At 75.1% G+C, this 41,118-nt stretch carries 47 protein-coding genes and 1 pseudogene (1 of these 48 cut by a window edge); 22 read left to right on the plus strand and 26 right to left on the minus strand.

From position 1 onward, the window contains the following. The 4 genes from D7193_RS31905 to D7193_RS31920 form a co-directional block, all read right to left on the minus strand. On the minus strand, positions 1-126 hold the beginning of the coding sequence (locus D7193_RS31905; RefSeq protein WP_120783393.1) for an FMN-binding glutamate synthase family protein. 1,449 nt of this gene lie to the left of the window's left edge; the window shows 126 of its 1,575 coding nt (coding positions 1-126); the start codon lies at positions 124-126; its stop codon lies beyond the left edge, outside the window. A gap of 84 nt (positions 127-210) precedes the next feature. Then, positions 211-624: a VOC family protein gene (locus D7193_RS31910; RefSeq protein ID WP_120783394.1), complete on the minus strand. Its 414-nt coding sequence runs from the start codon at positions 622-624 to the stop codon at positions 211-213. Between the two features lie 128 nt (positions 625-752). Next, on the minus strand, positions 753-1,886 hold the full coding sequence (locus D7193_RS31915; RefSeq protein ID WP_120783395.1) for a peptidoglycan recognition protein family protein: 1,134 nt from the start codon (positions 1,884-1,886) through the stop codon (positions 753-755). A 118-nt stretch (positions 1,887-2,004) separates the two neighbouring features. Then, positions 2,005-2,730 carry an RraA family protein gene (locus D7193_RS31920; protein WP_206612043.1) on the minus strand — a complete coding sequence of 242 codons (726 nt, stop codon included), beginning with the start codon at positions 2,728-2,730 and terminating at the stop codon, positions 2,005-2,007. Positions 2,731-2,900: 170 nt separating this feature from the next. On the opposite strand from D7193_RS31920, the gene D7193_RS31925 reads away from it, so the two are divergent. The 4 genes from D7193_RS31925 (at position 2,901) to D7193_RS31940 (ending at position 7,188) form a co-directional block, all read left to right on the plus strand. Beyond that, on the plus strand, positions 2,901-3,794 hold the full coding sequence (locus D7193_RS31925; RefSeq protein WP_120783443.1) for a slipin family protein: 894 nt from the start codon (positions 2,901-2,903) through the stop codon (positions 3,792-3,794). A 94-nt stretch (positions 3,795-3,888) separates the two neighbouring features. Beyond that, entirely contained in the window at positions 3,889-4,851 is a 963-nt protein-coding gene (locus tag D7193_RS31930; RefSeq protein ID WP_120783396.1) for a mechanosensitive ion channel family protein, read from the plus strand. Between the two features lie 213 nt (positions 4,852-5,064). Continuing rightward, positions 5,065-6,324, plus strand: coding sequence for an MFS transporter (locus D7193_RS31935; protein WP_120783397.1), 1,260 nt, complete (start codon positions 5,065-5,067; stop codon positions 6,322-6,324). A 69-nt stretch (positions 6,325-6,393) separates the two neighbouring features. After that, positions 6,394-7,188, plus strand: coding sequence for a maleylpyruvate isomerase family mycothiol-dependent enzyme (locus D7193_RS31940; RefSeq protein WP_120783398.1), 795 nt, complete (start codon positions 6,394-6,396; stop codon positions 7,186-7,188). 46 nt (positions 7,189-7,234) lie between these two features. Here the strand turns inward: D7193_RS31940 and D7193_RS31945 are convergent, their stop codons facing one another. From D7193_RS31945 to D7193_RS31955, 3 genes are all read right to left on the minus strand, one after another. Then, entirely contained in the window at positions 7,235-7,624 is a 390-nt protein-coding gene (locus tag D7193_RS31945) for a VOC family protein (RefSeq protein WP_120783399.1), read from the minus strand. Continuing rightward, entirely contained in the window at positions 7,621-8,391 is a 771-nt protein-coding gene (locus D7193_RS31950; RefSeq protein ID WP_174242796.1) for a hypothetical protein, read from the minus strand. The genes D7193_RS31945 and D7193_RS31950 overlap by 4 nt, the downstream gene beginning before the upstream one ends. A gap of 211 nt (positions 8,392-8,602) precedes the next feature. Next, positions 8,603-9,022 (minus strand): YchJ family protein, encoded by a 420-nt coding sequence (locus tag D7193_RS31955; protein ID WP_120783401.1) that lies wholly within the window; start codon positions 9,020-9,022, stop codon positions 8,603-8,605. A gap of 166 nt (positions 9,023-9,188) precedes the next feature. Between D7193_RS31955 and D7193_RS31960 the strand changes: the two genes are divergently transcribed. Next, positions 9,189-9,803 (plus strand): DsbA family protein, encoded by a 615-nt coding sequence (locus D7193_RS31960; protein ID WP_120783402.1) that lies wholly within the window; start codon positions 9,189-9,191, stop codon positions 9,801-9,803. Between the two features lie 110 nt (positions 9,804-9,913). On the opposite strand, the gene D7193_RS31965 is transcribed toward D7193_RS31960, so the two are convergent. Then, a complete protein-coding gene (locus D7193_RS31965; protein ID WP_120783403.1) occupies positions 9,914-11,266 on the minus strand; it encodes a BTAD domain-containing putative transcriptional regulator in 1,353 nt (450 codons plus the stop codon). A 212-nt stretch (positions 11,267-11,478) separates the two neighbouring features. On the opposite strand from D7193_RS31965, the gene D7193_RS31975 reads away from it, so the two are divergent. Continuing rightward, positions 11,479-12,012, plus strand: coding sequence for a hypothetical protein (locus D7193_RS31975; RefSeq protein ID WP_120783444.1), 534 nt, complete (start codon positions 11,479-11,481; stop codon positions 12,010-12,012). A 29-nt stretch (positions 12,013-12,041) separates the two neighbouring features. Here D7193_RS31975 and D7193_RS31980 read toward each other — a convergent pair whose 3' ends face one another. After that, positions 12,042-12,809: an SGNH/GDSL hydrolase family protein gene (locus D7193_RS31980; RefSeq protein ID WP_120783405.1), complete on the minus strand. Its 768-nt coding sequence runs from the start codon at positions 12,807-12,809 to the stop codon at positions 12,042-12,044. Positions 12,810-12,912: 103 nt separating this feature from the next. Between D7193_RS31980 and D7193_RS31985 the strand changes: the two genes are divergently transcribed. Beyond that, positions 12,913-13,626 (plus strand): MBL fold metallo-hydrolase, encoded by a 714-nt coding sequence (locus D7193_RS31985; RefSeq protein WP_120783406.1) that lies wholly within the window; start codon positions 12,913-12,915, stop codon positions 13,624-13,626. Positions 13,627-13,631: 5 nt separating this feature from the next. Here the strand turns inward: D7193_RS31985 and D7193_RS31990 are convergent, their stop codons facing one another. From D7193_RS31990 to D7193_RS32000, 3 genes are all read right to left on the minus strand, one after another. Further along, positions 13,632-14,741: a magnesium and cobalt transport protein CorA gene (locus D7193_RS31990; protein ID WP_120783407.1), complete on the minus strand. Its 1,110-nt coding sequence runs from the start codon at positions 14,739-14,741 to the stop codon at positions 13,632-13,634. 92 nt (positions 14,742-14,833) lie between these two features. Next, complete coding sequence (locus tag D7193_RS31995) at positions 14,834-15,466, minus strand: class F sortase (RefSeq protein ID WP_120783408.1); 633 nt, start codon at positions 15,464-15,466, stop codon at positions 14,834-14,836. Between the two features lie 147 nt (positions 15,467-15,613). After that, positions 15,614-16,099: a hypothetical protein gene (locus D7193_RS32000; protein WP_120783409.1), complete on the minus strand. Its 486-nt coding sequence runs from the start codon at positions 16,097-16,099 to the stop codon at positions 15,614-15,616. A 297-nt stretch (positions 16,100-16,396) separates the two neighbouring features. Between D7193_RS32000 and D7193_RS32005 the strand changes: the two genes are divergently transcribed. The 3 genes and pseudogenes from D7193_RS32005 to D7193_RS32015 all read left to right on the plus strand — a co-directional run. After that, a complete protein-coding gene (locus D7193_RS32005; protein WP_120783410.1) occupies positions 16,397-17,668 on the plus strand; it encodes an MFS transporter in 1,272 nt (423 codons plus the stop codon). 34 nt (positions 17,669-17,702) lie between these two features. Next, positions 17,703-18,242 carry a YfbM family protein gene (locus D7193_RS32010; RefSeq protein ID WP_241563700.1) on the plus strand — a complete coding sequence of 180 codons (540 nt, stop codon included), beginning with the start codon at positions 17,703-17,705 and terminating at the stop codon, positions 18,240-18,242. 67 nt (positions 18,243-18,309) lie between these two features. After that, positions 18,310-19,548, plus strand: a pseudogene (locus D7193_RS32015) (lycopene cyclase family protein); the annotation flags it as partial. Between the two features lie 158 nt (positions 19,549-19,706). Here the strand turns inward: D7193_RS32015 and D7193_RS32020 are convergent. The 3 genes from D7193_RS32020 to D7193_RS32030 all read right to left on the minus strand — a co-directional run bounded on the left by D7193_RS32020 (position 19,707) and on the right by D7193_RS32030 (position 22,172). Then, positions 19,707-20,216 (minus strand): GNAT family N-acetyltransferase, encoded by a 510-nt coding sequence (locus tag D7193_RS32020; protein WP_120783411.1) that lies wholly within the window; start codon positions 20,214-20,216, stop codon positions 19,707-19,709. Further along, positions 20,213-21,352 carry a serine hydrolase domain-containing protein gene (locus D7193_RS32025; RefSeq protein WP_120783412.1) on the minus strand — a complete coding sequence of 380 codons (1,140 nt, stop codon included), beginning with the start codon at positions 21,350-21,352 and terminating at the stop codon, positions 20,213-20,215. The genes D7193_RS32020 and D7193_RS32025 overlap by 4 nt, the downstream gene beginning before the upstream one ends. A gap of 91 nt (positions 21,353-21,443) precedes the next feature. Then, a complete protein-coding gene (locus D7193_RS32030; protein ID WP_120783413.1) occupies positions 21,444-22,172 on the minus strand; it encodes a tyrosine-protein phosphatase in 729 nt (242 codons plus the stop codon). Between the two features lie 37 nt (positions 22,173-22,209). Between D7193_RS32030 and D7193_RS32035 the strand changes: the two genes are divergently transcribed. After that, positions 22,210-22,665 (plus strand): ASCH domain-containing protein, encoded by a 456-nt coding sequence (locus D7193_RS32035; protein ID WP_120783414.1) that lies wholly within the window; start codon positions 22,210-22,212, stop codon positions 22,663-22,665. A gap of 46 nt (positions 22,666-22,711) precedes the next feature. Next, entirely contained in the window at positions 22,712-23,179 is a 468-nt protein-coding gene (gene rnhA, locus D7193_RS32040) for a ribonuclease HI (protein WP_120783415.1), read from the plus strand. An 11-nt stretch (positions 23,180-23,190) separates the two neighbouring features. On the opposite strand, the gene D7193_RS32045 is transcribed toward rnhA, so the two are convergent. The 3 genes from D7193_RS32045 to D7193_RS32055 form a co-directional block, all read right to left on the minus strand. Then, positions 23,191-23,409: a hypothetical protein gene (locus D7193_RS32045; protein WP_120783416.1), complete on the minus strand. Its 219-nt coding sequence runs from the start codon at positions 23,407-23,409 to the stop codon at positions 23,191-23,193. A 39-nt stretch (positions 23,410-23,448) separates the two neighbouring features. After that, entirely contained in the window at positions 23,449-23,685 is a 237-nt protein-coding gene (locus D7193_RS32050) for a preprotein translocase YidC (protein ID WP_120783417.1), read from the minus strand. A gap of 65 nt (positions 23,686-23,750) precedes the next feature. After that, complete coding sequence (locus D7193_RS32055) at positions 23,751-24,938, minus strand: MFS transporter (RefSeq protein WP_120783418.1); 1,188 nt, start codon at positions 24,936-24,938, stop codon at positions 23,751-23,753. A 5-nt stretch (positions 24,939-24,943) separates the two neighbouring features. Here D7193_RS32055 and D7193_RS32060 point away from each other — a divergent pair, with 5 nt between their 5' ends. Further along, positions 24,944-25,462: a MarR family winged helix-turn-helix transcriptional regulator gene (locus tag D7193_RS32060; RefSeq protein WP_120783419.1), complete on the plus strand. Its 519-nt coding sequence runs from the start codon at positions 24,944-24,946 to the stop codon at positions 25,460-25,462. 10 nt (positions 25,463-25,472) lie between these two features. Here the strand turns inward: D7193_RS32060 and D7193_RS32065 are convergent, their stop codons facing one another. Both D7193_RS32065 and D7193_RS32070 read right to left on the minus strand, forming a co-directional pair. Next, positions 25,473-26,372 (minus strand): pentapeptide repeat-containing protein, encoded by a 900-nt coding sequence (locus D7193_RS32065; RefSeq protein ID WP_120783446.1) that lies wholly within the window; start codon positions 26,370-26,372, stop codon positions 25,473-25,475. Between the two features lie 143 nt (positions 26,373-26,515). Then, positions 26,516-27,325: an SDR family oxidoreductase gene (locus tag D7193_RS32070; protein WP_120783420.1), complete on the minus strand. Its 810-nt coding sequence runs from the start codon at positions 27,323-27,325 to the stop codon at positions 26,516-26,518. Between the two features lie 133 nt (positions 27,326-27,458). Here D7193_RS32070 and D7193_RS32075 point away from each other — a divergent pair, with 133 nt between their 5' ends. Further along, the gene (locus D7193_RS32075; RefSeq protein WP_120783421.1) at positions 27,459-28,088 is read left to right on the plus strand and encodes a GNAT family N-acetyltransferase; all 630 of its coding nucleotides are present in this window, start codon (positions 27,459-27,461) and stop codon (positions 28,086-28,088) included. Between the two features lie 46 nt (positions 28,089-28,134). Beyond that, the gene (locus D7193_RS32080) at positions 28,135-29,553 is read left to right on the plus strand and encodes an RtcB family protein (protein WP_120783422.1); all 1,419 of its coding nucleotides are present in this window, start codon (positions 28,135-28,137) and stop codon (positions 29,551-29,553) included. A gap of 53 nt (positions 29,554-29,606) precedes the next feature. Here the strand turns inward: D7193_RS32080 and D7193_RS32085 are convergent, their stop codons facing one another. After that, positions 29,607-30,035, minus strand: coding sequence for an archease (locus D7193_RS32085; protein WP_120783423.1), 429 nt, complete (start codon positions 30,033-30,035; stop codon positions 29,607-29,609). A gap of 109 nt (positions 30,036-30,144) precedes the next feature. Between D7193_RS32085 and D7193_RS32090 the strand changes: the two genes are divergently transcribed. Beyond that, positions 30,145-30,747: an MBL fold metallo-hydrolase gene (locus tag D7193_RS32090; RefSeq protein ID WP_120783424.1), complete on the plus strand. Its 603-nt coding sequence runs from the start codon at positions 30,145-30,147 to the stop codon at positions 30,745-30,747. A gap of 2 nt (positions 30,748-30,749) precedes the next feature. On the opposite strand, the gene D7193_RS32095 is transcribed toward D7193_RS32090, so the two are convergent. Both D7193_RS32095 and D7193_RS32100 read right to left on the minus strand, forming a co-directional pair. Beyond that, positions 30,750-31,454: a B3/B4 domain-containing protein gene (locus D7193_RS32095; RefSeq protein ID WP_120783425.1), complete on the minus strand. Its 705-nt coding sequence runs from the start codon at positions 31,452-31,454 to the stop codon at positions 30,750-30,752. Positions 31,455-31,462: 8 nt separating this feature from the next. Next, positions 31,463-32,074 (minus strand): LysE family translocator, encoded by a 612-nt coding sequence (locus D7193_RS32100; RefSeq protein ID WP_120783426.1) that lies wholly within the window; start codon positions 32,072-32,074, stop codon positions 31,463-31,465. Positions 32,075-32,149: 75 nt separating this feature from the next. Here D7193_RS32100 and pdxR point away from each other — a divergent pair, with 75 nt between their 5' ends. Beyond that, positions 32,150-33,637 carry a MocR-like pyridoxine biosynthesis transcription factor PdxR gene (pdxR, locus tag D7193_RS32105; protein WP_120783427.1) on the plus strand — a complete coding sequence of 496 codons (1,488 nt, stop codon included), beginning with the start codon at positions 32,150-32,152 and terminating at the stop codon, positions 33,635-33,637. A 10-nt stretch (positions 33,638-33,647) separates the two neighbouring features. Here the strand turns inward: pdxR and D7193_RS32110 are convergent, their stop codons facing one another. Continuing rightward, positions 33,648-34,640 (minus strand): LacI family DNA-binding transcriptional regulator, encoded by a 993-nt coding sequence (locus D7193_RS32110; RefSeq protein WP_120783428.1) that lies wholly within the window; start codon positions 34,638-34,640, stop codon positions 33,648-33,650. Positions 34,641-34,771: 131 nt separating this feature from the next. Between D7193_RS32110 and D7193_RS32115 the strand changes: the two genes are divergently transcribed. Together D7193_RS32115 and D7193_RS32120 are read left to right on the plus strand one after the other, a co-directional pair. Beyond that, the gene (locus tag D7193_RS32115; RefSeq protein ID WP_120783429.1) at positions 34,772-35,335 is read left to right on the plus strand and encodes a CGNR zinc finger domain-containing protein; all 564 of its coding nucleotides are present in this window, start codon (positions 34,772-34,774) and stop codon (positions 35,333-35,335) included. A 172-nt stretch (positions 35,336-35,507) separates the two neighbouring features. Beyond that, complete coding sequence (locus D7193_RS32120; RefSeq protein WP_120783430.1) at positions 35,508-37,580, plus strand: NPCBM/NEW2 domain-containing protein; 2,073 nt, start codon at positions 35,508-35,510, stop codon at positions 37,578-37,580. 103 nt (positions 37,581-37,683) lie between these two features. Here the strand turns inward: D7193_RS32120 and D7193_RS32125 are convergent, their stop codons facing one another. Further along, positions 37,684-38,499, minus strand: a complete 816-nt coding sequence (locus tag D7193_RS32125; RefSeq protein ID WP_120783447.1) for an alpha/beta fold hydrolase — start codon at positions 38,497-38,499, stop codon at positions 37,684-37,686. A 177-nt stretch (positions 38,500-38,676) separates the two neighbouring features. On the opposite strand from D7193_RS32125, the gene D7193_RS32130 reads away from it, so the two are divergent. The 3 genes from D7193_RS32130 to D7193_RS32140 are packed head-to-tail and all read left to right on the plus strand — an operon-like array spanning position 38,677 to position 40,300. Further along, a complete protein-coding gene (locus tag D7193_RS32130; RefSeq protein WP_120783431.1) occupies positions 38,677-39,033 on the plus strand; it encodes an ArsR/SmtB family transcription factor in 357 nt (118 codons plus the stop codon). Beyond that, on the plus strand, positions 39,030-39,494 hold the full coding sequence (locus D7193_RS32135) for an SRPBCC family protein (protein ID WP_120783432.1): 465 nt from the start codon (positions 39,030-39,032) through the stop codon (positions 39,492-39,494). Before D7193_RS32130 ends, D7193_RS32135 begins: the two co-directional genes overlap by 4 nt. Positions 39,495-39,505: 11 nt before the next feature. Further along, positions 39,506-40,300 (plus strand): alpha/beta fold hydrolase, encoded by a 795-nt coding sequence (locus tag D7193_RS32140; RefSeq protein ID WP_120783433.1) that lies wholly within the window; start codon positions 39,506-39,508, stop codon positions 40,298-40,300. Positions 40,301-40,318: 18 nt separating this feature from the next. On the opposite strand, the gene D7193_RS32145 is transcribed toward D7193_RS32140, so the two are convergent. Continuing rightward, the gene (locus tag D7193_RS32145; protein WP_338324152.1) at positions 40,319-41,092 is read right to left on the minus strand and encodes a tetratricopeptide repeat protein; all 774 of its coding nucleotides are present in this window, start codon (positions 41,090-41,092) and stop codon (positions 40,319-40,321) included. Positions 41,093-41,118: the final 26 nt, after the last annotated feature.

The following is a 41,118-nucleotide window of genomic DNA, read 5'->3' on the forward strand; positions in this document are numbered from 1 at the left end:
GTACCGGGCCCGACCGAGGATCGGGAAGTTGCGCAGCAGCGCGTGGTCGCGCTGCACCAGGTCCCGCGCGGCGAGGGCCGCGAGGGCGGCCGCCGCGGCGGGTACGACTCGTCGGGCCCACGTCATGCCCGCACTCTTTCCGGGATCACGCGCGGGCAAACCGCCCCGGGCGGCCGGGCCGACCCGTGGCCGCGTCGTCCGGGACGGGGATCAGCCCTGCGGCGGGGTGATGTCGACCATCCACTGGATGCCGAAGCGGTCGGTGCACATGCCGAACTCGTCGCCCCACATCTGCTTCTCCAGCGGCATCGACACGACGCCGCCCTCGCTGAGCTGCTCCCAGTAACGGCGCAGATCGTCGGCGTCGTCGCCGCTGATGCTGATGCTCACGGTGTTGCCCGCGTCGTGCGGCATGCCGGGCGGGAGGTCCGACGCCATCAGCGTGAAACCGGCGTCGGTCTCCAGCATGGCGTGCATGATCTGGTTGGCGATCGTCGGCTCCTGGCTGCCGAACTCGCCGAAGGTGTTCATGCGCAGCGATCCGCCGAAGATCCGGTGGTAGAACTCCATCGCCTCCCGGGCGGTGCCGGGGAAGTTCACGTACGGGTTGAGTCGAGAAGCCACAGCACCCTCCTTGGTCGTGACCTGCGTCATCGTGGCAGACCAGGTGGCGCGGGACAACGAGGCGCGAGGGCGTTTCCGGTGCGGGCGGGGGAACGGCCGTGCGCCGGCCGCCCCCGCCCGCGCGGTGCTCAGTGGCGCTTGAAGGACTGCCGCGTCACGCCACCCACGATGGCGCACCAGGTGCTGGTGGTGACCTTGCCGTTGCGCGGCAGGCCGTGCAGGGCCTGGAGGTCCTGCACCGCCGTGCGGGTCGCGTGGTCGTACTCGCCGGTGACGGCGACCTCGGCGTAGCCCTTGATGGCGAGGATGAACTGCACGGCGCTGACCGGCAGGCCGGTCGCGTCCTTGTCCAACTCGGGGACGAGGGTCTCCCAGGTCTGCGGGGTGAGCGTGGCGTCGACGTCCACGGGGATGCCGTTGCGGTACTGCCAGTCCTGCACGGCGGCCACGGTCGCCGCGTCGAAGACGCTGTTGACCGGGACGGCGTAGCCGCGGTGGGCGAGCAGGTACTGCACCACCTGCACGGCCGGCGAGCTGACGAAGCGCCACAGGTCCGGCCAGCGGCGGGCCGGCACGTCGGCCAGGTCGGTGCCGAGCGCCGCGAACACGCGGCGACGCAGGGTGGGGAACTGCCGGTAGAACGCGGCGCCCGGGCACTGCGTGTTGCGGAAGTCCCAGTGGCCGAAGATGTCGTGCGCGTGCAGCCCGTACTGCTGGCAGACCGCGACGCAGAGCTTCACCAGCGAGTCCAGCAGGGCCTGCGGCGGCGTCTCGGTGACGTAGGTGCCCTCGTTCTCGATCCCGATGGCCCGCCCGTTCTCGCCGGGGCAGTGGGCCGAGATCATCTGCCGGTCGCCGGCCTGGAGACGCTCCAGGCTGCCTCGCCGGCCCTCCAGCACGTAGCCGCCCCGGCTGACGGTGAAGTGCTGACCGGTGTCGGACCAGCCGTTGCCGTCCATGTGCAGGTCCTGGCAGTCGCGGGCCAGCTTGACGGCCTGCGCCTCGGAGTAGTCGGTGACGTTCGGGAAGGCCATGTGGTGCACGATGATCTTGTTGGTGGCGATGGCGCTGACCGACAGCGGGTCGGCGGGCGGCCGGGCCCCCCACTCGTCACAGCTGATGATCCAGTCCAGGTCGGCGCCCGGCGCGGCCTGGGCGGCGGCCGGGAAGGCGAGTTCGCTCCCGACGACCGCGACGGTGGCGGCGCCGAGGCCGGCCCGCAGCAGGGTGCGACGGTCCAGTTCGGAATGGTCGACGTGCATGACAGCTCCTCTGCGGCCGGGCGGGGGTCGTGAAAAGTAGCTCCAGAGGCCGCGCGTGATGTGGAGGATATTGCCAACGCTCGGCGCCGCGCTAGGGGTCGACGGGCGTCAAACCGACTCACTCCTCGATGGCCCCGCCGATGCGGCGCAGGTGCCGGCGGAACGTGTACGCCGGATCGGCGGCACGGCGGGCCAGGAAGTCGTCGAAGGCCGTCTGCCGCCGCAGGGTCTCACCCGACCGGATGCGGGTCGCCTGCTCGCGCTCGACCTGCCGGATACCGGCCGCCGTGGCCAACACCTCGGCCGCGCGGTCGCCGGCCACGAACAGCACGCCGTCGTCGTCGCCGAAGACGAGGTCGTCCCGGCCCACCTCGTGAGCGCCGACCCGGGCGGTGACCAGCGCCTCCGGCTCCCGCTCGTCGACGCGCACCGGCCCCGGCGGGTAGCTGCCGTAGCTGAACACCGGCACCCCGATCTCGACCAGCTCGGCGGTGTCGCGGTGCAGCCCCCACACCACCAGGCCGGTCACGCCCGCCGCGGCGGCCTCCAGCACCGCGAGGTCACCCACGCAGGCCTCGTCGGACCGGCCGCCGTTGTCGACCACCAGCACGTCGCCCGGTACCGCGTCACCGAACGCCTCCAGGAACACGTCCACGCTGCCGTAGTGCCGCGCCGGCAGCACCCGCCCGGCGATCCGCTGGCCCGCGGTCACCGGCCGGACGCCGGGCGGCGCGGCGCGCAGCGGCACACCGAGGCGTACGCAGGCGTCCGCGAGCAGCGGCGTGGTCAGGTCGGCGAAGCGCTCCAGCATGGCGTCCTCCAGGGGCCGGCGGTGGGACGCCATCGTAGGGAGGCCGGCCGGCACCGGAGCGAGATCCAATCCCGGGTACGCGGCCCGCGCCCCCGCGTCGTCGACTCCGGTGCCCCGATTCGGCACGACTCGCAGGACTGTCGGCCGGATCAGCGGGTATGCGCCCTGCCGCAACGCGGGTGTCGGACCGGATCGGGGGTGCCATGGGAGCCGCCGTGGTGGTCGCCGTCGTCATCGTCGTGGTGATCGTGCTGATCGTGCTGGCGCTGAGCCTCCGCCTGGTGCAGCAGTACCAGCGCGGCATCGTCTTCCGGTTCGGCCGGGTGCTGGAGGGCATCCGCCAGCCGGGCCTGCACCTGATCGTCCCGATCGCCGACCGGATGGTGCGGGTCAGCATGCAGACCACGGTGATCGGTGTGCCGGCGCAGGGCGCCATCACCCGCGACAACGTCACCCTCACCGTCGACGCCGTCGTCTACTACCGGGTGGTCGACCCGGTCAAGGCGCTGGTCAACGTGCACGACTACCCGTCGGCCGTGCTCCAGGTGGCGCAGACGGCGTTGCGTTCGGTGATCGGCAAGGCCGACCTGGACACCCTGCTCGGCGACCGGGACCGGATCAACGCCGAACTGAAGGCCGTCATCGACGCGCCGACGGAGAAGCCGTGGGGACTCCTGATCGAACGGGTCGAGGTCAAGGACGTCTCGCTGCCCGAGGGCATGAAGCGCTCGATGTCCCGGCAGGCCGAGGCCGAGCGGGAGCGCCGGGCCCGGGTGATCGCCGCGGACGGCGAGTTCCAGGCGTCGCGCCGGCTCGCCGACGCGTCCCGGGCGATGGCGGCCACGCCCGGCGCGTACCAGCTGCGACTGTTGCAGACGGTGGTCGACGTGGCCGCCGAGAAGAACAGCACCCTCGTGATGCCGTTCCCGGTCGAGCTGCTGCGGTTCTTCGACCAGATCGCCCGGTCTCCGGGCGGGCCGGCCACCGCCGCGCCGGACCTCGGGACCGCCGCGCGACCGCCGGACCTCGGACCGGTCACCGAGGGCGTGGCGGGCGCGGCCGAGGGCGACGGCCACGGAGGTCGCCCGCCGTCCTGACGGCGGGACCGTCCCGTTCGGCGTTTGAAGTCCGGTACGCCCCGGGTAGGTCGGCACCGACAGGTGCGACCCATCCCGGTGTGGAGGACTTCGAATGCGAGACAACGTGGGCGACGCGGTGGGCGACGCGCTCCGCGCGGTGATGCTCTTCGTGCCGAAGGCGGTCGCCTTCCTGGCGATCCTGATCGTCGGGTGGCTGATCGCCAAGGCCGCGCTGAAGATCGTGGACAAGGTCCTGGAGCGGGTCGGCTTCGACCGCGCCGTCGACCGCGGCGGCATCCGCCGGGCGTTGAGCCGCTCCCGGTACGACGCCAGCGACATCGTCGCCAAGCTCGTCTACTACGGCCTGCTGCTGGTCACCCTCCAGCTGGCCTTCGGGATCTGGGGCCCGAATCCGATCTCCGACCTGATCGCCGGTGTGATCGCCTGGCTGCCGCGCGCGTTCGTGGCGATCGTCATCGTGGTGGTCGCGGCGGCCATCGCCAGCGCCGTCAAGGACATCATCGGTGGTGCGCTCGGCGGCCTCTCGTACGGCCGGGTGCTGGCCACCATCGCGTACGTCTTCCTGCTCGGCCTGGGCATCATCGCGGCGCTCAACCAGATCGGCGTGGCCACCACGGTCACCACGCCGGTGCTGGTCGCGGTGCTGGCCACGGCCGGCGGCATCCTCGTGGTCGGCGTGGGCGGCGGCCTCGTCCGTCCGATGCAGAGCCGCTGGGAGTCCTGGCTGGCCCGTGCCGAGCAGGAGTCCCGCGTGATCGCCACCCACGCCCGCGCCTACCAGGCGGAGCGGCGCGACGCGGAGGCCGAGCTGTCCCGGCCGGTCACCGACGACCCCGACGCTACGCAGGTGACCAGGGCGGCCGACCCGGAGGAGACCCAGGTGGTCACCCGACCCGCCGACCCGGACGCGACCCAGGTGGTGCCCCGGGCGGCCGACGCCGACACCACTCAGCGCACCTCGCCCGTCGCCCCGGCGCCCGCGCAGCGCACGCCGGACGACAGTGAGGCCACCATGGTCATCCCGCCCGTCGAGCGGGGGTCGGACGGGCGCTGATCCTCGCGGGAGACACGGCGGGGTGGGACGGGCGCGTCCCACCCCGTCGTGTGCGCGCCGCCGGCGGATCGCTGGCCCAGGCACGCCGCCGGCGACTAGCATCGGCGGCATGACGTGGCGATGTTGACGCACCGCTGAGGACCAGCCCCGTGGGCCGCCTCGGCCGCCGTACCTCCGGCGTCCGATTCGTCCTCACGGGAAGGCCCCACCACTGTGACCACCGCGCCCGGCCGCGGCACCCGCCGCCTGGCCGCCACTCTCTACGCGTACGCGTTCCTGGGCGACCTCGTCCTGCTCTACCCGGTGTACGCGCTGCTCTTCGCCGACACCGGTCTGTCGGTCTGGCAGATCTCCTCGCTGTTCGTCATCTGGTCGGTCAGCTCGATCGTGCTGGAGGTGCCCTCCGGCGCCTGGGCTGACGCCGTCTCGCGGCGGCTGCTGCTGTGCCTCGCGCCGCTGGTCACCGCGGCCGGCTTCGCCGTCTGGGTGCTGCTGCCGTCGTACCCGGCGTTCGCCGTCGGCTTCCTGCTCTGGGGCGCGGGTGGCGCTCTGGGCTCCGGCGCGCAGGAGGCGCTGGTCTACACCGAACTGGACCGGCGCGGCGCGGCCGGCCGGTACGCCCGGGTCATGGGGCGGGCCCGGACGGCCGAGGTGCTCGGCGCGCTCGCCTCGATCGTGCTGGCCGGCCCCGTGCTCGCGGCCGGCGGCTACTCCGCCGTGGGCGCGGCGAGCGTCGGGGCGTGCGTGCTCGCCGCAGCCGTCGCCACGCTCCTCCCCGAGGACCGTGCCGGCGTACGGGACGGAGGCGACTCCGGGCCGCCGGAGGAGGAGGACCCCGGGTGGGGCGCGAGCCTGCGCCTCGGGCTGGCCGAGGCCCGCACCTCCCGGCCGGTACGCGCCGCGGTGCTCCTGATCGCGGCGGTGGCCGCGGTGTGGGGCGCCCTCGACGAGTACACCCCGTTGCTGGCGCAGGACACCGGCGTCGACGCGCGGACGGTGCCGCTGCTGCTCCTGCCCGTCTGGGTCGGGGTGACCGTGGGTGGTCTGCTCACGCCGTGGGGGGAGCGGCTCACCACCCGCGGGTTCGCCGTGCTGCTGGGTCTCGCCGCGACGGCCCTGGCCGCCGGCGCGCTGACCGGCCACCCGTCGGGGTTCGCCCTGATCGCGGTGGCCTTCTGCGCCTTCCAACTCGCCACGGTGCTGACCGAGGCCCGGTTGCAGGCCCGGATCTCCGGACCGAGCCGGGCCACCGTGACGTCCCTGGCCGGCATGGCCACCGACGTCACGATCATCGCGGTGTACGCGGGCTACGCCCTGGTGGCCACGGGCGCGGGCAACGCCGTCGCGTTCGCGGTGGCCGCCGTGCCGTATCTGGGGGTGGCGGTGCTGCTCGCGCTCGTCGGCGGGGGCAGCCGGCGACCGGGCCCGAGCGCGCCACCTCCGGTCGCCGCGCGGGCCGGCACCGGCGCCTGATCGACGTTCGCGGCGGCGGACGCGTGTCGGGGCGGCCCCGGTGTCGGGGGCGGTGGCTAGGGTGACCGCATGACTGGGATGGGCTTCGACGGCTGGTGCGCCGAGATCGTCGACCAGGCCGAGCTGATGGCCAAGCACCTGGCCGGCGCCGACCTGCTGTCCCCGGTCCCGTCGTGCCCCGGCTGGACGACCGCCCAGCTCGCGCGGCACCTGGGCGCCGGTCACCGCTGGGCCGAGGAGATCGTGCGCACCCGGGCCGAGGCCCCGCTGCCCGACACGGAGCTGCGGGAGCTGTCGGGGCACACCGACGGCGACCCGGAGGTGGTCGGGTCGTGGCTCGTCGCGGGCGCCACCCGGCTCGCCGACACCCTGCGCGCCGCCGGCCCCGACACCCGGGTCTGGACGCCGATCCCGGGTCGCGCGGACGCCGCCTTCTACGCCCGCCGTTTCGCCCACGAGACGCTCGTGCACCGGGCCGACGCCGCACTAGCCCTCGGCGTGCCGTTCGACGCCGCCGAGGCGGTGGTGGTCGACGCGCTCGACGAGTGGATGGAACTGGACTCGCTGCCCGTCATGCTCGAGATCAGGCCCGAGCGGCGGGAGCTGTTCGGCCCCGGGCGCACCCTGCACCTGCACGCCACCGACACGGCGCCCGGAGTGGGGGCGGAGTGGCTGGTCGACCTGACCGGCGAGGTGGGCAGCTGGCGGCGCGCCCACGAGAAGGCGGCGGTCGCGGTCCGCGGCCCGCTCACCGAGCTGCTGCTCACCGTCTACGGGCGCCGCTCGCCGGCCGACGGCACCGTGGAGGTGCTCGGCGACCGCGCCCTGCTCGACCTCTGGCTGGCGCGGGTCAGTTTCGGCTGACCCGCGCCCGCCCCGCGTCCCTCGTCGACCCGGCCGGTGCCCCTCCTCAGCCGGCCAGGTGCAGGAACGACCACTGGTGGCCGTCGATGTCGCGGAACCCGCGCATGTAGAACGGGCCGGTGTCCCGGCCCGGGCCGAGGGCCTCCCCGCCGGCCGCCACGGCCCGGTCGACCAGGTCGTCGACCCGCTCCCGGCTGTCGGTGGCCAGCCCGACGATCACCTCGCGGCTGGTCGTCGTGTCGGTGACCGCGACTCCGGTGTACTCCTCGAACGAGGACGCGATGTGCAGCATCAGCTGGGTCGTCTCGTTGAGGGTCAGCTGCAGGGCGGTGGCGTCGGCCGTCGGCCGCTCGCCGGTGAAGCCGACCGACCGGAAGAACTCCGCGGCCGTGAGCAGGTCGCGTACGGGCAGGTTGATGAAGGTCGTGATGGTCACTGCGCGTCTCCGTCCGCCTCGAGGAGCTGCTTGAGCGCGGCCAGCCGGTCCCGCCAGTACGCCTTCAGCTCCGCCGCCTGCTCCGCACCGGTCAGCTTCTCGTGTTGGACGGCCACCCGTGACCGGGTCGGCCCAATCGCCGTGAAACCGGCCACGATCCGCGTGGGGCCGCCGGCCCAGTCCGCGCGGTAGGTGCGGGGCGGGGTGGCCGTCCGCAGCCGTACCTCGACGCCCGGCAGCCAGCGCGCGCGCAGCGTCTCGTTGGCGAAGGCCGCGAAGAGCCGCTCCACCGGTACGCCGACCGTCCGGCTTCCGCCAGCGCTGTAGCCGCCGTCGCGCCGCTGGCCGGGCCGCCGCAGCCCGCGGGCCTGCTCGTAGCCCACGGTCACGGTCTGCGCCCACCAGCCGGGCACCTCGTGCACGGTGACCAGCCACCGGGCGATCTCGGTGTGGGTGAGCCCGGTCGCGTCCACCGCGTCGAGCAGGCCGAACCACTCCTGCCAGTCACGGCCGGTGCGCTCGCGCAGCAGCGGGTCGGCGATCCGCTCAATCTGTTCCGCGGCACCGGCGCTCGTGCCGGCCGGCGCGGGCGGTGCCGGTGCGGTCGCGGGCAAGACCGGCGCGGTCCCGGACGGGTCGGTCGCATCCGGGGCGGTGGCGGTGGCGGGAATGTGGGCGAGCAGCTGCCGGCGGGCCGCCGTGTAGCTCTCGCCGGTCTTGTCCATGCGGGTGCGTATCCGGGACTTGAACGACTTTCGACTGGTCATCACATGCTCCCTGTCAACGGCGCGACCGCAGGGACTCACGCTCCCGTCGACCCCGCCGGATTGGGGCATGTGGCACCGCGTCCCGAGGGCTCGGGGCCCCCTTTGCCTCCGCGAGGCCGGCGGCGTGAGCGCCGGAAGGGAGGTGAGGCGCGGGACTGCGCCGCCGCCAGCATAGCGTCCGGACGGGCCGCCGCGCGGGCCCGACGCGCCGTCAGGTCTGGTCGCCGTCCAGGTAGACCCAGCGGCCGTCGGTGCGGACGAACCGGCTCCGCTCGACGAGGGTCCCGGCGCTGCCGCCGGCGCGGTAGTGGGCGCGGAACGCGACCGTGCCGGTGCTGTCGAAGAGGCCCCCGGCCGCGGTGTCGACGATCTCCAGCCGGATCCACCGCTGGGCCGGGTCCAGGTCGAGCCGGGCCGGCCGGGTGCTCTCGTGCCAGCTGCGCAGCAGGTACGCGGCGTCTCCCACGGCGAAGGCGCTGAACCGGGAGCGCATGAGCGCCTCGGCGGTGGGAGCGTCGGCCGTGCCGCGGTGCAGCGGGCCGCAGCACTGCGCGTACGGGTGGCCGGAACCGCAGGGACAGGCCGCCGACCGTTCACCGCCCACGCCCCGCCGGCCGCCACGCTTCGCCACGCGGCCATCCTGCCGCACCCGGCCAGGCGGCGGCACGCCGGCGTGGCGGCGGCGGCCGGACGGGCGGATTGGCCCATGAACAGAGGCGGGAAACGGCTCTGCCGATGGGCCGATCGGACCGGCAGAGTGGGGAGCGTACCGATGCCGAGAGGGGCTGGAAGAGATCATGACGACCGCCGACATGTGGTTCGACCCGCGCTGCCCGTGGGCCTGGAACGCCTCGCGTTGGCTGCTCGAGGTGGAACGGGTCCGACCGGTGACCGTCCGTTTCCACGTGATGAGCCTGTTCGTGCTCAACGACGGACGGGACGGGATCGAGGAGTGGTACCGCGAGTGGCTCAAGCCCGGGATGGGCCCGGTGCGGGTGGCCGTCGCCGCCGAGCAGAAGTACGGGCCGGAGGTGCTGCGCGACCTCTACACCGCGCTGGGCAACCGCATCCACCACGAGCGTGCCCCGATCGGCCGGGAGCTCTACGTCGCGGCGCTGACCGAGCTGGGGCTCGCCCCGGAGCTGGCCGACGCGGCCGACAGCACCGAGTACGACGCGGCGCTGCTGGCGAGCCACCACGCCGGCCTGGAGCCGGTCGGTGAGGACCTGGGCACCCCGACCATCCACGTCACGGTCGACGGCCGGCGGACCGCGTTCTTCGGCCCGGTGGTGGCCCCCGCCCCGCGCGGCGAGGACGCCGGACGCCTGTGGGACGGCGTCCTGCTCGTGGCGGGCACCGATGGGTTCTTCGAGCTGAAGCGGGCGCGCACCCGGCCCCCGATCGAGCGCTGAACGGCGCGGTCCCGCGTCTCCGATCGAGCGCTGAACGGCGCGGTCCCGCGTCTCCGATCGAGCGCTGAACGGCGCGGTCTCCCGCCCCCGTCGGCAGCCGCCCGCGCCGGTCACGCGACCTGGCACGGCGCGGCGGCGGGCCGGCCGCAGGTGGCCAGACTGCACCAGCGGCGCATGCCGCTCTCGTCGAGGAACAGCCAGCCGCAGCGCCGGTCGGGGCACGCCCGGATGGTGAACCGGCGCGGGTCGGCGAGGAGTTCGGCGGCGCTCCAGGCGGCGGCGTGCACCGGCAGCCGGAGGCCGGCCGACAGGTCGGGCCACCACCGTCCGCGACCGTCCGCATCGCGCCGGAACACCAGGGTCCTGGCGGCCGCCTCCGCGTACCGGGCGACGGCCTCGAACGCCGGCCGGTCGCCCGGATCGGTCAGGCAGGCGTACAGCCGGGTGCGGAGAGCGCGTGCCGTGTCGAGTTCGGCGGCGGCCGCCTCGGGGTCGCGCCGGGCCAGGTCGATCAACCGGCTCACCGCGGCGTCGTCCGTGAGCCCGACGTGGCCCGTCCACACGGCCAGGGTGCGGTACTCGCGGAGCCACTCGGAGCCGGGTAGCGGAGGCTCGTGTCCCCACCCCGCGAAGGTGTTGCAGAACTCCAGCGCCGGATGCCCGCCGACGCTCCACGGTAGGCATTCGTCGCGGACCCGCACCTCGTACACGGGCCGGCCGGGGCGGTCGAGCCGGTGGTCGTCGCGGAGGATCCGCCGCTGGACCTCCCGCAGACGCATGCCCGGCTCGATCCCGAGCTCCTCGACCAGCGTCCGCCGGGTCGACCGGTAGAGCGCCAACGCGTCGGCCTGCCGCCCGCCCCGGTACAGCGCGGTCATGAGAGTGGCGGCGAACTGCTCCCGCGTCGGGTGCAGGGCGAGCAGCGGCGTCAACTCGTTGATCACGCGGAGGTGCCGGCCGAGCGCCAGCTGCGCCTCGGCCCGCAGCTCGAGGCCGGTGAGCCGGAGTTCCTCGAGCGGGCCGTGCAGCCGTTCCCGCAGGTCCCCGTCGGCGGTGCCGGCCAGCACCGGGCCACGCCACAGGGCCAAGGCCCGGTCGAGCAGGCGTACCCGCTCCGCCGGATCGGTGGTGCCGCTCGCACGGTAGGCGAGCGCGCTGAACTCGTCGGCGTCGATGGTGTGCTCGCCCCGTTCGACCAGGTAGCCGTCGCCGCCGGTGCGGATCCGCACCGCGTAGGGCGCCAGCGACGCCCGGAGCCGGCCGATGTAGGTGTGCAGCGCCCTTCGTGCCGACGCGGGTGGGCGGCCGTTCCACAGCAGGTCGATGAGGCGGTCGGTGGGGACCAGATGGTCCGCTTCGAGCAGGAGCACGGCGAGGATGCACCGCTCCTGCCGACGGCTGCCGAGATCGACCCGGTGACCGTCCTGGTACGCCTCGAACGGTCCGAGCAGTCGGAATTCCATGTCAGGTGTGACCGTCCGGCACTCCCCGATGGTTGTCAAGCGTCGCGAGTGGACGTGCCCGGTCGCCGGTGAGCTGATGGTGAGGCGGGCGCCGGTCGGGCCCCTCGACCGCCGTCGCGGGGGCGCTGTCGCCGCCACGGGCGGTGAGGCCGTGGTGAGCGGTCGTGGCGATCCTGGTGCGGCCCGGATCGTCGAACACTGATGGAGTGACCATGCGTTGGACAACAAGACTCGGAGCGGCCCTGGCGGCGGTCGTGCTCGCCGTGACCGGATCCACCGGAGCGCCCGCGGCGGCGGACGAGCGCGGAAGCCAGCACGGCGGCTGGGTTCCCGCTCCACAGGAGCCGTTCGAGCAGCCCGCCGGCGCGCGGTGCGACTTCGCCGTCCGGGTCGAGCCGGTGGTGGACGAGGTGCGCAAGCTCGTGCTCGCGGTGTACCCGGACGGCTCGCCCCGTCGGGAGCTCTACACGGGCGCGTTGATCAGTGTGGTGACGAACCTGGAGACCGGTGCGAGCACCGAGGTGGACGCGAGCGGCACCGCGTTCGTGGAGTACGGCCCGGACGGCTCGATGACCTGGTACGTCACCGGCCCGGTGCTGTTCGGATTCCGGGAGAACGGAGGTTCGCTGCCGCGCGGGCTCTGGCTCATCGACGGGGTGTACGTCGTCGAGTTCGCCCCGACGCTGGAGAAGACCCTCACGATGGTGCACGGCACGACGCACGACGTCTGCACCGACCTGGACTGAGCGGTCCGGGGCTGCCGGTCGACCGGGCGTCAGCCCAGGTCGACCGGCAGCGGCACCGGGCGTTTCGCCACCCGCTCGTCGCCCGACGACCGGCCGTGCAGGTGCCTCGCGAGCCACGGCAGCAGGTGCCGGCGGGTCCAGGCCAGTTCCGCGCGGATCACCTCCGGCCGGCGCCGACGCGGCGCGGCGACCAGTGGACGGGCCCAGGAGTCGTCGGTGCCGGGCAGCCCCAGCGTGTGCGCCAGGGCGGCCGCGATCCGTTCGTGGCCGGCGCTGTTCGCGTGCAACCGGTCGTCGCTCCACAACCGGGGATCGCTGGCGACCGCGTGGGCGCCGAGGTCCAGCAGGGTGGCCCCGGTCCGCGCGGTGACGGCCCGTAGCGCCGCGTTGAGGGCCAGCACCCGGCCGCGCAGCGGGCGGGCGACCGGCATCACGGGAACCGGGTCGGGCAGGGTGAAGGTGAGCACCGTGGCGCCCTGTGCGACCAGCGCCCGCTGCATCGCGGCCACGTCCGCGGCGACCCGCTCGACGTCGAACGACGGGCGGAGCACGTCGTTCATGCCGGCCACCACGGTGGCCAGGTCCGGGGCGAGACCGAGCGCCACCGGCAACTGCTCGGCCCGGATCCGGGCCGTGGTGCGCCCCCGGATCGCCAGGTTCGCGTACTCCAGCCCGCCCTGCGCCCGCGCCACCGCGAGGGCGAACCGGTCGGCCCAGCCCCGGTAGCCGCCGGCGCCGTCGGGATCGTCCAGCCCCTCGGTGGTGCTGTCGCCGATCGCCACGTACCGCTTCCACATCACTCCGCGAGGCTAGCGGCGGCCGCCCGGCCGGGCGCGGCGGGCGTACGTCCCGCGGCGCGGGTCACCGGCGGGATGGACACGGTCCCGTACGCTCCCCGGCATGGCGCGTTCTCCCGCGGTACCGCTCGCCCCCGGCGTCTGGCGCATCCCCACCGCGGCCCGGGCGTTGGTCAACTCGTACGCCCTGGTCGACGACGACGGCAGCGTCACGCTGGTCGACTGCGGGGTGAAGCGCGCGCCGGCGCGGATCGTGCGCGGTCTGGCCGCCATCGGCAAGAGCCCCGCCGACGTCGTCCGGATCGTCCTCACCCACGCGCACCCGGACCACGCCGGCGGTGCCGCGGAGGTGGCCCGGCGCACCGGGGCCCCCGTCGTCGCGCACGCCGCCGACGTCGAGTACGCGCGGGCGGGCCAGGCCCCGCCGCGGGATCCCACGGTGTCCGGTGGCCGGCTGTTCGCCCGGCTCTCCGGGGGCCGGTTCCCGGCCGTCGAGGTGGCTGAGCCGCTCGCCGACGGCGACCTGCTCCCGGTGGCCGGCGGCCTGCGCGTGGTGCACACGCCCGGGCACTCCCCGGGTCACGTCTCCCTGCTGCACGAGCCCACGCGGGTGCTGATCACCGGTGACGCGTTGTTCAACGTGGCCGGCATCCGGTGGCCGGTGAAGGTCCTGTGCACCGACTTCCGGATGACCCAGGAGACCGCGCACGTGCTGGGGGAGCTGGAGTACGACCTGGCCGCCTTCACCCACGGCCCGGAGATCGCCGACAACGCCCGCGAGCAGGTGCGCTCCTTCCTGCGCCGCCACCACCCGTAGGCGCCTCACAGCCAGCCGGAGCGGCGGAAGAGCCGGTAGAGCGTGAACGCGGCCACGGCCATGAGGCCGAGCGCGCCGGCGTAGCCGTAGCGCCAGGCCAGCTCGGGCATGTGCGCGAAGTTCATGCCGTAGATCCCGGCGATGCCGGTCTGGGCGGCGGCGATGGCCGCCCAGGCGGCGATCTTGCGCATGTCGTTGTTCTGCTCGACGGCGAGCTGCGCCAGCCGGGACTGCACGATCGAGGTGAGCAGGTCGTCGTACGCGGCGACCCGGTCCACCGCCCGCGCGAGCCGGGTGTCCACGTCGGCGAACCACCGGTGCAGCGCGCGCGGCGGGTTCGCCGGGTGCGCGTCGAGGAGCGTCCGCAGCGGGGTCTGCAGCGGCAGCACCGCCCGCTTGAACTCCACCACCTCACGCTTGAGCTGGTACAGCTGCGGGATGTCCGCGGCCCGGTCGCGCGCGAAGACACTCTCCTCGACCCGCTCCAGGTCCCGCTCGACGTGCCCGGCGACCTCCAGGTAGAGGTCCACCATGCGGGCGCAGACCGCGTACGCCACCGCCCAGGGACCCTCGGCCAGCAGCGCGGGGCGCCGCTCGATCTCGGCGCGCACGGACGTGAGCGCCCCGGCCGCGCCGTGCCGGACCGTGACCACGAAACGGTCGCCGACGAACACCATGACGTCCCCCGTGTCGATCACCTCGGAGTCCTCGGTCAGCTCGTCGTGCTCCACGTAGCCCGCGGTGCGCAGCACCAGCAGGGTCACGTCGGCGTGGCGCTGCACGGTCGGGCGGTGCCCGTCCGCGAGCGCCTGTTCCACGGCCAGCTCGTCGAGGCCGAACACGCGGCCCACGGCGGCCATCACCGCCGGGTCCGGCTCGTGCAGCCCGAGCCAGACGAACGCGTCCCGGCCGTGGCGGCTGCGGGCGTACGCGTCGGCGAAGTGCGGGCGGCCGGGCTCACGCCGGCCGTGGACGTAGACGGCGCAGTCGACGACGGCGTCCGGGTTGGACGTACGCGGGGCGGGGACGGTCCGGCCGGGGCCGCGGCCCAGCAGCCGGTCGAGGAGGGCGTGCAGGCCCGGACCGGGTCGGAGCCGTGCCGTTCGCTGATCCACAACCCACCTCCGCGTCGCCGGCTGCCGGCCTACCGTACGCGGGGCGGCGCGCTGCCACCGACTCCGGTTCGGGCGGGGACCGGCGGTGCCGGTCAGGCGGTGCGGGTGGCGAACACGACGACGTTGTCGGTGTAGTTGCCGGAGCGCTCGTCGAACCGGCCGCCGCAGGTGACCAGTCGGAGACCGGCCACCGTGGCCGGGCCGTACACCTCGTCGCCGGGGAAGCGGTCCTTGGCGTACACGGCGACGCGGTCCACGGTGAACGTCACCACGGTCGCGTCGGCCCGGGCGACCCGGATGGTCTGGCCGGGGCGCAGCCGGCCGAGGTCGAAGAAGACCGCCGGGCCGGCCGGCGAGTCGACGTGCCCGACGAGGACGGCGTTGCCCGTCTCGCCGGGGCTGATCCCGTACCGGTACCAGCCGGCGACCTCCGGCCGGTCGGTCGGTGGCACCTCCAGCACGCCCGCGGCGTCCACACCGACCGGCACGACCTCGGCCCGTACGCCGATCGCGGGGATCCGCACGAGCGTCGGCGCCGACGCGGGGAGGGGCGGCAGGTCCGGCGGGGGACTGGTGGGCGCCGGCGTGGCGGCCTCGGGCCGCGGCGGTCGGGGTGGGGCCGCGTCCAGGCCCGCCGCGACCAGGCCGAGGCCGGTCGTGGCCAGCAGCGCGACGGTCACCACGGCCAGCGCCGTCGGCTGCGCGTTCGCGCGGATCCGCCGCACGGGTGCACCTCCGTTTCCCGCCGTGGGTGCCCGCACCGGCCGTGCCGGTGCGGGCACCCGTGCCCAGGGATGGTGGGCGTCGGTTCAGGGCCTGTGTCGAAGTCCCAGGACTCCGCCTCGGCTCGATCGGGGACTCGAACCCACGCCCTACGCGACCGGGGACGCGGCGCGCCGGCGGCGCAGCAGCAGGACGGTGCCGGCCGCGGCGGCGCCGAGGAGGGTACCGCCCGCCGCGAGCGCGCCGGTGCCGTCGCCCCGGCCGCCGGCGCCGGCGGGCGCGCCGCCGATCGGCGTGACGGTGAAGGTGGCGCTTCCGGCGGCGCTTCCGTCGCCGCAGGTGGCGGTCACCGTGTACGTGCCGAGGGTGAATCCGGCGGTGAACAGTTCGGCGCTCAGCCCGCCGCCGGGCGCGGCCGTGGTCGAGCGGACGTTCTGGTCGCGGTTCGGGCCGGTGACGCGGAAGATCGCGTCGCCGGACTTCGGGTTGCACGTCGTGGCGGTGAGCACGACCGTGCCGCCGACCGGGGTGCTGGCCGGGGACACGATGGTCTCGGCGAGGGCGGCGCCCGGCAGCAGGAGCGTGCCGAGACCTACGCCGACCGCCGCCGACACGAGGACTGTCTTCGGTTTCATACGCGTGTTCCCTCACTTTTCGTCCGCTGAGCACGTGGGACGTCGTTCGGGTGGCCAACTCCGACTAGCACCGGTGTGCCCAACACTAGGGCGGTTGGCCCCACGATCCGGTGAAAATGAGAATTCTTCTTTGCCGTCACGTGTCCGCCTCACAGGGGGACGGAGCTGCGAAAACGCCGCCTGGGTCGGGCCGTGCCGGTCGTCCGGTCACCCTGTCCGCCGCCAGCCCGACCCGTGCCCACGCCCCGGTCGAAACCCGGGGGCGGCCCGCCGGAGGCCCTGGTAGGTTCGCTCGCCGTGACGGGGGAGCGGCTCGGGCCGAGGTTCGCGAGGTTGTGGGCGGCGAGCACCCTCTCGGCGCTCGGCAGCGGTCTCGCGACCGTGGCGGCCCCGCTGTTCGTCGCCTCCCGCAGCGACGATCCGCTCGTGGTCGCGGCGGCGTCCGCCGTGGCGTGGCTGCCGTGGCTTCTCTTCGCCCTGCCCGGCGGCGTGCTGGTCGACCGGGTCGACCGGCGGCGGCTGATGGTCGTCATCGACTGGGTACGCGTGGCCGCGCTGGCCGTGCTGGCGACGGCGATCATGACCGGGTGGGCCGGGGTCGCGCTGCTCTACGCCGTCCTGTTCGTCGTGAACACCGGCGAGATCGTGTTCCGGGCGGCGGGCCAGGCGCTGCTGCCCGCCGTGGTGCCCCGTTCCCGGCTCGAACGCGCCAACGGCTGGCTGAACGGCGGCACCACCCTCATGCACGGCATGCTCGCCGGTCCGCTCGGCGGCTTCCTGTTCGCGACGGCGGCGAGCAGCCCGTTCGTCGTCAACGCCGCCACGTACGCCCTCAGCGCGGTCCTGATCGCCCTCGTGGGCGGCAGCTACCGGGCCGCCGCGCCCGGCGGTCCGGACGGCGCGCCGCGCCGGCGCTCGGTGCGGGCCGAGATCGTGGAGGGGTTCCGTTGGCTGGCCGGGCAGCGACTGGTGCGCACCATGGCCGTCCTCATCGGGCTGCTGAACGTCACCCTGACCGCGGCGGTCGCCGTGCTCGTGCTGCTCGCCACGCGGCGGCTCGGGCTCGGCTCGGTCGGCTACGGGGCGCTGTTCACCTGCCTGGCCGCCGGTGGCGTCCTCGGGGCGGTGGTCGGCGACCGGCTCATCGCGCGCGTCGGCGCCACCTGGACGGTACGCGTCGGCCTGCTGGTCGAGGCCGGCCTGCACCTCGCGCTCGCCGCCTCCCGCAGCGCGCCGCTGATCGGGTTCGCCCTGTTCGCGTTCGGCGTGCACAGCTCGCTGTGGAACATCGTGGCCAACTCGCTGCGCCAGCGGCTGACCCCGGAACCGTTGCAGGGCCGGGTCGCCAGCACCACGCTGTTCGTGGCCGCGGGCGGCAACTGCCTCGGCGCCCTGCTCGGCGGGGTGGTCGCGGCGAGGTTCGGGCTGACCGCGCCGTACTGGGTGGGGTTCGTGGTGGCGATCGCGGTCTCTGCCGCCACCTGGCGGGTCTTCGACCGCGCCACCGTCGCCCGGGCGTACGCCGACCCGCCGGCGTCCGGGACGGACACGCCCGCCCTCACCGGCTGATCACACTGTCGGAGGCGGCGGCTAGGTTCGCGCCATGGGCATGTACGGGAGTTGGCTGCGGGTCTCGCCGGCGGAGCTGGCGCGGGCGGGGGAGGACCTCGACTGGGCGTACGACCTGGCGCGGCGGGTCGAGGACGCGGAGGAGGCCGAGCGCCCGGCCGATCCCCGGTTCTCGGGCACCGACAAGGCCTGGCACGCCCTGGACTTCCTGCTCGACCGCCGGGGCTTCCCGGTGTCGATCGTGTCCGGCGAGCAGTGGTTCGTGGCGCTCCCCGACGACTGGGAGGCCGCCCAGGAGATCCTGACCGACCCCGAGACCGACTGGGGCTACGGGCCGCCCCGCTACCTCACGCCCGAGCAGGTCGCCGAGGCCGCCACCGCGCTAGCCGACCTCACCGGGGCGGCCCTGATCGACGGCGTCGACCCGGCCGAGCTGCAACGCGCCGAGATCTACCCGGCGGTCTGGGACCGCCCGGGAGAGCTGGACTGGGTCGCCCACTTCCTGCCGCACGTCCGCGAGTACTTCACGGCGGCGGCGAAGAACGGCGACGCCGTCATCTGCTGGGTCTCCTGACCGCTCCGGCGGTCGGCACCGCGAGACCCGCGACGCCGGCAGGAGCGCGATGTGGCAGCGTGGACGGATGAGCGACACGGCACCGGTCGACGTGGACCTCGCCCTGGTCGGGGGCGGCGGCGCGGCCTCCCTCGTCCTCGCCGCGCTGGACCGGCGCGGGATCCGGGGGCTGCGGGTGGCCGTCGTCGACCCGGTGCACCGGCGCGGCCAGGACCGGACGTGGGCGTTCTGGGACCGCCCGGGCGGTGATCTCGACCCGCTGCTCAGTGCGAGCTGGCAGCAGGTGGAGGTCGTCACCCCCGCCGCGCGGCGGACGCTCGACCTCGCCCCGCTGCGGTACGCCATGCTCCGGTCCGGCCCGCTCTACGACCGGGCGGCCGAGGCGGAGCGGCGTCTCGGCGTGACCCGGGTGGTCGCCGCCGTCGACCGGGTCGACGACGATGGCGAGCGGGTGCGCGTCCGCACCGCCGGCGGCGGGCCGACCGTCCGGGCCGGTTGGGTGCTCGACTCCCGACCCCGCCCGCCCGCGCGGCCCGGCCGCACCCGGTGGCTGCAACACTTCCGCGGCTGGTGGCTCGCGGCGGACACGCCCGTGTTCGATCCCGGCCGCGCCGTGCTCATGGACTTCCGCACCCGGCAACCGTCCCGGGGCGTCTCCTTCGGCTACGTCCTGCCGGTCAGCGACCGGTACGCGTTGGTCGAGTACACCGAATTCGGACCCACCCTGCTCGGCGGCGCGGGCTACGACGCCGCGCTGGCCGGCTACCGGGACCTGCTGGGCCTCGACCCGGGCCGGCTGACCGTCCGCGAGGTGGAGAACGGCGTGATCCCGATGACCGACGGCCCGTTCGTCGCCCGGCCGTCGCCCCGGGTGGTCCGCCTCGGCACCGCCGGGGGCGCGACCCGACCCTCCACCGGCTTCACCTTCTCGGCGATGCGCCGGCAGGCCGAGCAGATCGCGGCCGCGCTCGTGGCCGGCCGCCCGCCCGTGCCGGAGCCCGCGTACCCCCGCCGGCACCGCTGGATGGACGCGGTCGCGTTGCGGGCGCTGGACCGGGGCCCGGTCGGGGGGCCCGAGTTCTTCGACCGGCTCTTCGACCGCAACCCCGCCGAGCGGGTGCTGCGGTTCCTCGACGGCACGACGACGCCCGCCGAGGAACTCGCCGTCATGCGGTCGACCCGGCCGCTGCCCATGGTCGCCGCCACCGCGGGGGACGCGCTGCACCGGCTGCGCGACCGGCTCCGCCCGCCGCGACCGGCGCCGCCCGTCCCGGCGCCCGTCCGCGACGGCGTCGCGCCCGGGCCGATGCGCGACGAGGCCGCGCCCGGCCCCGTTGGCGGCGCCGGCGCCTTCGGCCCGGTTGACGGCGGCGCCGCCTCCGGCCCGGTTGGCGACGGTGCCGCGCCGGGCCCGGCGCGCGACGGCGCCGCCCCGGTTCGGCCCGACCGCGCGGGCGCCTGACCTCAGCCGATCGGCCCGCCGCCGGCCAGCCCCCGCAGCGCGTCGCCGTCGAGGCGCAGCACCTCGATCTCGTCGAGCGTGCGGGCCCCCAACCGCCGGTAGAAGCGCAGCGCCGGGTCGTTGGTCCGCAGCACCCACCACTCCAGACGGGCGCCGCCGCGACGGACGGCCAGCTCCGCGAGGTGCGCGAGCAGCGCGCGGCCCAGCCCGGCTCCGCGCCACTCCGGGCGCACGTACAGGTCCTCCAGGTGGATGCCGGGCCGGCCGAGGATGGTACTGTACGTGGGGTAGTAGAGGGCGAAGCCGACCGGTTCCGCGTCGACCGTGGCGACCACGGCCTCGGCCACCGGCCGGTCCCCGAACAGCGCCTGCGCCACGTCCCGCGGCGCGGCGGTGACCTCTCCCGGGAAGTCCTCGGCCTCGGCCAGCTCGACGATGAACCGGTGCAGCACCGGCACGTCGGCCGGCTCGGCCGGCCGGATCACCGCCTGGCCGCGCGCCTCGTCGATCATCGGGTCACCGGGCCCGACGAGTGCCGCCCCTCCCGGGCCAGGACCGCGTCCCGGACGAGCGCCCGCAGGTCCTCCATCGGGTCGCCGTCACCCGCCGAGAGCAGCGTCTTCGTGGCGGCCACCGTCAACCCCAGCTCCGGGTACGCGTACGCGACACTGCCGCCGCTGCCGGAGGACCCGAACGCCCCGTCGGGCTCCAGGGCGTACCCCAGCCCCCAGCGAATCTCCTGCCCGAAGACCCACTCCGGGCCCGGCGCCGTCCCGGGCGTGGTGACCTCCGCCAACCGGCGCGGCGAGATGAGCCGTACGCCGTCGACCTCGCCGATCAGCGCGGCGAACATCCGGGCGACCGCGCGGGCCGTCATGGTGCCGGTCGCCGGCACGTCGGCGGCGAGGACGTCCCGGCGGCGGCCGACCTCGGCGCCGGGGCGGACGGCGGGCGGGGCGACCCGGTCGAAGTTCGGCAGGGCGGTGCTGGCGTAGTCGAACAGCACGGACAGGTTGCGGTCCTCGACCGGGGCGAGCCGGTCCAGCTCCGACTCCGGTACGCCGAGGTACAGCTCGCGGGCCACACCGAGCGGGCCGGCCACCTCGTCGGCGAGCACCCGCGAGATCCGGCGGCCGGTGACCCGGCGCACCACCTCACCGACGAGCCACCCGAACGTCCACGCGTGGTAGGCCGTCAGTTCGCCGGGCGGCGCGATCGGCTCGGCGTCCACGAGGATCGCGCACATCCGGTCCCAGTCGGCGAAGTCCTCGGGTGTCACGTCGGACGGCAGGGTGGGCACGCCCGCGGTGTGGGTGAGCACGTGCCGCAGCGTGATCCCGTCCTTGCCGTGCCGGGCGAACTCCGGCCACACCTCGGCCACCCGCAGGTCGTAGTCGAGCCGGCCCTGTTCGGCCAGCACGTGCACGACGGTCGAGGTGAGGCCCTTGCCGGTGGAGACGCTCCAGATCGGCGCGTCGGCGGTCAGCGGCCGGCCGGTGGCCCGGTCGGCGACGCCCGCCCGCACGTCGAGGATCGCCCGCCCGCCGAGGTACGCGGCGACCTGCACGCCGGACTCCCGGCCGGAGGCCACCAACTCGTCGATCGTCTTCTGCACCTCGGCGCACAGCCCGTCCCAGTCACCGCTCATGGAGATCGACTCTGCCAGAGCCGGGTTCGTGGGGGCGCGCCAATTTCGCGCGGCCGCCGTACGCCTGCCGCGATCGCGCCGCGCCGCCGCCTCAGCCGTCGAGCAGCCGGTCGCGCAGCTGTCCCACAAGGTCGTCGTCGACACCGAGCCGGTCGGCCGCGTAGCCCCGGACCGAGCCGTGCGCGGCGGCCAGGTCGGCCAGGACGAGGCGGATGATCTCCTCGGGCGCTCGCCCGTAGCCGGGCCAGACCAGCGTCCTGTCCGGGTGCAGCGCGTGCCAGTCGGCGACCAGCCGCTCGGTGGCAAGCTCGGTCAACGCGAAGTCCTCGGCGATCTGGTCGTCGTCGACGCCGAGCAGGGCGAGCAGCAGCGCGGCCAGCAGGCCCGTCCGGTCCTTGCCGGACGCGCAGTGGAAGACCAGCGGCCCGTCGGCGCCCGCGATGACCTCCAACGCCCGGCGCAGCTCCCGCGCCCCGTCGGCGGCCACCTCGGCGTAGCGGTCGGCGAGGTAGCGCCACGGGTCGAGGGCCGGGTCGATGGTCGCCTGGTCGTAGGGGCGGTGTTCGATGCTCAGGTTGTGCCAGGCCAACCCGTCCACGTCCGGCACCCGGCCGCGGGCGGCGATCTCCCACGGGTAGCGGAGGTCGATCACCGTACGCACACGGAGCTGGCGGAAGCGCTCCAGGTCCGTGCCGGTCAGCTTGCCGAGCGAGTCGGACCGGTAGACGAGGCCCCACCGCACGGTGCGTCCGTCGTCGGCCCGGTACCCCCCGAGGTCGCGGAAGTTGTGCAACCGGTCGAAGGTGACGTGTCGCTCCACGCACGGGACCCTAGCCGAGCGCCGCTATTCTGGGCCGATGCCGTTCGATGATCTTCCTCACGCGGAGTTCGCGTTCCCCGGCCCGCTGCGGGACAAGCTGGTGGCGGCGATCCTCGCCGGTGCGAAGACCACGACGACGGCCCTCGCGCTGGGGTACGAGCGGGCGGGTGAGCCCCTGCCACAGGTCGGCGACCGGTCGGTGGTGGTGGACTCGGCGCAGCGGCCCGTCGCCGTGATCGAGACGACCGACGTGCGGGTTCTCCGGCTCGCCGACGTGGACCTGCGGCACGCGCTCGACGAGGGGGAGGGCGACGAGTCGGTGGCCGGCTGGCGGGCCGGGCACGAGGAGTTCTGGCACACCCCCGAGGTCCGCGCCGAACTCGGCGACCCGGACTTCACCGTGGACGACGACACCCTCGTGGTGGCCGAGCGCTTCCGCCTGCTGCACCGGGTCACGCCGGGTGGCGACGGCGGGACACGCGAGGGCGCCTGAGGGCCCGGCGGCATCCCACGGACCCCGCGGCGGGTAGGTTGCCGGCATGGTGGACGCCGGCAGAGTGGTGCAGATCTGGACCGACGGTGCGTGCAGCGGCAATCCGGGGCCCGGTGGCTGGGGCGCGGTGCTGTGCTACGGCGGCCACGAGCGGGAGCTGTGCGGCGGCGAGGCGACCCCGACCACCAACAACCGCATGGAGCTGATGGCCGCCATCCAGGCTCTGGAGAGCCTGACCCGGCCGGTCGCCGTCGAGCTGCACACCGACAGCACGTACGTGCGCAACGGCATCACCAGCTGGCTGGCGTCGTGGAAGCGCAACGGCTGGCGCACCGCCGCCAAGCAGCCGGTGAAGAACGCCGATCTGTGGCAGCGGCTGGAGGCGGCCTGCGCCCGCCACCAGATCACCTGGCTGTGGGTCAAGGGCCACAACGGCCATCCGGAGAACGAACGCGCCGACGCGCTGGCCAACCGCGGCATGACCGAGGCTCGCGCGGGGGTCCCCGCCCGCTGACCGGGCCCGGGTCAGGGGTTGGGGTCGACGGCGCCGGAGACGGCGTCCACGTCGTACCCGGCGCGGCTGGTGTCGCCCGCCGGCGACGCGTCCTCGGCGGGCAGGTCGGCGAGGTCGTCGCCGGTGGTGGCGCCGGGGAGCGACTCGCCGGGCTGCCGCAGCGACGCCTGCAGGGCGGTGACGCCGTCGGGCTCGTCGGTGTCGGCGCGGTGGATGCGTTCGTCGGTCATGCCGGACTCCTGCCCCGTCGACCGGGCCGCAAACCCCCGTCAGCGGGCCGCGTCGGGGTGTCCGGGCATCCCGGAACCGCCGCTGCTGCTGCCGGAGGAGCCGCCGGCCACACCCGACCCGTCGTCCTCGGTGACGATGTCGGGCCGTACGTCGGTGTCGTCCGGGGGCGGGACGTCGGTGTCCGCCTCGACCTGGACCAGCGGGCGCTGGCCGGCCTCGTCCTCGGCGTGCTCCGGATCGACCGGCTGCTTGCCCTGCCGCGTTCTGAAGCCCACGGTCGCCTCCCGTCGCTGCCGTCTCCGCCTCGGCGGTGGCTACCCGGGGGCGAACCGGCGAAACGTCAGCCCGGCGCCACCGGGTGGGCCGCCCGGCTCGTGGCCGCCGGGGCGGGCGCGCGCAGCGTACGGCGGCGGAGGCCCGCCGTGCCGAGGGCGAGGGTCAGCGCCGCACCGACCACCAGGAACGCGGCGGCGTTGCCGAACCGGTCGTTGACCGCGCCGCTGGTGGCCGCGCCGAGGGAGATGCCGAGCTGCCCGGCGGTGAGCAGCCAGCCGTACGCCTCGGCGAGCCGCGGCGCGGGCGTGGTGAGGGCCAGGATCTCGTCGGTGACCGCCAGCCAGGGGGCGAGGCCGAGCCCGAAGACGGCGAGGGCGACGGCCATCTGCGGCACGCTGCGCGGCAGCGGCAACGCGAACGAGGTGACCGTCAACGCCGCGAGGAACCCCAGGTACGCCCGGCCGGGGGTGCCTGGCCGGCCGCGGCGCGCGAGCAGGAGACCGCCGGCCAGGCTGCCGGCCGACCAGACCGCGACCAGCAGTCCGGCCTGCCCGGGCCGCCCGACGGCGGCGGCGAACGCCGGCACCAGCACCCACATCGCGCCCATGCACGTGGTGTACGCGACGTGCGTGCCGATCAGGGTCCGGAGGGTGGCCCGGCCGGCGAGCGAGGTGGTGGCCGTCCCGGTCCAGCCGCGGCCGGGGCCGCCCGTGCTCACGACCGCCGTGGCCACCAGCGCGACGCTCCCGACCGCGGCGAAGCCCAGCAGCGCGCCGGCCGGGCCGGTCACCGCGAGGCTCAGCGTCACGGCGAGCGGACCGCCCACGTAGAGCACCTCCTGCCCGACGGCGTTGACGGCGTAGGCGCGGCCCAGCTCCGGAGCGGGGACCAGGGTGGCGAGGCGGGCGCGCCCGGCGGCCAGCACCGGCGGGCTGCTGAGCCCGGCCGCTGCGGCCAGCGCCACGAATCCCGCGGGGTCGGTGACGACGGCGAGCCCCAGCAGGGCGCCCAGGTGGCCGACGCCGGTGGCGAGCAGGACCGGCCGGTCGCCGAGCCGTCCGAGCAGGCGTCCGGCCATCGGCGCGGTGAGTGCCAGCCCGATTCCGCAGGCGGCGCCGGCCATACCCGCGGTGGTGAAACTGCCGGTGTTGTGGTGGCCGAGCAGGACGACGAGGAGTTGCCGCATGGCCACGGGCAGGTAGGCGAGGTTCATCACGACGATGAGGACGACCGCCCGCCCAGGTACATTCATGACTTATGTATCTACCCGACGCGGGTGCCCCCAACCTGCTCGGCGCGCTGGCCCTGCTCGTCGGCTCCCGGATGCGCGCGGCGGTCACCGGCCCGGCCGGCGCGGGCGGCGCCCTGGCCGAGGCCCTGGTCGTGCTGAAGGACCAGCCCGGGGTGACCGCCGAGTGGCTGCGCCAGGTGCTCGGGCTCACCCAGCCCGGGGCCGCGCACCTGGTTCGGCGGCTGGGCGAGCACGGCTGGGTGGAGCGACGCCCGGGCGCGGACGCGCGCAGCCGGGCCCTGCACCTGACGCCGGAGGGCGTCGCCGCGGCGCAGGACGTCCTGCGGGCGCGCGAGACGGCGCTCGCCGAGGTGCTGGCGCCGCTCAGCGACGAGCAGCGGGACAACCTCGCGGACGTCGCCCGGACCCTCCTGCGCCACGAGGTCACCGATCGGCGCAGCCTCGCGTACCTCTGCCGGCTCTGTGACCGGGCGCGCTGCCCGGCCTGTCCGGTCCACGAGGGGCTGCGCGACGGCGGGTCGTAGGCCGCCGCCGTCAGCGGCGCCGGCCGCGTCCCGTGGCGGGAGCGGTCCGGGACGGGCGGCGCGTCGGGACGACCGGCAGCGACGTCCAGTGCGCCGGCCGTCGCAGCCGTGCCGGCACCCGTGTGCGGGCGTCGCCGCGGGCGGCGTCGAGCTGGGACTGGTGCAGGAAGAGGGCGCCGGAGAGGTCGGCGGCGCGCAGGTCGGCGCCCCGCAGGTCGGCCCCGGTGAGGTCGGCCAGGTGCAGGTCCACCCCGCGCAGGTCGGCCCCGATCAGCAGCGCGCCGCGCAGGTTGGCCCGACGCAGGTCGGCGCCGCGCAGGTCCGCGCCGAACAGCGGCGCGCCGCGGTGGTCGGCGCCGGGCCGCCCGCCGCGCGCCCGCGCCGCGTCCCCCGCCCGGGACAGCAGCGGGTTGACCCGGTCCCGGTACGCGCCGACGTCCAGCGCCAGCAGCTCCCGCGCGTCACGCCCGGTGAGCCGTACGGTCTCGGCGTGGGCCCGGTCGAGCTCCTCGCTAAGCGCGGCCGGCACGGTCAGTGCCAGGGCCTCGGTGAGGTACCAGAGCAGCTCGTGCAGCGGCCGCATCACCGCGAACACGTCGAACATCACGCCCGCGGTCTCCGGGGCCTCCCGCCAGTCCCGCCCGCCGAAGGTCACCTGCGCGACCTGCTGCCCGGCGCCGAAGCAGTCGAACACCGTGCAGCCGGTGAAGCCCCGGCCCCGCAGGTCGGCGTGGATGCCGCAGCGGTGGTCGGTGCGCAGGTTCGGGCACGGCCGGCCGGCGGGCTTGTCGATGGCGAAGTCGGCGGACGCGGCGAAGGCCGGCGCCACGCAGCAGATCGCGAAGCAGCGGGCGCAGTCGGCGCGCAGGTCGTTCCGCGCCGGTGTCGCCGACCGGGGGGTTTCCGACACGCCGTCCGTTCTCCCGTCGCCACCGTGGGCCCGCGCCGGCGCGGGCGCGCCGGTGCCCCGCCATTGTCCCGCGCTCCGGCGGTCACCCGGCGTGCGGGTCGGCGACGGGAAGTCGATCACGCGGGTCGGCGCCCGCGCCACCGCTACCCGACGTGCCGCCAGTCGTCCGTGGTGAGGGCGTTGGCCTGCGGGCCCATCATGAGCATGCCGCCGTCGACCGGCCAGGACGCGCCCGTGACGTACGCGGCGGCGGGGGAGGCGAGGAACGCCACCACGGCGGCGACCTCCCGGGCGTCGCCGGGCCGACCCACCGGAACCCCCGGCCGGTCCTGCGTGAACGGGTCGACGTCCTCTTGGCCGGTCATCGGCGTGGCGATCTCGCCGGGCGCCACGGCGTTGACGGTGATCCCGTCCGCGGCCAGTTCCTGCGCCATCACCTTCGTCAGGAGGCCGAGCCCGCCCTTGGCGGCGCAGTACGCGGCGGAGCCGACCCGCGGCGCGTGCTCGTGCACGCTGGTGATGGAGATGATCCGCCCGCCGGTGCCGGCGGCGCGCATCCGCCGGGCGGCCCGCTGCGCGCAGAGGAACGGCCCGTCCAGGTCGACGGAGAGCACCTCTCGCCACTGGGCCCACCCGGTGTCGACGAAGGGCGCCGAGGCGCCGGTGCCCGCGTTGTTCACCAGGACGCCCACGCCGCCCAGCCGGTCGGCCAGCTCGTCGACGACGTCGGCGGCGTCGGGCAGCCGGGTCAGGTCCATCTCGGCGACCTCGCAGCGGCGGCCGGCGTTGCGGACCTCGGTCGCGGTGCGCCGCGCGCCGTCGGCGTCGCCGTACCAGGTGATGCCGACGTCGAAGCCGGCCTCGGCGAGCGCCACGGCGCAGGCCTTGCCGATGCCGGAGTTGGCGCCGGTGACGATGGCGACACGGGGGTAGTCCTCGAAACGTGCGGGCATGGTGGGCGCAGTACCCGGCCCCCGCGGTCGCGACACGTCGATGATCGGGACGGCGACCGGACCCGGTTATCCGCGGACAACGGGCGGGCCGCGTGCGAAGATCCGGAAACCGCGAGCGAACGGGGGGAGTGGGGTGGAGGTGCGCCGGATCGGCCACGAGCAGGTGGCCGAGGCGGCGGACGTGCTCGCCGACGCCTTCGACGGGTACGCCTGGACGAGCTGGACGGTCGCCGCGGACCGGCACCGGGACCGGCTCACCGGCCTGTTCGCGCTGACCATCGAGGCCGTCGGCCTGCCGTACGGCGACGTGTGGGCCGCCCTGGACCCGGCCGGCCGGCTCCACGCGGTGGCGGTGTGGATGTGCCCGGACCGGCCGGTGCCCGACGACGTCTGGGCGACCGTCGCCACCCGCGACGCCGAGCTGGCCGGTGACCGCTACCCGGCGATGGTCGCGGCGGAGGCCGCGTGCGCCCCGCTGCGCACGGCACAGCCGGCGTTCCTGCTGGCCGGCGTGGGTGTCCGGCGCGCCGAGCAGGGCCGGGGGCTGGGCGGTCGGGTGCTGGAGCCGGGGCTGGCCGAGCAGGAGCGGGCCGGGCTTCCGGCCGTCCTGGAGACCTCGTCGCCGGAGAACGTGCGGTTCTACCGGCGGCTCGGCTTCGTGGTGACCGGGGAGGTCGACGTGCCCGGAGGTGGCCCGCACGTGTGGGCCATGCGCCGGCCGGCGCCCGCGAACGGGCCGGGTCGCGGCGCGCAGCGGCAGTGAGCCCGGCGCGCGTGTAAGCACGGCGGAGCGGGGTAGCCGCAATGACGTGGAGCTGGTGGAGGAGTCGCCGTACCGGTTCCGGATCGACCGGCACGACCCGATGCGCGTACCGGGCGTGGTCTTCGCGACCCGCTCGCTGCTGCCGGACGCCGGAGCCGACCGGTCGCTGGACCAGGTGGCGAACGTGGCCACGCTCCCCGGCATCGTCGACGCCTCGTACGCCATGCCGGACGTGCACTGGGGCTACGGCTTCCCGATCGGCGGCGTGGCCGCCACCGACCTGGAGCACGGCGGGGTCGTCTCGCCGGGCGGCGTGGGCTTCGACATCTCCTGCGGGGTACGCCTGCTCGCCGCCGACCTCGACCGCGCGGAGCTGACCCCCCGGCTGGACGCGCTCATGGACGGCCTGGCCGAGGCCACGCCGCGCGGCATGGGCAAGGGCGCGGTGTGGCACCTCACGGGCCGCGACGAACTCGACGGGGTGCTGCGTGGTGGCTCCCGGTACGCGGTCGAACGCGGGTTCGGCGTCGAGCGGGACCTGGAACGGTGCGAGGACCAGGGCGCCGTGAGCGACGCGAACCCGGGGCAGGTGAGCGAGCGGGCGATCGAGCGCGGCGCGCGCCAGGTCGGCAGCCTCGGCTCGGGCAACCACTTCCTGGAGGTACAGGCCGTCGCCGAGGTGTACGACGACGCGGTGGCCGCCACGTTCGGCCTGCACCCCGGCCAGGTCTGCGTGATGATCCACTGTGGCTCGCGGGGGCTCGGCCACCAGATCTGCACCGACCACCTGCGCGGCATGGAGAAGGTGATGGCCCGCCACGGCATCGACGTGCCGGACCGCCAGCTGGCCTGCGCGCCGGTGTCGTCGCACGAGGGCCGCGCCTACCTGGGCGCGATGGCGGCCGCCGCCAACTACGCGCGCGCCAACCGGCAGCTGCTCACCGACGCCGCCCGCAAGGTCTTCGCCCGCGAGGTCGGGCACCGCCTCGACCTCGTGTACGACATCTCGCACAACCTCGCCAAGATCGAAACCCACGAGGTCGACGGCGTCCGGCGCGCCCTGTGCGTGCACCGCAAGGGGGCCACCCGGGCGCTGCCCCCGGGCCACGAGGACCTTCCCGCCGACCTGCGCGACGTGGGCCAGCCGGTGCTGATCCCCGGCTCGATGGGCACCGGGTCGTACGTGCTCACCGGCGTGCCCGGCTCACCCGCCTTCGCGTCCACCTGCCACGGCGCGGGACGGGTGCAGAGCCGCAAACAGGCCGTCAAGGCCGAGAAGGGCGGCGACCCGCGCCGGGAACTGGAGGCGCAGGACATCGCCGTACGCGGGGCGTCCCGGCGCGGGCTGGCCGAGGAGATGCCCGCGGCGTACAAGGACGTCTCGGCGGTGGTCGAGTCGGCCGAGGGCGCCGGGCTGTGCCGCAAGGTGGCGCGGCTCGTGCCGGTCGGCGTGGTGAAGGGCTGAACGGGCCCTCGGCGGGCCGCCGGACGGGCGGGACGGCTCCGGCGGGCCGCCGGTCAGACGTCCAGGGTCACCGCACACGACCAGGTGTCGCCCGTGGGACCGAACCGCAGCTCGTGCAGGGACACCGCCTTGGGGACCGCGCCGATCAGCTCGACCGCGTCCGTACCGGTGACCCGCCAGCACACCACCAGGCCCCCCGCCCCGTCGTCGGCCACCTCGGTGGACAGCGGCAGCTCGTCGGCCGTGTCCATCCGGAAGATCACCTCGTCGAGTACGGTCACCAGCAGGTCCTCGTCGGTGGCCGCCGGGGCCCGGAACTCGCGCTCCGTGCCCGGTTCCGCTCCCGCCCGGTCGATGAACGTGTCGACCAGCGCGGTCACCGCCTCGGCCACGCACGCCTCGCGGGTCGGCGCCCACGCCTCGATGCGGACGTCGGCGGTGTGCGGCACGCACCGGTGCCCCCGTGGCGCTGGCTGCTCCATGCCCCGATCATCCGCCACGCCCCGCCGCCGGGGGCGGGTTGTCCGGCACGTCGCGTCGGCGGCGGGGCGTTTCGGCGCCCCGGCGTCGGACGCGGGCTAGCATCGCGCGATGCGCCTCACCAAGTACACCCACGCCTGCGTGCGGCTGGAGCACGACGGCCGGGTGCTGGTCGTCGACCCGGGCGTGTGGAGCGAGCCGCGGGCCCTGGCCGGCGCGGAGGCCGTCCTGGTCACCCACGAGCACACCGACCACGTCGACGTGCTGCGGTTGGCCGGCCTCGGCGTGCCGGTGTACGCCCCGGAGGGCGCCCGCCTGCCCGACCTTGCTCCGCTGCCGGTCACCCGGGTGCGTGCCGGCCAGCGGTTCACCGTGGCCGGGTTCCCCGTGACCGCCGTGGGTGGCCGGCACGCGCCGATCCACGGCGGGCAGCCCGACTGCGCCAACCTCGGCTACCTGATCGGCGACGGCCTCTACCATCCGGGTGACGCGCTGCACGTGCCGGACGAGCCGGTGCGGACCCTGCTGGTCCCGGGGCAGGCGTCCTGGATGCGGATGGGCGAGGCGATCGCGTTCGCACAGGCCGTCGGCGCACGGCACGCGCACACCATCCACGACGCGCAGGTCAACGAGCGCGGCCTGGCCAGCGTGACCGGGTGGCTCGCCGAGACGGTCCCCGGCTACCGTCACCTCGCCTCAGGCGAGACCGCCTGAGTTCAGACGCGCGACGGCACGTCGAACGCCGGCGCGGCCCCGGTCAGCAGCGCGTGGGCGACCGGCGCGGACCAGTGCGCGGCCACTTCCGCGCGCAGCGTGTCGAGCAGGCCGGCGACGTCCGCGGCGGCCGTGTCGTGCAGCCCCTCGGCCACGATGAGCACGCGCGACGTCTCCGCGTGCACGGCCGACCAACCGCTCTGCCGGTTGGTCCAGCGCCGCGCGTGGGCGCGTCCGTCCGCGTCGGCGAAGATGACCTCGCCCGGTTCCGGCCGCTCGACGCCGCCGCCGAACGTCACGTACTCCTCGTCGCCGTGCGCGTGCCGCACGGTCAGGTCCCCGCTGATCCGGTCGGTGTCGAGGACGGCGACCGGGACGGCGTACGCGACGGAGATCGCGTTGCAGAGGTCCACGAGCGGGTGCAGTCGGGGCAGGTCGCCGTCGATCCGCAGTCGTCGCAGCAGCGCCTCGGACGCGCACCGGTACTGCGTGGGCTTCAGGCCCAGCGCGGCGAACGCGCGCCGCCACGCCTGAGTCTCCGGGAGACCGGCCTCGGTGCCGCCCGCCAGTCGGGCGCGGGCCCGGCCGGTGAACTCGTCGATCCGGGCGCCAACGGACACGTCCGGGCTGATGCCGGTGGCGACCACGACGCCGGCCACGAGGTCCGGGAACGCCGCCCGGACCGGCGCGGAATGCTGGAACCGCACGAAATCTCCTAACGGTCGGTGAGGACGAGGGACACGCCGAGCGCCACGAACGTGCCGGCGACCGTGCGTCGCAGCCAGGCGGTGACCCGGGGCCGGGCCAGCACCTTGTCGCGCACCGCGGCGGCGGCCACGCCGTAGCCGGCGAACACGACGAGCGTGAGCAGCATGAACACACCGCCGGCCGCGAGCATGCCGCGGGTGGCCGCGGGGCCGGCCGGGTCGACGAACTGCGGCAGGAACGCGACGAAGAACAGGGTCGGCTTCGGGTTGACCAGGTTCACGAGGACCGCGGTGACGATGACCCGCAGCGCCGAGCGCGGCGCCGGGTCGGCGCTGGGGGTGAACGCGTCGCGGTCGCGGATCGTCGACCAGGCGACGTAGAGCAGGTACGCGACACCGGCGTACTGCACCGCGTGGAACGCCGTGGCGCTGGTCGACAGCAGCGCGGCCAGTCCGGTGACCGCGGCGAGCAGGTGCGGGACCGTGCCGAGCGTGCAGCCGACCGCGGCGACCAGGCCGGCCCGGGCGCCCCGGGACAGACCGGCCGACAGTGTGTAGATCACTCCGGTGCCCGGGGTGACGACCACGACGAGCGTGGTGAGCAGGAACGCGATGCTCACGAGGATCCTTCCGCGCGGTGGTACGTGGCACCCCCGCGGGCGCCACCCCACCCACCCTGCTGCCACCATGGCCCGATGAGCAGGGCCAAAGTGCAGTCGACCGAGAGGTCCATAACCGCCGGGTCGGACTTCCTGCACCTCGACATCGCCGCCGCGCCGTCCGGCGGGCGGGCCGCCTGGCTCGCCGACCGCCTCCGCGACGCCATCGCCGACGGGCGGATCGCGGTCGGCGCCCGGCTGCCCGCGTCCCGGGTGCTGGCCGCCGACCTCGGCGTCTCCCGCGGCGTGGTCACCGAGGCGTACCAGCGGCTGGGCGAGGAGGGCCGCGTCGCCGGCCGCGGGCGGGGCGGCACCGTGGTCGTCGCCGCGCCGCCCACGCCGACCGTGCGGCCCGCCCCTGCCGCCGCGCCCGCACCGGCCGCGCTCTTCCCGTCCGCTCCGGACAGCGACATCTTCGACGCCGTACGCGCGGCGCCCGCCCGCGTCGACCTGACCCCGGGCGTACCCGACCTGGCCGCCTTTCCCCGCGCGGACTGGCTGCGGGCCGAGCGGACCGTGCTGCGGCGCCTCGCGGCGGCCGACTTCGGCTACGGCGACCCGCGTGGGGCGCCCACGCTGCGCGCCGCGGTGGCCGCCTGGCTCGCCCGCAACCGCGGCATCGCGGTCGAACCCGCCGAGGTCGTCGTGACCGCCGGCGTCTCCCAGGCGCTCGGCCTGCTCGCCCAGGCGCTGCGCGGTGACGGCATCGACCGGATCGCGGTCGAGGAGCCCGGTTCGCTGGGCGTACGGCAGCATCTCAACAACTGGGGGATGGCCACCCCGCCGGTCGCCGTGGACGCCGCCGGGCTGCGCGTCGACGACCTCGTGGCCACCGGCGCCCGCGCCGTGATGCTCACCCCGGCCCACCAGTTCCCGACCGGCGTGGTGCTCGACGGCGACCGGCGCCGCCGGCTCGTCGACTGGGCCCGCGACGGCGGCCTGGTCATCGAGGACGACTACGACGCCGAGCACCGCTACGACCGCCCGCCGGTGCCGGCGCTGCGCGCCCTGCTGCCGGAGCACGTCGGCTACGCCGGCAGCGTCTCCAAGCTGCTCGCCCCCGCGCTGCGGGTCGGCTGGCTCCTCGTCCCGGCCCGCTACCGGGACGCCGTGGTCGCCGCCAAACGCAACGCGGATCTCGGCACGTCCGTGTTGCCGCAGCTGGTCCTCGCCGAGCTGATGACCTCCGGCGCGCTGGAACGGCAGCTGCGGCTGCTCCGGCGCCGGCACGTACGCCGCCGCGACGCGATGGTCGCCGCCATCGGCCGGCACCTGCCCGGTGCCACGGTGCACGGAGCGGCCGCCGGGCTGCACCTGCTCGTCACCCTGGACGACGCCGTGGCGGACACGGAGCTGGCGGCCGCCGCGCTGGAACGCGGGGTGAAGGTGCAGCCCCTGTCGTGGCACTGCCAGCGGGCGCACCGGCCGGGTCTCGTGCTCGGGTACGCCGCCAACACCGCGACCGACATCGAGGAGGGCATCGCCACGGTGGCCGCCGCGCTGCGCCGCCTACGCACGCGATGAACGGGCCCGGTCAGCCGGCCGGCGCGCTCTCGCGCGGCAGGACGGTGTGCGGGGCGGTGACCTCGACCGGCGCGACGTGCGGGCAGGCGATCCGGGTGACGATCCGCGTGAGCGCCGTACGGGCGATGACCTCGACGTCGACGTCGACCGTGCTCAGCGAGGGCCGGGAGTACCGGCCCTCCTCGCTGCCGCCCAGGCCGATGACCGCCACGTCGTCCGGTACGCGCAGCCCGGCGTCGACCGCGGCGCGGATCGCCCCGATCGCCAGGGCGTCGGAGTAGCAGAAGATGCCGTCGGGAGGGTCCTGCCGCGCGAGGAGCGCTCGGGCGGCCTCGTAGCCGTCGCGGCGACGGTGGTGGGTGGTGGCGCGGACATAGCCGGGCGGGGCGGTGATTCCGGCCCGGCGCAGGGCCTCGCGGTAACCGGCGGTGCGGGGCCGTGGCGTGGACGGGGACTCGCGGGGATGGGCGCCGATGGCCGCGATCCTCCGGCGTCCGGTGCCCAGGAGGTGGTCGGTGGCGTCCCGGGCCGCGCCGGCGATGTCGACGGCGACCCGGTCGCAGCGACCGTCCCGGCCCTCGCCGAGCAGGACGAGCGGCGTGCCGGCGGCCACCTGCGCCTCGACCAGCTCGCGGGGCACCACGTCCGCTCCCAGCAGGACGCCGTCCGCCGGTACGCCGCGCCGCGGCGGCGAGGCGGCGCGTCGGCCGGGGACGACCTGCTCGATCACGACACGGTAGCCCCGCTCCGCCGCGCCGCGCAGGACCGCGTGCGCCAACTCGTCCGGGCACGGCACTCCGGCGAGGACCAGCGCGAGCACCCCGGTGCGTCCGGAGCGCAGGTGCCGGGCGGCGAGGTTGGGGCGGTAGTCGAGGCGCTCGATCGCCTCCCGGACGCGCCGGCGCACCTCGTCACTGACGTGCGGGTACCCGTTCACGACGTTGGACACCGTCTTGGCGGACACCCCGGCGAGCCGTGCGACGTCCCGGAGGGTGGCGGCCATGGCGCCTCCTCTCGGCCCGTTACCCGGCTTCCACACCAGCGAAGTGTGTTTGCTGGTGTACATAGGACGCTCGCAGACGCTGTCACACCTGTCAAGGCGTTACGGTGGTGTAGAGATCGAGGAGGTGGCCGGTGGAGGACGACGCGGCGGTCCCACCTGCCGCCCGGCTGGTACGGGACTTCGTCAACACCTTCGAGCCGCAGGTCGACGAGGAGCAGCTGACGACACCCGACCGGTTGCGGGACTGGTTCGCCGCCCGGCGTCTGGTCGTGCCCGACGCGCGACTGGAACCGGCGGACCTCGCCCTCGCGGTGACCGTCCGGGAGGGACTCCGGGCGGTCCTGCTCGGCCACGCCGGTCACACCGCCGACCCGGACGCCGTCGAACGCCTCGACCGCGCCCTGGCCGAGGTGCCCGTGCGGCTCGCGTTCACCGGCGGTCGTCCGCGCCTCGTACCCGCCGGCCACCGCGCCGTCGAGGCGGCGCTGGCCGCGCTCGTCGACGCGGTCCGCGAGTGCGCCGAGGACGGCTCGTGGCTTCGGCTCAAGGTGTGCGACCGGGACACCTGTCGCTGGGCCTACTACGACGCCTCCCGGAACCAGGCGCGGCGCTGGTGCTCCATGGCCGGCTGCGGCAACTACGTCAAGATGCGGCGGGCCTACGCGACCCGCAAGCGGCGCGGCGCGCGCCGGTAGTCGTTCCACGTCGCACGATCTGGCGGTGTTCCCGGTGAGTCGGACACCGTCCTGTCGGCGATCCGGCACGATCCCGAGAACTCGTAATTTACGAAATATTATTGACACGTCTTCGTAACCGGATGCAGGATCTCGGGGCGTCCGTCTACCCCCGGGAGCAAAGGAATCCGATGTGAAACGACGTGCCCTCACAGGCCTGCTCGCCCTCGTGGCAGGCCTGCTGGTCGTACCCGTGCCGGCGCAGGCCGCCCCGGCCGCCGACGCGCAGCCGACACCCGGACAGGTGTTGAGCCCCACCCCCTACCAGGGCTGGAACACCTACTTCGGACTCGGCGGGGCGTTCTCCGAGCAGTCGGTACGCGAGGTCGCCGACGCCCTCGTCTCCCGTGGCCTGGCGAAGGCCGGCTACGACATCGTCTGGCTGGACGGCGGCTGGCAGGACCCGGAGCCGCGTACGGCCGCCGGTGACCTCCAGGCCGACCGGACCCGCTTCCCCGGCGGACTCAAGCCGCTTGTGGACTACATCCACTCGAAGGGTCTGCGCGCCGGCATCTACACCGACGCCGGGCCGTACATCCCGGGCAAGTGCGGGCTCGGCAGCGGCGGCTACTACCAGCGCGACGCCGACCAGTTCGCCGCCTGGGAGTTCGACGCCGTGAAGGTCGACTTCCTGTGCGGGATCGCCGCGAACCTCGACCCGAAGACGGTCTACACCGAGTTCGCGCGGGCGCTGCGTAACAACGCCAGCGGCCGCCCGATCATCTTCAACCTGTGCAACCCGGTGACCTCGCCCGACTGGGGCAACTACCCGGAGGAGCAGCAGTCCACGTACTCCTGGACCTACGCGCCGGAGATCGCGCAGTCCTGGCGTACGTACACCGACGTGGGCTTCGTCGGTGACATCAAGTTCAAGGACGTGCTGCGCAACTACGACGCGAACGCCCGGCACCCCGAGGTCGCCGGGCCGGGCCGCTACAACGACCCGGACTACCTCGCCCCGCAGCTCGGCATGAGCGACGAGGAGTTCCGTACGCAGATGACGCTGTGGGCGGTGGCCGCCGCGCCGCTGGTCATCGGCAGCGACGTCCGTACGCTCAGCCAGACCTCCGTCGACATCCTCACCGACGCCGACATGCTGGCCATCAACCAGGACCCGGCCGCCGTCCAGGCCGTCCGGGTGGGTCCGGCCGGCACGACGGAGACGTGGGTGAAGCGCCTCGCCAACGGCGACCGAGCCGTGGTGCTGCTCAACCGGGGCGAGGCCCCGGCGGTGCTCACCACGACGGCGTCCGCGGTCGGCCTGTCCGGCGACCGGTTCACCGTCCGCAACGCGTGGACCGACCAGGCCACCGAGAGCGCGGGCACCATCAGCGCGGCGGTTCCCGCCCACGGCGCCGCGCTGTTCCGGGTCGGCCCGGCCCAGGGCCTGCCGGGCGTCCCGCACCTGACGGCCAGCCTTCCGCAGGTCACGCAGATCGGGGGCGACGCGTTGCCGGCCGGTTCCGCCCCGGTGCTCGCCGGCGGTGACGAGGCCCGGGTCGAGGTCGCGGTCCGCAACGACGGCTCGCTGCCCGTCTTCGCGCCGCAGGTCGAGCTGGCCGCGCCGGACGGCTGGACCGTCCGCCCGCTCGGCCAGGCGCCGAAGCTGCTCGCGCCCGGTGGCACGGCCACCGTCGCCTTCGCGGTGGCCCTTCCGACCTCCGCGGCCGCCGGCACGGCCACGCTGACCGCCACCACCTCGTACGACGTGCTCGGTCACGGGCGGCTGCGCCAGCGGACGGCGTCCACTCTGGTGATCGCGCCCACGCCGCCGGACGGCGACGCCGTCCTGTCGCACCACCAGTGGATCAGCGCCACCAGCGGCTGGATGAGCCCGACGGTCGACCTCAGCGTCGGTGGCGGGTCACCGATCAGCATGCTCGGCCAGGTGTACGCGACCGGCATCGGTGTCGCCTCGCCGTCCACGGTCCGGTACTACGTCGGCGACCGGTGCAGCCGGCTGACCGCCGTCGTGGGCATCGACGACGCGGTCCGCAACGTCGGGCCGGAGGGCGGCACGGCCACCTTCCAGGTCGTGGGCGACGGCAGGGTCCTGTACGACAGCGGCGTGGTGACCCGCGACGCCGTCGGCCACGTCGACGTCGACCTCACCGGCGTCCGGGTGCTCGACCTGGTGGTCGGTGACGCCGGCGACGGCGGCTACAACGACCGCGCCGACTGGGCCACCCTGTCCGCCACCTGCTGAGGCGGTTGTCCGTCGCGCCCGGGTGAGGACCTCACCCGGGCGCGACGGTCGTCATCCGTTGCTCGGCGCGGCCGTGGCGCGCCCGCGACGCCGACCCCCGCTCTCAGCGCGCGCCGGCCGAGTCGGTGCCGATCCCCGCGATGATCCGGGCCAGCGCGGCGGGGTCGGCCAGGTGCGGGAAGTGACCGCCGCCGCCCGGCAGCACGTCGACGGTCACGTCGGGCAGCGCCGACTCCAACCACGCCCGGTACGCCGGGGACGGGTCGCGGCCCGTCACGTAGTGGTACGGGATGCCGAGCGACCGGATCCGCTCCAGATCCCGCCTCCGCTGCTCCGTGAACGCCTCGTCCGTGGTCACCAGGATGTCGTTCCAGTACCCGAGGAGCAGGTCCTGGCGCGGTGTGGTGGCCGTGCGGACCAACTCCTGGGCGGCCGGAGGCAACCCGTCGATCCCCATCCCGTCCAGCAGCGAGCCCCAGACCCGCAGGTACTCGGGGCTGCGCAGAACCGGCTCGTTGCGGCGCAGAAACCCACCGAACGGGCCCAGCGTCAGCGGCTGGTCCACGTTCACCACCCCGCGGCTCGGGTACCGGGCGGCGTAGATCGTGGCCATCGCCCCGCCGAGGGAGTGGCCGACCATCACCGGCCGGTCGAGCCCGGCGTCCGTGACCGCCTCGTGGATGACGTCGGTGACGTCACGTGCGCCGTACGCGTCACGTGCGGGGGACCCGCCGTGGCCGGGCAGGTCGAGCGCCAGCACCCGCCGGTCCGGGTCGAGGGTGGCCAACGCGCCCAGGGTGGGCCCCCACTGGCTCCGGTCGTACGTCAGCCCGTGCAACAGGACCAACGGCGGCCGGTCGCCGTCCGTGCCGAGGCTGTCGGCGGCCAGGCCGCCGTACCGCCGCTGTGCGTCGCCCATCTCGTCTCCCATGACGGCGTCCGGATCGTCGGGCGCCGCCGCCCCGAAGTGACAAACCGTCCGATCCTAGCCGGATCCAGACCCGCCGATACCCGCCCGGCCGGGGCGGTGACGGGGTCACGGCGGCTATACAACCAAGCAGTTGTGCAAACAACTGGTTGTGGATAGGGTCGGCGCATGCCCGTTGTCGAGGACGACCTGAGCCTGGTCTTCGCCGCGCTCGCCGACCCCACCCGCCGCGCCATCCTCGAGCGGCTCGCCTCCGGCGAGGCCACGGTGAACCAGCTCGCCGAGCCGTTCGCGATGACCCAGCAGGCGGTCTCCAAGCACCTGAAGGTGCTGGAACGGGCCCGGCTCATCACCCGCACCCGCACCGCGCAGTCCCGCCCGTGCGTGCTGGAGGCCGAGCGACTCGAGGAGGCGGCCGGCTGGATCGCGCGGCACCGGCAGATGTGGGCCGACCGTCACGACCGGCTCGCGGAGCACCTGGCCGCGCTGCGCTCCCACGACCACGACGAGGAGACCGACGGATGACCGAGATCGGCGAGGCGACCTACCGGCGGGTGCACCGGGGCTCACCGGACCTGCTGTTCGACTGCATGACCCGCCCCGAGCACCTCACCCGCTTCTGGGGCCCGGCCGGCACCACCACGCCCGTCGACGGCATCGTGGTGGACCTGCGCCCCGGCGGGGCCTTCGAGACGACGATGGTCAACGACGCCGACGGCAGCAGCCACACCATGCGCGCGGTCTACGTCGAGGTGCGGCGACCCGACCGGCTGGTCTGGATCGAGCCCGACGTCGAGGGCGGCATGCGCACCACGGTCACCTTCGTCGACCTGGGCGACGGGCGCACCGAGGTGATCACCCACCAGACCAACGTGCCGGCCGCGTACCTGAGCGCCGAGGCGCGGGCCGGGTTCAGCACGAGCCTCGACCGCTTCGACGCGTACCTGGCCGCCCTCGACCCCGAGCCGGCACGCCGGCCCGAGTAAGGAGCGTCCCGATGCCTCAGGTCACGTCCGCCGACGGCACCGCCATCGGCTACGAACGCACCGGAGCCGGCCCGGCCGTCGTCCTCGTCGACGGCGCCATGTGTCACCGCGCCGGCGGGCCCATGCGACCGCTCGCCGCCGCGCTGAGCGCGCACTTCACCGTCCACACCTACGACCGGCGCGGCCGTGGGGAGAGCGGCGACGCCCCGACCTACGCGGTGGCCCGGGAGGTCGAGGACCTCCGGGCCGTGATCGCGGCGGCCGGCGGGCAGGCGTACGTCTACGGCATCTCGTCCGGCGCCGCGCTCGCCCTGACGGCCGCGGCCGCCGGCCCGGCGGTCACCCGCCTGGCGCTCTTCGAGCCGCCGTTCGTGGCCGAGGTGGAGGACGACGTCGCCGGCAAGGAGTACACGCGGCAGCTGCACGAGCTGCTCGCCGCCGGCCGCCGCGGCGACGCGGTGGCGCTGTTCATGGCGCGCGTCGGCATCCCGGCGCCCGTGGTCGCCGGCATGCGGAGCCAGCCGACCTGGGCGGCCTTCGAGGCCATCGCCCCGACCCTCGCGTACGACGACGCCGTGCTCGGCGACGGTCACGTGCCCCGCGACCGGGCGGCGGCGGTGACCGTCCCCACGCTCGTGCTCGCGGGCGGGGCGAGCCCGGCCCGCCTCCAGCGGCCGGCCGAGGCCACCGCGGCGGCGCTGCCCGGCGCCACGTACCGCGTCCTGGACGGGCAGACCCACGACGTGTCGCCCGAGGCGCTCGCCCCGGTGCTGGTCGACTTCTTCGGCCCGTCACCGTCCGCGTGACCGCGGTCGACGGGCGGGTCAGGCGTTCAGGGGGGTCTCGGCCGGCGCGGGCTCGTCGGGGGACAGGCGGCCGTCCGCCGCGGCCTGCCCCTCGGCGTCGCCGACCCCTTCGCACACGGCAGCCGCGTCGACCCAGTGCCGGCGCGCCTCCTCCGGGTCGCCCAGCGCCGCGGCCGCGTCACCCAGGTAGAGCAGGGTGCGGCCCAGCCCGGCCGTCGGCCGGCCGTTCTCGCGCAGCCGGCGGCTCTCGGCCAGCATCTCGTACGCCTGCCGCGCCTGCCCCGGGCCCGTGGCGAGCAGGGTGGCGCCAGCGTTGAGCAGCGCGGCGGCCCGGCTGGTCGGGTCGTTGACCGACTCGTACTCGCGCAGCGCCGCCCGCCACGCCTGAGCCGCGTCGAGGTGTTCACCGAGGCCCGCGTGCACCAGCACCAGGTTCGTGAGCGCGGCCGCGTAGCCGCGGGCGTCACCGAGCGCCCGGAACGTGTTCGCCGCCCGGACCAGGTGGTGGTGGGCGGTCTCCAGCTCGCCGCGTGCCAACCGGGCGGCGCCCAGCCCCAGGTCGGTGAGCGCGTGCCCGGCCCGGTCCGCGGCGGACCGGTGCCGCCGGGACAGCTCCAGGTGCTCGACCGCGTCGTCGAGTTGACCGAGGTCGAGCAGGGCCAGGCCGAGATTCATGCGCGCCTGCGCGGTGCCCGCCGGCCGCGCTCGGCCACGGCCAGGGTCAGCGCGGCGGCGGCGCCCTGCGGATCGTGCCGGCGCCGGCGCAGCACGCCCAGCTCGTTGTGCGCCCACCCGGCGATCTCCGGCCGGTCGTCGGC

Origin of the sequence: Micromonospora costi (assembly GCF_003626655.1) — a bacterium.
In the GTDB taxonomy this organism is placed as follows: domain Bacteria; phylum Actinomycetota; class Actinomycetes; order Mycobacteriales; family Micromonosporaceae; genus Micromonospora; species Micromonospora costi.

Excerpts from the sequence above, each read along its gene's own strand:
- D7193_RS32140 (WP_120783433.1), top strand. The coding sequence starts at position 39,506 with ATGCCTCAGGTCACGTCCGCCGACGGCACCGCCATCGGCTACGAACGC.
- D7193_RS31965 (WP_120783403.1), bottom strand. The coding sequence starts at position 11,266 with ATGGAATTCCGACTGCTCGGACCGTTCGAGGCGTACCAGGACGGTCAC.
- pdxR (WP_120783427.1), top strand. The coding sequence starts at position 32,150 with ATGAGCAGGGCCAAAGTGCAGTCGACCGAGAGGTCCATAACCGCCGGG.
- D7193_RS31930 (WP_120783396.1), top strand. The coding sequence starts at position 3,889 with ATGCGAGACAACGTGGGCGACGCGGTGGGCGACGCGCTCCGCGCGGTG.
- D7193_RS32035 (WP_120783414.1), top strand. The coding sequence starts at position 22,210 with ATGCCGTTCGATGATCTTCCTCACGCGGAGTTCGCGTTCCCCGGCCCG.
- D7193_RS31980 (WP_120783405.1), bottom strand. The coding sequence starts at position 12,809 with ATGTGGAAGCGGTACGTGGCGATCGGCGACAGCACCACCGAGGGGCTG.
- D7193_RS32060 (WP_120783419.1), top strand. The coding sequence starts at position 24,944 with ATGTATCTACCCGACGCGGGTGCCCCCAACCTGCTCGGCGCGCTGGCC.
- D7193_RS32020 (WP_120783411.1), bottom strand. The coding sequence starts at position 20,216 with ATGATCGACGAGGCGCGCGGCCAGGCGGTGATCCGGCCGGCCGAGCCG.
- D7193_RS31940 (WP_120783398.1), top strand. The coding sequence starts at position 6,394 with ATGACTGGGATGGGCTTCGACGGCTGGTGCGCCGAGATCGTCGACCAG.
- D7193_RS32070 (WP_120783420.1), bottom strand. The coding sequence starts at position 27,325 with ATGCCCGCACGTTTCGAGGACTACCCCCGTGTCGCCATCGTCACCGGC.
- D7193_RS31960 (WP_120783402.1), top strand. The coding sequence starts at position 9,189 with ATGACGACCGCCGACATGTGGTTCGACCCGCGCTGCCCGTGGGCCTGG.
- D7193_RS32055 (WP_120783418.1), bottom strand. The coding sequence starts at position 24,938 with ATGAATGTACCTGGGCGGGCGGTCGTCCTCATCGTCGTGATGAACCTC.
- D7193_RS32010 (WP_241563700.1), top strand. The coding sequence starts at position 17,703 with ATGGGCATGTACGGGAGTTGGCTGCGGGTCTCGCCGGCGGAGCTGGCG.
- D7193_RS31915 (WP_120783395.1), bottom strand. The coding sequence starts at position 1,886 with ATGCACGTCGACCATTCCGAACTGGACCGTCGCACCCTGCTGCGGGCC.
- D7193_RS32110 (WP_120783428.1), bottom strand. The coding sequence starts at position 34,640 with ATGGCCGCCACCCTCCGGGACGTCGCACGGCTCGCCGGGGTGTCCGCC.
- D7193_RS32135 (WP_120783432.1), top strand. The coding sequence starts at position 39,030 with ATGACCGAGATCGGCGAGGCGACCTACCGGCGGGTGCACCGGGGCTCA.
- D7193_RS32025 (WP_120783412.1), bottom strand. The coding sequence starts at position 21,352 with ATGAGCGGTGACTGGGACGGGCTGTGCGCCGAGGTGCAGAAGACGATC.
- D7193_RS32085 (WP_120783423.1), bottom strand. The coding sequence starts at position 30,035 with ATGGAGCAGCCAGCGCCACGGGGGCACCGGTGCGTGCCGCACACCGCC.
- rnhA (WP_120783415.1), top strand. The coding sequence starts at position 22,712 with ATGGTGGACGCCGGCAGAGTGGTGCAGATCTGGACCGACGGTGCGTGC.
- D7193_RS32090 (WP_120783424.1), top strand. The coding sequence starts at position 30,145 with ATGCGCCTCACCAAGTACACCCACGCCTGCGTGCGGCTGGAGCACGAC.
- D7193_RS31920 (WP_206612043.1), bottom strand. The coding sequence starts at position 2,730 with ATGGCGTCCCACCGCCGGCCCCTGGAGGACGCCATGCTGGAGCGCTTC.
- D7193_RS32000 (WP_120783409.1), bottom strand. The coding sequence starts at position 16,099 with ATGAAACCGAAGACAGTCCTCGTGTCGGCGGCGGTCGGCGTAGGTCTC.
- D7193_RS32045 (WP_120783416.1), bottom strand. The coding sequence starts at position 23,409 with ATGACCGACGAACGCATCCACCGCGCCGACACCGACGAGCCCGACGGC.
- D7193_RS32125 (WP_120783447.1), bottom strand. The coding sequence starts at position 38,499 with ATGGGCGACGCACAGCGGCGGTACGGCGGCCTGGCCGCCGACAGCCTC.
- D7193_RS31950 (WP_174242796.1), bottom strand. The coding sequence starts at position 8,391 with ATGACCAGTCGAAAGTCGTTCAAGTCCCGGATACGCACCCGCATGGAC.
- D7193_RS31985 (WP_120783406.1), top strand. The coding sequence starts at position 12,913 with ATGGCGCGTTCTCCCGCGGTACCGCTCGCCCCCGGCGTCTGGCGCATC.
- D7193_RS31925 (WP_120783443.1), top strand. The coding sequence starts at position 2,901 with ATGGGAGCCGCCGTGGTGGTCGCCGTCGTCATCGTCGTGGTGATCGTG.
- D7193_RS32130 (WP_120783431.1), top strand. The coding sequence starts at position 38,677 with ATGCCCGTTGTCGAGGACGACCTGAGCCTGGTCTTCGCCGCGCTCGCC.
- D7193_RS31975 (WP_120783444.1), top strand. The coding sequence starts at position 11,479 with ATGCGTTGGACAACAAGACTCGGAGCGGCCCTGGCGGCGGTCGTGCTC.